Source organism: Rhizobium sp. BE258 (genome assembly GCF_031457345.1).
Taxonomy (GTDB): Bacteria; Pseudomonadota; Alphaproteobacteria; order Rhizobiales; family Rhizobiaceae; genus Rhizobium.
Map to the genome: position 1 here is coordinate 166,339 of NZ_JAVDWL010000007.1, position 55,338 is coordinate 221,676.

At 61.3% G+C, this 55,338-nt stretch carries 56 protein-coding genes and 1 pseudogene (1 of these 57 only partly in view); 20 read left to right on the forward strand and 37 right to left on the reverse strand.

The features are described 5' to 3' along the window. Positions 1-133: 133 nt before the first annotated feature. The 5 genes from pip to cysS form a co-directional block, all read right to left on the reverse strand. Positions 134-1,093, reverse strand: a complete 960-nt coding sequence (gene pip, locus J2X43_RS23425) for a prolyl aminopeptidase (RefSeq protein WP_310297996.1) — start codon at positions 1,091-1,093, stop codon at positions 134-136. Next, a complete protein-coding gene (locus J2X43_RS23430; RefSeq protein ID WP_112390841.1) occupies positions 1,090-1,566 on the reverse strand; it encodes a GFA family protein in 477 nt (158 codons plus the stop codon). The genes pip and J2X43_RS23430 overlap by 4 nt, the downstream gene beginning before the upstream one ends. After that, on the reverse strand, positions 1,563-2,051 hold the full coding sequence (locus J2X43_RS23435) for a GFA family protein (protein WP_310298002.1): 489 nt from the start codon (positions 2,049-2,051) through the stop codon (positions 1,563-1,565). The genes J2X43_RS23430 and J2X43_RS23435 overlap by 4 nt, the downstream gene beginning before the upstream one ends. Continuing rightward, positions 2,048-2,524, reverse strand: a complete 477-nt coding sequence (locus J2X43_RS23440; RefSeq protein WP_310298005.1) for a GFA family protein — start codon at positions 2,522-2,524, stop codon at positions 2,048-2,050. The genes J2X43_RS23435 and J2X43_RS23440 overlap by 4 nt, the downstream gene beginning before the upstream one ends. A gap of 205 nt (positions 2,525-2,729) precedes the next feature. Continuing rightward, the gene (gene cysS, locus J2X43_RS23445) at positions 2,730-4,106 is read right to left on the reverse strand and encodes a cysteine--tRNA ligase (RefSeq protein WP_310298007.1); all 1,377 of its coding nucleotides are present in this window, start codon (positions 4,104-4,106) and stop codon (positions 2,730-2,732) included. A gap of 338 nt (positions 4,107-4,444) precedes the next feature. Between cysS and J2X43_RS23450 the strand changes: the two genes are divergently transcribed. Then, entirely contained in the window at positions 4,445-5,179 is a 735-nt protein-coding gene (locus J2X43_RS23450; protein ID WP_405049636.1) for a GH25 family lysozyme, read from the forward strand. A 1-nt stretch (position 5,180) separates the two neighbouring features. Here the strand turns inward: J2X43_RS23450 and J2X43_RS23455 are convergent, their stop codons facing one another. The 4 genes from J2X43_RS23455 to radA form a co-directional block, all read right to left on the reverse strand. Continuing rightward, the gene (locus J2X43_RS23455; protein ID WP_112517085.1) at positions 5,181-5,921 is read right to left on the reverse strand and encodes an SDR family NAD(P)-dependent oxidoreductase; all 741 of its coding nucleotides are present in this window, start codon (positions 5,919-5,921) and stop codon (positions 5,181-5,183) included. Between the two features lie 78 nt (positions 5,922-5,999). Beyond that, on the reverse strand, positions 6,000-7,490 hold the full coding sequence (purF, locus tag J2X43_RS23460; protein WP_112537536.1) for an amidophosphoribosyltransferase: 1,491 nt from the start codon (positions 7,488-7,490) through the stop codon (positions 6,000-6,002). A gap of 173 nt (positions 7,491-7,663) precedes the next feature. Further along, positions 7,664-8,293, reverse strand: a complete 630-nt coding sequence (locus J2X43_RS23465; protein WP_112390848.1) for a CvpA family protein — start codon at positions 8,291-8,293, stop codon at positions 7,664-7,666. 94 nt (positions 8,294-8,387) lie between these two features. Next, positions 8,388-9,791, reverse strand: coding sequence for a DNA repair protein RadA (gene radA, locus J2X43_RS23470; protein ID WP_112390849.1), 1,404 nt, complete (start codon positions 9,789-9,791; stop codon positions 8,388-8,390). A gap of 241 nt (positions 9,792-10,032) precedes the next feature. Between radA and J2X43_RS23475 the strand changes: the two genes are divergently transcribed. Beyond that, positions 10,033-10,722 carry a PDZ domain-containing protein gene (locus tag J2X43_RS23475; protein ID WP_310298014.1) on the forward strand — a complete coding sequence of 230 codons (690 nt, stop codon included), beginning with the start codon at positions 10,033-10,035 and terminating at the stop codon, positions 10,720-10,722. Between the two features lie 179 nt (positions 10,723-10,901). Next, on the forward strand, positions 10,902-11,537 hold the full coding sequence (locus J2X43_RS23480) for a LysE family translocator (protein ID WP_310298016.1): 636 nt from the start codon (positions 10,902-10,904) through the stop codon (positions 11,535-11,537). A gap of 6 nt (positions 11,538-11,543) precedes the next feature. On the opposite strand, the gene alr is transcribed toward J2X43_RS23480, so the two are convergent. Together alr and J2X43_RS23490 are read right to left on the reverse strand one after the other, a co-directional pair. Beyond that, positions 11,544-12,707 carry an alanine racemase gene (alr, locus tag J2X43_RS23485; RefSeq protein ID WP_405049637.1) on the reverse strand — a complete coding sequence of 388 codons (1,164 nt, stop codon included), beginning with the start codon at positions 12,705-12,707 and terminating at the stop codon, positions 11,544-11,546. A 100-nt stretch (positions 12,708-12,807) separates the two neighbouring features. After that, positions 12,808-14,304, reverse strand: coding sequence for a replicative DNA helicase (locus tag J2X43_RS23490; RefSeq protein WP_310298694.1), 1,497 nt, complete (start codon positions 14,302-14,304; stop codon positions 12,808-12,810). Between the two features lie 323 nt (positions 14,305-14,627). Between J2X43_RS23490 and J2X43_RS23495 the strand changes: the two genes are divergently transcribed. The 3 genes from J2X43_RS23495 to J2X43_RS23505 are packed head-to-tail and all read left to right on the forward strand — an operon-like array spanning position 14,628 to position 17,837. After that, on the forward strand, positions 14,628-15,071 hold the full coding sequence (locus J2X43_RS23495; RefSeq protein WP_310298022.1) for a MarR family transcriptional regulator: 444 nt from the start codon (positions 14,628-14,630) through the stop codon (positions 15,069-15,071). 10 nt (positions 15,072-15,081) lie between these two features. Continuing rightward, positions 15,082-16,752, forward strand: a complete 1,671-nt coding sequence (locus tag J2X43_RS23500; protein ID WP_310298025.1) for an MFS transporter — start codon at positions 15,082-15,084, stop codon at positions 16,750-16,752. Positions 16,753-16,769: 17 nt separating this feature from the next. Further along, positions 16,770-17,837 (forward strand): HlyD family secretion protein, encoded by a 1,068-nt coding sequence (locus J2X43_RS23505; RefSeq protein WP_310298028.1) that lies wholly within the window; start codon positions 16,770-16,772, stop codon positions 17,835-17,837. A gap of 54 nt (positions 17,838-17,891) precedes the next feature. Here J2X43_RS23505 and rplI read toward each other — a convergent pair whose 3' ends face one another. The 5 genes from rplI to J2X43_RS23530 form a co-directional block, all read right to left on the reverse strand. Beyond that, positions 17,892-18,470 carry a 50S ribosomal protein L9 gene (gene rplI / locus J2X43_RS23510; RefSeq protein ID WP_310298031.1) on the reverse strand — a complete coding sequence of 193 codons (579 nt, stop codon included), beginning with the start codon at positions 18,468-18,470 and terminating at the stop codon, positions 17,892-17,894. A 15-nt stretch (positions 18,471-18,485) separates the two neighbouring features. Beyond that, positions 18,486-19,469 (reverse strand): DUF2232 domain-containing protein, encoded by a 984-nt coding sequence (locus J2X43_RS23515; RefSeq protein ID WP_310298034.1) that lies wholly within the window; start codon positions 19,467-19,469, stop codon positions 18,486-18,488. Between the two features lie 156 nt (positions 19,470-19,625). Beyond that, complete coding sequence (rpsR, locus tag J2X43_RS23520; protein ID WP_004680498.1) at positions 19,626-19,874, reverse strand: 30S ribosomal protein S18; 249 nt, start codon at positions 19,872-19,874, stop codon at positions 19,626-19,628. A 12-nt stretch (positions 19,875-19,886) separates the two neighbouring features. Continuing rightward, on the reverse strand, positions 19,887-20,345 hold the full coding sequence (rpsF, locus tag J2X43_RS23525) for a 30S ribosomal protein S6 (protein ID WP_112390859.1): 459 nt from the start codon (positions 20,343-20,345) through the stop codon (positions 19,887-19,889). Positions 20,346-20,680: 335 nt separating this feature from the next. Then, positions 20,681-21,724: an aldo/keto reductase gene (locus J2X43_RS23530; protein WP_310298114.1), complete on the reverse strand. Its 1,044-nt coding sequence runs from the start codon at positions 21,722-21,724 to the stop codon at positions 20,681-20,683. Positions 21,725-21,929: 205 nt separating this feature from the next. Between J2X43_RS23530 and fabD the strand changes: the two genes are divergently transcribed. The 7 genes from fabD (at position 21,930) to gmk (ending at position 28,427) form a co-directional block, all read left to right on the forward strand. After that, complete coding sequence (gene fabD, locus J2X43_RS23535; protein ID WP_310298117.1) at positions 21,930-22,874, forward strand: ACP S-malonyltransferase; 945 nt, start codon at positions 21,930-21,932, stop codon at positions 22,872-22,874. 30 nt (positions 22,875-22,904) lie between these two features. After that, positions 22,905-23,642 (forward strand): 3-oxoacyl-[acyl-carrier-protein] reductase, encoded by a 738-nt coding sequence (gene fabG, locus J2X43_RS23540; RefSeq protein ID WP_112390863.1) that lies wholly within the window; start codon positions 22,905-22,907, stop codon positions 23,640-23,642. Positions 23,643-23,929: 287 nt separating this feature from the next. Beyond that, positions 23,930-24,166 carry an acyl carrier protein gene (locus J2X43_RS23545; RefSeq protein WP_003502080.1) on the forward strand — a complete coding sequence of 79 codons (237 nt, stop codon included), beginning with the start codon at positions 23,930-23,932 and terminating at the stop codon, positions 24,164-24,166. A gap of 93 nt (positions 24,167-24,259) precedes the next feature. Next, positions 24,260-25,522 (forward strand): beta-ketoacyl-ACP synthase II, encoded by a 1,263-nt coding sequence (gene fabF, locus J2X43_RS23550; protein WP_112537525.1) that lies wholly within the window; start codon positions 24,260-24,262, stop codon positions 25,520-25,522. 116 nt (positions 25,523-25,638) lie between these two features. Then, positions 25,639-26,859: an endolytic transglycosylase MltG gene (mltG, locus tag J2X43_RS23555; RefSeq protein ID WP_112390865.1), complete on the forward strand. Its 1,221-nt coding sequence runs from the start codon at positions 25,639-25,641 to the stop codon at positions 26,857-26,859. Between the two features lie 14 nt (positions 26,860-26,873). Beyond that, positions 26,874-27,761, forward strand: a complete 888-nt coding sequence (locus J2X43_RS23560; protein ID WP_310298122.1) for a YicC/YloC family endoribonuclease — start codon at positions 26,874-26,876, stop codon at positions 27,759-27,761. 3 nt (positions 27,762-27,764) lie between these two features. Next, complete coding sequence (gene gmk / locus J2X43_RS23565; protein ID WP_112390867.1) at positions 27,765-28,427, forward strand: guanylate kinase; 663 nt, start codon at positions 27,765-27,767, stop codon at positions 28,425-28,427. A gap of 213 nt (positions 28,428-28,640) precedes the next feature. On the opposite strand, the gene rsmA is transcribed toward gmk, so the two are convergent. The 7 genes from rsmA to J2X43_RS23600 form a co-directional block, all read right to left on the reverse strand. After that, complete coding sequence (rsmA, locus tag J2X43_RS23570; protein WP_310298127.1) at positions 28,641-29,468, reverse strand: 16S rRNA (adenine(1518)-N(6)/adenine(1519)-N(6))-dimethyltransferase RsmA; 828 nt, start codon at positions 29,466-29,468, stop codon at positions 28,641-28,643. Beyond that, positions 29,468-30,493: a 4-hydroxythreonine-4-phosphate dehydrogenase PdxA gene (gene pdxA, locus J2X43_RS23575; RefSeq protein ID WP_310298133.1), complete on the reverse strand. Its 1,026-nt coding sequence runs from the start codon at positions 30,491-30,493 to the stop codon at positions 29,468-29,470. Before pdxA ends, rsmA begins: the two co-directional genes overlap by 1 nt. A gap of 4 nt (positions 30,494-30,497) precedes the next feature. Then, positions 30,498-31,436: a peptidylprolyl isomerase gene (locus J2X43_RS23580; protein WP_310298135.1), complete on the reverse strand. Its 939-nt coding sequence runs from the start codon at positions 31,434-31,436 to the stop codon at positions 30,498-30,500. A gap of 185 nt (positions 31,437-31,621) precedes the next feature. Then, the gene (locus J2X43_RS23585) at positions 31,622-33,982 is read right to left on the reverse strand and encodes an LPS-assembly protein LptD (RefSeq protein ID WP_310298137.1); all 2,361 of its coding nucleotides are present in this window, start codon (positions 33,980-33,982) and stop codon (positions 31,622-31,624) included. After that, the gene (gene lptG, locus J2X43_RS23590) at positions 33,982-35,070 is read right to left on the reverse strand and encodes an LPS export ABC transporter permease LptG (RefSeq protein WP_112517068.1); all 1,089 of its coding nucleotides are present in this window, start codon (positions 35,068-35,070) and stop codon (positions 33,982-33,984) included. Before lptG ends, J2X43_RS23585 begins: the two co-directional genes overlap by 1 nt. Continuing rightward, positions 35,067-36,242, reverse strand: a complete 1,176-nt coding sequence (locus tag J2X43_RS23595; RefSeq protein ID WP_310298140.1) for an LptF/LptG family permease — start codon at positions 36,240-36,242, stop codon at positions 35,067-35,069. The genes lptG and J2X43_RS23595 overlap by 4 nt, the downstream gene beginning before the upstream one ends. A 97-nt stretch (positions 36,243-36,339) precedes the next feature. Then, complete coding sequence (locus J2X43_RS23600) at positions 36,340-37,110, reverse strand: phosphatase PAP2 family protein (protein WP_405049641.1); 771 nt, start codon at positions 37,108-37,110, stop codon at positions 36,340-36,342. 166 nt (positions 37,111-37,276) lie between these two features. Between J2X43_RS23600 and J2X43_RS23605 the strand changes: the two genes are divergently transcribed. Together J2X43_RS23605 and J2X43_RS23610 are read left to right on the forward strand one after the other, a co-directional pair. Then, a complete protein-coding gene (locus J2X43_RS23605; protein WP_310298147.1) occupies positions 37,277-38,770 on the forward strand; it encodes a leucyl aminopeptidase in 1,494 nt (497 codons plus the stop codon). Between the two features lie 20 nt (positions 38,771-38,790). Next, a complete protein-coding gene (locus J2X43_RS23610; protein ID WP_310298150.1) occupies positions 38,791-39,240 on the forward strand; it encodes a DNA polymerase III subunit chi in 450 nt (149 codons plus the stop codon). A 9-nt stretch (positions 39,241-39,249) separates the two neighbouring features. On the opposite strand, the gene J2X43_RS23615 is transcribed toward J2X43_RS23610, so the two are convergent. The 5 genes and pseudogenes from J2X43_RS23615 to J2X43_RS23635 form a co-directional block, all read right to left on the reverse strand. Beyond that, the gene (locus J2X43_RS23615; RefSeq protein ID WP_112390891.1) at positions 39,250-39,468 is read right to left on the reverse strand and encodes a hypothetical protein; all 219 of its coding nucleotides are present in this window, start codon (positions 39,466-39,468) and stop codon (positions 39,250-39,252) included. Positions 39,469-39,524: 56 nt separating this feature from the next. Beyond that, the gene (locus J2X43_RS23620) at positions 39,525-40,451 is read right to left on the reverse strand and encodes a Gfo/Idh/MocA family oxidoreductase (protein ID WP_310298153.1); all 927 of its coding nucleotides are present in this window, start codon (positions 40,449-40,451) and stop codon (positions 39,525-39,527) included. Positions 40,452-40,546: 95 nt separating this feature from the next. Next, a pseudogene (locus J2X43_RS23625) lies at positions 40,547-41,364 on the reverse strand (polysaccharide deacetylase family protein). A gap of 129 nt (positions 41,365-41,493) precedes the next feature. Further along, entirely contained in the window at positions 41,494-43,377 is a 1,884-nt protein-coding gene (locus J2X43_RS23630; RefSeq protein WP_310298156.1) for an ABC-F family ATP-binding cassette domain-containing protein, read from the reverse strand. A 50-nt stretch (positions 43,378-43,427) separates the two neighbouring features. Then, positions 43,428-44,474: a GGDEF domain-containing protein gene (locus J2X43_RS23635; protein WP_310298169.1), complete on the reverse strand. Its 1,047-nt coding sequence runs from the start codon at positions 44,472-44,474 to the stop codon at positions 43,428-43,430. A gap of 234 nt (positions 44,475-44,708) precedes the next feature. Between J2X43_RS23635 and J2X43_RS23640 the strand changes: the two genes are divergently transcribed. After that, positions 44,709-45,398 carry a glutathione S-transferase family protein gene (locus J2X43_RS23640; RefSeq protein WP_310298172.1) on the forward strand — a complete coding sequence of 230 codons (690 nt, stop codon included), beginning with the start codon at positions 44,709-44,711 and terminating at the stop codon, positions 45,396-45,398. Positions 45,399-45,482: 84 nt separating this feature from the next. Then, positions 45,483-45,905, forward strand: a complete 423-nt coding sequence (gene ndk / locus J2X43_RS23645) for a nucleoside-diphosphate kinase (protein ID WP_016553456.1) — start codon at positions 45,483-45,485, stop codon at positions 45,903-45,905. Between the two features lie 240 nt (positions 45,906-46,145). Here ndk and J2X43_RS23650 read toward each other — a convergent pair whose 3' ends face one another. Together J2X43_RS23650 and J2X43_RS23655 are read right to left on the reverse strand one after the other, a co-directional pair. Next, the gene (locus J2X43_RS23650; protein ID WP_310298176.1) at positions 46,146-46,655 is read right to left on the reverse strand and encodes a hypothetical protein; all 510 of its coding nucleotides are present in this window, start codon (positions 46,653-46,655) and stop codon (positions 46,146-46,148) included. Continuing rightward, the gene (locus tag J2X43_RS23655) at positions 46,652-47,197 is read right to left on the reverse strand and encodes a CGNR zinc finger domain-containing protein (RefSeq protein ID WP_310298697.1); all 546 of its coding nucleotides are present in this window, start codon (positions 47,195-47,197) and stop codon (positions 46,652-46,654) included. The genes J2X43_RS23650 and J2X43_RS23655 overlap by 4 nt, the downstream gene beginning before the upstream one ends. A 67-nt stretch (positions 47,198-47,264) precedes the next feature. Between J2X43_RS23655 and J2X43_RS23660 the strand changes: the two genes are divergently transcribed. Next, the gene (locus J2X43_RS23660; RefSeq protein ID WP_310298179.1) at positions 47,265-48,161 is read left to right on the forward strand and encodes a branched-chain amino acid ABC transporter permease; all 897 of its coding nucleotides are present in this window, start codon (positions 47,265-47,267) and stop codon (positions 48,159-48,161) included. Positions 48,162-48,184: 23 nt separating this feature from the next. Here J2X43_RS23660 and J2X43_RS23665 read toward each other — a convergent pair whose 3' ends face one another. From J2X43_RS23665 to J2X43_RS23685, 5 genes are all read right to left on the reverse strand, one after another. Next, positions 48,185-48,646 carry a molybdenum cofactor biosynthesis protein MoaE gene (locus J2X43_RS23665; RefSeq protein ID WP_310298182.1) on the reverse strand — a complete coding sequence of 154 codons (462 nt, stop codon included), beginning with the start codon at positions 48,644-48,646 and terminating at the stop codon, positions 48,185-48,187. A 240-nt stretch (positions 48,647-48,886) separates the two neighbouring features. Further along, positions 48,887-49,141: a molybdopterin converting factor subunit 1 gene (gene moaD / locus J2X43_RS23670; protein WP_310298185.1), complete on the reverse strand. Its 255-nt coding sequence runs from the start codon at positions 49,139-49,141 to the stop codon at positions 48,887-48,889. Then, the gene (pgsA, locus tag J2X43_RS23675) at positions 49,141-49,728 is read right to left on the reverse strand and encodes a CDP-diacylglycerol--glycerol-3-phosphate 3-phosphatidyltransferase (RefSeq protein WP_112389555.1); all 588 of its coding nucleotides are present in this window, start codon (positions 49,726-49,728) and stop codon (positions 49,141-49,143) included. The genes moaD and pgsA overlap by 1 nt, the downstream gene beginning before the upstream one ends. 110 nt (positions 49,729-49,838) lie before the next feature. Continuing rightward, on the reverse strand, positions 49,839-51,881 hold the full coding sequence (gene uvrC / locus J2X43_RS23680) for an excinuclease ABC subunit UvrC (protein WP_310298188.1): 2,043 nt from the start codon (positions 51,879-51,881) through the stop codon (positions 49,839-49,841). Further along, positions 51,878-52,645 (reverse strand): SDR family oxidoreductase, encoded by a 768-nt coding sequence (locus J2X43_RS23685; protein ID WP_310298191.1) that lies wholly within the window; start codon positions 52,643-52,645, stop codon positions 51,878-51,880. The genes uvrC and J2X43_RS23685 overlap by 4 nt, the downstream gene beginning before the upstream one ends. A gap of 364 nt (positions 52,646-53,009) precedes the next feature. On the opposite strand from J2X43_RS23685, the gene J2X43_RS23690 reads away from it, so the two are divergent. Further along, on the forward strand, positions 53,010-53,645 hold the full coding sequence (locus J2X43_RS23690; protein ID WP_112389558.1) for an outer membrane protein: 636 nt from the start codon (positions 53,010-53,012) through the stop codon (positions 53,643-53,645). Positions 53,646-53,700: 55 nt separating this feature from the next. On the opposite strand, the gene J2X43_RS23695 is transcribed toward J2X43_RS23690, so the two are convergent. Next, the gene (locus J2X43_RS23695; protein ID WP_112389559.1) at positions 53,701-54,294 is read right to left on the reverse strand and encodes a glutathione S-transferase; all 594 of its coding nucleotides are present in this window, start codon (positions 54,292-54,294) and stop codon (positions 53,701-53,703) included. A gap of 57 nt (positions 54,295-54,351) precedes the next feature. Then, positions 54,352-55,221 (reverse strand): 23S rRNA (adenine(2030)-N(6))-methyltransferase RlmJ, encoded by an 870-nt coding sequence (locus J2X43_RS23700; RefSeq protein WP_112517051.1) that lies wholly within the window; start codon positions 55,219-55,221, stop codon positions 54,352-54,354. Between the two features lie 83 nt (positions 55,222-55,304). Here J2X43_RS23700 and J2X43_RS23705 point away from each other — a divergent pair, with 83 nt between their 5' ends. After that, positions 55,305-55,338 carry the 5' end (the start) of a molybdopterin oxidoreductase family protein gene (locus J2X43_RS23705; RefSeq protein ID WP_310298197.1) on the forward strand. It continues 2,090 nt past the right edge of the window, so the window shows 34 of its 2,124 coding nt (coding positions 1-34); the start codon lies at positions 55,305-55,307; its stop codon lies off the right edge, out of view.

The following is a 55,338-nucleotide window of genomic DNA, read 5'->3' on the forward strand; positions in this document are numbered from 1 at the left end:
CGAGACGGCCCGTTGGGCCTCCTCACCATGAGGGTTGATCGTTGTGCCCCCGGGCTCTCATTCCCTGGCGTCACGCTCCCTCCATCCTCATCCTGAGGTGCCCGAAGGGCCTCGAAGGACGAGGATGGCCACCTCAGGCCTTCCCCGCAAACCTGTCCGTCGCCCGGATCAGCTGATCGAGAATCCCCGGCTCCGAAAACGCATGCCCCGCGCCCTCGACCAGATGAAACTCTGCCTTCGGCCAGGCCTTGTGCAGCTGCCAGGCATATTTGGCCGGGCAGGGCATGTCGTAACGGCCATGGACGATGACGCCCGGGATGTCCTTCAGCTTGTGCGCGTCACGCAGCAGCTGCCCTTCGTCCATCCAGCCGGCATTGACGAAGAAATGGTTCTCGATGCGGGCGAAGGCATAGGCGAACTCGGCCTCCTCGAACTTGCCGCTGGTCGATTTCTCCGGCAGCAGGGTAATCGTCTCGCCCTCCCAGATGCTCCAGGCATGCGCCGCCTCGAGCGCCACCGCCCGGTCCGAACCGGTCAGACGGCGGTTATAGGCCTGCATCATCTCGTGGCGCTCTTCCGGCGGGATCGGGGCGATGAAGCGCTCCCACTTGTCCGGGAACATCTCGGAGACGCCGAACTGATAATACCAGTCGAGCTCGGCCCTGGTCAGCGTGTAGATGCCGCGCACGATGAGCTCCGAGACCCGCTCCGGGTGCTTTTCGGCATAGGCAAGCGCCAGCGTCGAGCCCCAGGAGCCGCCGAAGACCTGCCATTTTTCGACGCCGGCCATCTCGCGCAGCCGTTCGATATCGGCGACGAGATCCCATGTGGTGTTGGCTTCGAGGTTCGCATGCGGCGTGGACTTGCCGCAGCCGCGCTGGTCGAACAGCGTCACATCGTAGAGCTTGGGATCGAAGAGGCGGCGATGCACCGGCGAGAAGCCGCCGCCCGGGCCGCCATGCAGGAACACCGCCGGCTTGGCGCCCGGCGTGCCAGAGCGCTCCCAGTAGATCTTGTGGCCGTCACCGACATCGAGGTGGCCCGACGCATAGGCCTCGATTTCAGGATAGAGCGTCCGCAACATTTCGGTCATGCCTTGAAGCCTTTCGCCGGCCAGTTTTCGGTATCGTGATCGGGATGCTGGAAGGAGATGATCGCCTCCTGCCGCGCGTAGAAATCCGGATCCGTGTGAACCGACGCATCGAAGATTTTCTCGATCCAGGGAAGCCGGGCGTCGTGGTTCACCTGGACCTGCGGCTGCAGATCGTCCCGCTCGTCGAAACTGCCGATCGCCAGCTCCAGACCGCCCGGATGCCGGTAGGTCATCGGCGTGCCGCAATCGCTGCAGAAGCCGCGCTCGATATTGATCGACGACTGGAAATAGCTGATCTCGCCGCGCGTCCATTCGATGCCGTCCTCGGGCGCCGTCACCAGCGCCGAGAAGAAGCCGCCGAACTGCTTCTGGCACATCCGGCAATGGCAGATCGACGGGCGGCCGAGCTTGCCGGAGATGCGGAAACGGATCGCGCCGCACTGGCAGCCGCCCGTTCGAATGGGTTCACTCATCTTGATTCTCCAGGGGGCCAATGATCGGTGTCGTGGTCGGGATGCTGGTGATTGCTGGATGCGATCGCGTCTTCGCGCTCGCTGCTTTCGGGTTCCGGCTCGACGGGCAGGGCGTCAAGCTCATGCGACCAGCGCATCTTGCTCGCCATGTTCGACTGCGCGACCGGCTTGACGGATTGCGGATCGTCGAGTGAGCCGAGTGTAAGGTTGATGAACTCTGCGCCCGGAACATCGTAGAACAGCGGCGTACCGCACTCGCCGCAAAAGCCGCGGCGCACGAGATCGGATGAATGAAACCATTTCGGTTCACCGCGCGTGATGTCGAAATCAGAACGCATGACACCGGCGAGCGGCAGCGAATAGTTTCCGGCTGCCTTCTGGCACATGCGGCAATGGCAGACATGCGGATAGCCGAGCTCGCCGGTAGTGCGGTAGCGCACCGCGCCGCACTGGCAGCCACCGCTCTTGTCCCGCGTTCCATTCACGACCTGTCCTCCGGCGGCCACACGGAGGTGTCGTGATCCGGGTGCTGGTAGGAGACGATCTCGTTGATGAACTCCGCCGCCTCGAGATCGTCTTCGGTGCGGATGCCCGGCAGGTCATGCAGCCTGTCGGTAAAGGGAAGCCTGGCTTCAATGCCGTACTGAATGGTCGGCGGCAGCGCGGCCGGCGTGTCGAAGGCCCCGGCGGCAATCGCCAGACCGTCCGGCGCCTCATAGGTTAGCGGCGTACCGCAATCGCCGCAGAAGCCGCGCCAGGCGAAGTTGGAAGACTTAAAGCGCTTGCGCTCCCCGCGCGTCCAGGTGAGCTCGGCGCCACGGGCCGAGACCAGCGGCGCATAATAGCCGCCCGAAGCCTTCTGGCACATGCGGCAATGACAGATCGACGAATGCGTCAGCTCGCCTTCCACCCGGAAGCGAACGGCACCGCACTGGCATCCGCCGGTGTAGACTGTCATTGCATCGTCCTCCGCGATCCCAGGTCCTGAAAAAAGACCCCTCCCGACCCTCCCCACAAGGGGGAGGGCTTACTTGTGGCACCGCTTGCAGACATCGTCATTGCATCGGCGCAATTTGAAAGGTGAGAACCAGGCGAGGCGAGCGCTAAGCCCCTCCCTCTTGTGGGGAGGGGCTGGGGAGGGGATTTGGCCAAGACCAATGATCTCACCGCTTCAACTCCCAGGTCGTGACCCGCTCGCCGCTCGCCGCATCCTTGCCGTCCTTCAGCTGCACGCCCTCGGCCAGCAGTTCGTCACGCAGCTTGTCCGCCTCGGCGAAATTCTTCGCCTTCAACAGCTCAAGCCGCGCCGCGACACGCCGGTCGATATCGAGGGCGACGGCCTCGTCCACCTCGGTCTTCTCCGGCAAAACGCCGAGCAACGCCGCACTGGCCGCAAACACCGAGGGATCGCCGCCCTGTGCCAGTGCATGCAGCGCCTGCACGGCGGCCACCGTGTTCAGGTCATCCGCAAGCGCTGCTAGCACCGCCGCATCCGGCTCGGCATCGCCGGCATCAACCGCCGACCACTTTGCCAGCAGACGCTCCGCTTCCTCGAGCCGCTTGATCGAGAAATCGATCGGCTCGCGATAATGCGTCATCAGCATTGCCAGGCGCAGGACCGCGCCCGGCCACTTCCGGCCGCCGAATGTCTCCGTGTGCAGCAGCTCGTAGATGGTGACGAAATTGCCTTCGGATTTCGACATCTTGCGGCCTTCGACCTGCAGGAAGCCGTTATGCATCCAGACATTCGCCATCACCTCGGTGCCGTGGGCGCAGCGCGACTGGGCGATCTCGTTTTCATGGTGCGGGAAGATCAGGTCCAGACCGCCGCCGTGAATGTCGAAGACTTCGCCGACATAGCGCTGGCTCATCGCCGAGCATTCGATATGCCAGCCGGGACGGCCGCGGCCCCAGGGGCTTTCCCAGCCGGGTTCGCTCTCGGAAGAAAGCTTCCAGAGCACGAAATCGCCGGGGTTCTTCTTGTGGGCATCGACGGCGATGCGCGCACCGGCCTGCTGTTCGTCGAGATTGCGCTTCGAGAGCTGGCCGTAATCGGCCATCGAGCGGGTATCGAACAGCACTTCGCCCTCGGCCTGATAGGCGTGGCCATTGGCCAGCAGTTTCTCGATGATCTCGATCATACCGCCGATATTCTCGGTCGCCCGCGGCTGATGCGTCGGCTCCAGGCAGCCGAGCGCCCTGGCGTCGTCGAGAAACTGCGTCTCGGTCTTTTCGGTGACCCGGCGGATCGCCTCGTTCAGGGGCAGGCCCGGATAGTCGCGCAGCGCCCGCGCGTTGATCTTGTCATCGACGTCGGTGATATTGCGCGCATAGACGACCTTTTCGGCGCCGTAGACATGCCGCAACAGCCGGAACAGCACGTCGAAGACGATGACCGGGCGGGCATTGCCGATATGAGCGAAATCATAGACGGTCGGACCGCAGACATACATGCGGACATTGTCGCGATCGATCGGCGCAAACACCGTCTTTTCGCGCGTCAGCGTGTTGTACAGTCGAAGTTCAGCCTGACCGGCCATGTCTTGTTCTCCCAATGCAATGTTCCGAAAAATGCCACCACCGGCGGGCCGGGGCGTTTATCTCTTTGCGTATTTGGGAGACGAAAACGGCCAGGCCAGCGAGCGCGCTAGCGAATAATCTTCCGGCAGTTAATGCAGATAACCGTTTTCATGGCGCGTTTTATGGCGCGGGAACGGGCATTGGTCAAGTGGGGGTGAGGCCGGTTCGGCAAAGCCGCTGCGATCGATCCCGTGAATCGATTGCAGGGCCGAACGCCCGAAGCGAAAGCGAAGGGCCGGGCGTCAAAGCGCGCTCATTCCATGCTATCACCGCAACTGAAACAGATGAGATCAATCCCGTGCGCCGCACCTTCCGTCTGGTCATCACCGCCATCATCCTGACGGCTGTCGCCGCCGGCGCCTATCTGGCATACGATCGGGCCATGACGCCATTCTCGCCGCCATCACTTGCCGACTATCCGATCCAGGGCATCGATATCAGCCACCATCAGGGCGACATCGACTGGGCTAGGCTGAAGGGTCAGCCCAACATCCGCTTCGTCATCATGAAAGCGACCGAAGGCGGGGATCATCGCGACCGGAAATTCGCAGACAATTGGCGGGCGGCCAAAGACGCCGGCATCATCCGCGGCGCCTATCACTTCTTCACCTTCTGCCGCCCGGGCGCAGAGCAGGCGGATAACGTGCTCGCCACCATCCCCGCCGATGCTGATGCCCTGCCGCTGGCGCTCGACCTCGAATTCACCGGCAATTGCGGCAAGGTGCCGACGCTGGACGAACTCAGCGCCGAGCTATCGGCCTTCTACACGCGCCTCGGCACCCGCTATCCCGGCCGGCCGCTGTTCTACATGAACGAAAGTTTCTTCGAGCAATATTTCGCCGGCAACGAAAACCGCTTTCCGCCACACGACCTCTGGATCCGCAGCATCGCACACCGGCCGGATTGCAGCCGCTGGTCGCTCTGGCAATTCGCCGATGATGGGACGGTGGAAGGCATCAAGGGCGCGGTCGATCTCAACGCGCTATGCCCGGAGAGCGGGCTGGCGCCGTATTTTTCCGGGCCGTCGGGCTAGCTCACGACGGCAGGTGGTAATCGACCAGCTTGTTTTCGCGGACGATGAACAGCTTGCCGGTTTCGGTCACATCGGGGCCGGTGAGCGGCAGGATCGCCTTGGCGACTTCCGACGGATGCGGCAGGCTAGCCGGGTCTTCGCCGGGAACGGCCTGGGCGCGCATGGCGGTGCGGGTGGCGCCCGGATCGACGCTGGTGATGCGCAGCGGCGTCGACTGGCTTTCACCGGCCCAGGTGCGGGCCAGTGCTTCGACGGCAGCCTTGGAGGCGGAGTACGGGCCCCAGAACGGGCGACACTTGTGGGCGGCGGCCGAGGACAGGATGACGGCGCGGCCGGCTTCGGCGCGCGTCAGCAGCGGATCGACGGAGCGGATCAGCCGCCAGGTGGCGTTGACATTGATATTCATCACCTTCTCAAAGGTCTTCGCCTCGACATGGCCGATCGGCGAGATGACGCCGAGCACGCCGGCATTGGCGACGAGAATGTCGAGCTTGCCCCAGCGTTCGAAGATCGAGCCGCCGAGACGGTCGATGGCGTCCATGTCGGCAAGGTCGAACGGCACCAGCGTGGCGCTGCCGCCCGCGGCCTTGATCGCATCGTCGAGATCCTCGAGTCCGCCGACGGTGCGGGCGCAGGCAATCACATGCGCGCCGGCCTTGGCGAGTTCGAGCGCGGTGAAGTAGCCGATGCCGCGCGAAGCGCCTGTTACGAGTGCGATCTTGCCTTCAAGGTTGATAGTCATTGTGCCCCGGTCTCTGCGTCACAGGAAAAACAAGGGGCGCAATAAGCGCCCCTCGATAAAATGTCAAAGCCGATACAGTCAGCCGTTGGTCGCCAGCAGCGAGACCTTGCGGCCTACAGTCTCGCCATCCTTGTCGAGCAGGCGGGTCGGGTAGTCGCCGGTGAAATAGTGGTCGGTGAACTGCGGGCGGGCGTTGTTGCGGTCTTCGCCGCCGACGGCGCGGTAGAGGCCGTTGATCGACAAGAATTCAAGCGAGTCGGCGCCGATATATTTGCACATCGCTTCCAGGCTCTCGTACTGGTTGGCGAGCAGCTTGTCGCGATCCGGCGTGTCGATGCCATAGAAGTCGGGGTAGTAAATCATCGGGCTGGCGACGCGCAGATGCACTTCCTTGGCGCCGGCATCGCGGATCATCTGCACGATCTTCAGCGATGTGGTGCCACGCACGACCGAGTCGTCGACGAGCACGACGCGCTTGCCTTCGATCATCGCCCGGTTGGCGGAATGCTTCAGCTTGACGCCGAAGGCGCGGATTTGCTGCGTCGGCTCGATGAAGGTGCGGCCGACATAATGGTTGCGGATGATGCCGTATTCGAAGGGAATACCGCTCTCCTGCGCATAGCCGAGTGCCGCCGGCGTGCCGCCGTCGGGAACGGGAACGACGACGTCGGCTTCGACGGGCGCTTCCTTGGCGAGGTTGATGCCCATGTTCTTGCGGGCAACATAGACGCTGCGGCCGCTGACGACCGAATCCGGACGGGCGAAATAGACATATTCGAACAGGCAGAGGCGCTCCGGCTGACCGTTGCCGGCCTTGCGGGCGTCGATGGTGATCGAGCCATCCGGCTGGATCTCACAGATGATGACTTCGCCATTCTCGACGTCGCGGATGAACTTTGCGCCGATGATATCCAGCGCACAGGTTTCGGACGCGAAGATCGGCTTGCCGTCGAGTTCGCCCATCACCAGCGGGCGGATGCCGGTGGGGTCGCGGGCGGCGATCAGCTTGGTGCGGGTGATCGCCAACATCGAATAGCCGCCTTCCATCTGGCGGATGGCGTCGATGAAGCGGTCGGCAGTCGAGGTGTAGCGCGAGCGGGCGATGAGGTGGAGAACGACTTCGGTATCGGACGTCGCCTGGAAAATGGCGCCACCGGCGATCAGCTGGCGGCGAAGGGTCAGGCCGTTGGTGAAGTTGCCGTTATGGGCAATAGCGATGCCGCCGACTTCGAGTTCGGCAAACAGCGGCTGCACGTTGCGCAGCGCCACTTCGCCCGTGGTCGAATAGCGGTTGTGACCGATCGAGATGTTGCCGGGCAGGCGGGCCAGCGTTGTCGGATTGGTGTAGTGGTCGCCGACCAGACCCATATGCCGTTCCGAATGGAAGCGCAGTCCGTCGAAGGAGACGATACCGGCGGCTTCCTGTCCGCGGTGCTGGAGGGCGTGAAGCCCGAGCGCCGTCAGCGTTGCCGCATCGGGATGGCCGAGAATACCGAAGACGCCGCACTCTTCGTGGAGCGTATCCCCGTCGAGTTCGTCATTGAGCGTCAGGGAATAGGACTGGTTCATCGATGCGGGCCTTTGCTCTCACAAGAATGGATCGGCTTTTCCATAGCATGACGCCGTGATCATGCGTTTTAAACGGCTGAGGCCCGGCAGAGCGGTTGCCCGGCCGGACCTTTACTGTACGTCCCGCTCAAATGGCAATTGCCATTGCGCAGGTCAAGCTGTTGAACACTGTGTCAATTCGACTGCGGTTGCGCAGGGGCTGCGGGTGCGGCCGGTGCTGCATCGTCCGCCGGCGCCTGATCGGCGGCCGGTGCATTGGCGTTGCCCGTATTTTCGCTCGGCGGAAGAACCTTGTCCATCACGCTCGTGCGCACCATTTGGGCGAATTCTTCCGGCAGGACCGATTGCAGCTTCACGACCATCGAGTCGAGGAACGGCTTGGACTTGGCGTTGTTGACCCAGCCCGGACGGTGATCGGCATCGACAAGCCAGTTCCAGAAGGCGACGGCAACGACGAGCAGCAGTATGCCGCGTGCAGCACCGAAGAGGAAGCCCAAAGTACGGTCAAGCGCGCCGATACGGCTGTCGATGATGAAATCGGCAATCTTCATGGTGATGAAGGAGATGACGATGAGCGCGATCAGGAACACGACCGCGGCAGAGCCGACGATCGCGATGCGGTCGTCATCGGTGTACTTCTTCGCGTAGGGCACCAGGTAGTGGTAGAGGTAGTAGGCTGCGGCAGCCGAGCCACCCCAGCTTGCGATCGACAGGACCTCGCGGGAAAAACCGCGGACCATCGCCAATACGGCGGAGAAGAGTACGACGCCGATGACAATACCGTCGAAAATCGTAATGGGCATATAAATTCAACTCCAGGGCCCTTACGTTTCCGCAAGCGGGCCGCGCCTCATTCGTGTGCATCCTATATCACTACCGTTTGCGGCAATGAAAGGATCAACCGTCGTCTTCCACACGTCGTAGCGCACCCTTCGATCCGGCGATGCGCGCGACCAGGTCCGGCAGGCTCTCTATCTCGTTCCAGCGTCCGCCCGTGCCCTTCGGCAGATCGGCGGTCGCTGTTGGAAGCAGCGCTGCAGAAAATCCCAGCTTCTCGGCTTCTTTGAGGCGCTGGGCGGTGTGCGCAACCGGTCGGACGGCCCCCGACAGACTGACTTCGCCGAAATAGACGCAATCTGCCGGGAGAGCAATACCGGCAAGCGAGGAAACAAGGGCCGATGCGACCGCGAGATCGGCTGCGGGCTCGGAGATCCGGTAGCCGCCGGCGATGTTCAGATAGACGTCGTGCTGGCCGAGCTTCACGCCGCAATGGGCTTCGAGCACCGCCAGGATCATCGAAAGCCTTGCCGAATCCCACCCGACGATGGCGCGGCGCGGCGTACCGAGCGATGTCGGCGCCACCAGTGCCTGTACCTCGACGAGGATCGGCCGCGTGCCTTCCATGCCGGCAAACACCGCCGCACCCGGAGATTTCTCGTTGCGTTCGCCGAGGAACAGCTCGGAAGGATTGGCAACCTCGCGCAGGCCCTTGTCGGACATTTCGAAGACGCCGATCTCGTCGGTCGGTCCGAAGCGGTTCTTGACCGTGCGCAAAATGCGGTAGTGGTGGCCGCGATCGCCCTCGAAATAGAGGACGGCATCGACCATGTGTTCGACGACGCGCGGTCCGGCGATCTGGCCGTCCTTGGTGACGTGGCCGACGAGTACCATGGCAGCGCCCGTCTGCTTGGCGAAACGGATCATCGCCTGCACGCCGGTTCTGACCTGGGTCACGGTGCCCGGCGCCGATTCCGCCAGGTCGCTCCACAGCGTCTGGATGGAATCGATGATCACCAGATCGGGGCGCTTGCCCTCGGCGAGCGTCGCGAGGATGTCCTCGACATTGGTTTCGGCAGCCAGCATCACGGCGGTATCGGCCGCATTCAGCCGCTGGGCGCGCAGGCGCACCTGGGCGACGGCCTCTTCGCCCGAGACATAGATGATCTTGTGTCCACGGCGCGACAATGCCGCCGCCGCCTGCATCAGCAGCGTCGACTTGCCGATACCAGGGTCGCCGCCGACCAGTACGGCCGAGCCGCGCACGAAGCCACCGCCGAGCGCCCGGTCGAGTTCGGAGATGCCGGTATGGATGCGCGGCGCTTCCTCGATCTCGCCCGAAAGCGCGGTGAGGGCAACGGGACGGCCCTTCTTCGGCGTCTTCGCCGGTCCGCCGCCGATGCCACCCATCGGATCTTCCTCGACGATGGTGTTCCACTCGCCGCAGCCTTCGCACTTTCCGGCCCAGCGGTTGTGGACCGTGCCGCAGTTCTGGCAGGTGAATTGAGTTCTGGCCTTCGCCATCAGGTTGGACTTTCAATTCTGGAGTTGGCGCCGTCATCCGGTAGCGGATGATTCGCTCTTTCATCCATATGTCGGTCCGTTCGCTCCCCAGCGCAACAGGGGATAAGCATGCCGCCGCAGCACCACACGCGCATTTAGTTTAATGATCTGCTGATCTATTGGCGAATTCTTAAGGCGAGAGGGCCATTTATAGCACGCGGAGTCCGGCATCGGCCGGCTCGTGTCAATGGTGGAGATTGACTTGAGAAAATCATACCTTGCTGTTCGCGCGCTTGTCATTGCCGCGAACATCGCTTCGCCGCTCGCAATATATCCCGCAGCCGCTGCAACGCCCCCTGCAGACGGATTGCCGAAACCCTCGATCTCCAAGGCGCTTGATGCGCTTCTGCTGCCGGTCAACAAGGCCGTCGTCAAGAAGTTCAAGCTCGCCAAGGGAGAGCATGGCGTTCTGGTACTATCCGTAAAGCCGGGTGGCATTGCCGACAAGCAGGGGATCAAGCCGGGCGACGTTCTTTCCGAGGTTCATGGCCATAAGGTTCATAAACCCGTTGATGTCGATGTCGCGGTTCGCCGCGATCTGAAGGCAGGCCATTCGGATGTTGCGCTTTCGCTGGAGCGCGATGGCGCGGTGGTCGCGGTTGCCGCTGTCATCACGATGGAGTCCTACAGCGAGGCCGTATCGCTGACCGAGGTTTCGAGCTGGGAAAGCGACACTTCCGATGCGTCCTTCTCCTATTCGGAATATGTTTCCGAAGAATCGGAGACCATCGAGTCCTCCTACGAGAGTGAGGAGAGCGTTGTCGAGGAAGCGATGACGCAGGAGGAATCTGCCACGGACGAAGAGTCCAGCGCAGATGAAGCCGACGACAGCGACGATAGTGCCGATGACGGAGACGGTGACGACGGAGACGGCGGCTCCGACGAAGAATAATCCAGAACTGAACTCGGGGTGGCCGCACGAGAGCGCGGCCACCTATTTCCCGCCGCCGCCGTCTCCGCCGTCAACCGGCGCTCCTTCGATAAAGGCTGGCGACACCAATCAAAACTAATGATTTTCCTATCATCGGCCGCGGTGGCAGGTTGCAATGCTCATTTTATGGAACATTGCTCATGCTCGATTATTCGCTCGCCCATTGGATTACTTTCCTGACAGCCGCCGTTCTTTTGAACCTGTCGCCAGGGCCTGATATGGCCTTCATCCTCGGCCATACGATCAAGAGCGGCACGCGCGCCGGTTTTTCGGCCGTCTTCGGCGTCTGGAGCGGTGCCTTCATGCATGTGCTGTTTGCCGCCTTCGGCCTGTCGGCGGTGCTGGCCGCATCGGCTTTTGCTTTTTCGGCGGTCAAGTGGGTCGGCGCCGGCTATCTGGTCTGGCTCGGCATTCAGGCTCTGCGGTCGGGCGGCGAGGGGGGCTTCATCAAGGCGGCGGCGGAAACGATGAGCTGGCGCCGGATCTACCGTCAGGGCGTGCTGGTCTCGCTGCTCAATCCGAAAGTGGCGATCTTCTTCCTCGCCTTCCTGCCGCAATTCGTCGTCGAAGGGGCGGGCCCGGTCTGGCTGCAGCTTGCCGTCCATGGCGTCCTGATCATCGCGGTGGCGATGCTCATCGAGCCGCCGCTGATCCTTGCAGGCGGAAAGCTCGCCGAACTCGTCAAGGGCAATCGCAAGATCGGCCTGTGGCTCGATCGCGGGCTCGGCGCGCTGCTGGTGGCGCTCGGCGTCCGCCTGGCACTCACCACCCGCTAAACTCGTCTATTCCTCGTCGGCGATGTATTTCCGCTCATGGCGCAGGCCGACGCTGGTCAGCATTTCGTAGCCGATCGTGCCGGCGGCACGCGCCGCGTCATCGACGGGAATATTCTTGCCGAACAGCTCGATATAGTCTCCGGCGCGGATCAGATTGTCGGGCAGGTCGGTGACGTCGAAGATCGTCAGGTCCATGGTGATCCGCCCGGCAACGGGCACCGTGTATCCTTCGAAGAAGCCCTGGCCGCCCTGCGGTAGCGCATTGCGCAGCGGCACGCCGCCGCTCGACTGGCTGCGCATGTAGCCATCCGCATAACCGGCGGCGACGATCGCCAGCCGGCTGTCGCGGGTGAGTTTCAACGCCCGCCCGTAGCTGACGCTCTCTCCGGCGCGCACGGTGCGCACCTGGATCACCCGCGCTTCGGCGGTGGCGACCGGACGCATCGGGTTTGCCATGCCGTTGACCGCCTCGCCGCCATAAAGCGCGATGCCGGGGCGGGTCAGGTCGAAGTGGTAGTTGTCGCCGAGGAAGATGCCGGCGGAAGCCGCCAGGCTTGAATCGATACCTTCATAGGCGGCGGTAACCTTGCGGAATGATTCAAGCTGCTGCTTGTTCATCGGCGAAAGCTGATCGTCGCCGCAGGCAAGATGGCTCATGACCAGGACAGGCGCAAAGCTTGCCGGACGCGATACGTCGTCGGCCAGCGCCAGGGCCTCGTCGATATGCAGCCCAAGCCGGTTGAAGCCGGTATCGACATGCAGGGCGCAGGGATAGTCGCCGTATTCCGACAGCACCGCCATCCAGAAGGCAAGCTGCTCCTCGGAGGAGATCACGGGCACCAGATCATTCTCGAAGAAGCGCCGCTCGGTGCCCGGCCAGATGCCCGAGAGCACGAAGATGCGGGCCTCCGGCGCATAAAGCCTGAGCGTCACCCCCTCATCGACGGTCGCCACGAAGAAGTCGCGCGCGCCGGCCATGTAAAGCGTCTCACCGGCATCCTCGATCCCCATGCCATACGCGTCCGCCTTGACGACAGCCGATGCCCGCGCCTTGCCCGAGCGCCGCGCCATGTCCTGCCAGTTCTGCGCAAGCGCAGAGAGATCCACGGTCAGCCGCAGACCGGCGGATTCAAAATGATCGTCTTCAAAGGCATCGGAAATATCGGTCATCGCACACATCAAAAAAGAAAGGCCGGAGAGGAGTCTCCGGCCAGTCTAAAGCGCATGATGTCAGAGGGGAAGCCCGGCGCTGCATTGCAGCAACCAGTCCTCAATGTTCTTCGTATTGCGTGAACGACGGCTCGGCGAGGTCGGCGAAGCGGGTGAACTCCGACTGGAAGGCGAGCTTGACGGTGCCGGTCGGTCCGTGGCGCTGCTTGGCGATGATGACGTCGGCGGTGCCCTTGACCTTGTCGAACAGCGCTTCCCATTCCGCATATTTCGGATCGGCGGGATCGCGGGGCTCGAGGTTCTTGACGTAATATTCCTCGCGGAACACGAAGAGCACGACGTCCGCGTCCTGCTCGATCGAGCCCGATTCACGCAGGTCGGAGAGCTGCGGGCGTTTGTCGTCGCGGCTTTCGACCTGACGCGACAGCTGCGACAGCGCCACGATCGGCACGTTGAGTTCTTTGCCGAGCGCCTTGAGGCCCGTGGTGATCTGGGTGATTTCCTGAACGCGGTTTTCGCCCGATTTGCCGGAGCCGGTCATCAGCTGAATATAGTCCACCACGAGGCAATCGAGGCCGCGCTGGCGCTTCAGGCGGCGGGCGCGCGCCGATAGCTGGGCGATCGAGATACCACCGGTCTGGTCGATATAAAGCGGCACCTTCTGCATCATCATCGAGCAGGCGACGAGCTTTTCGAAATCGGCGTCGTTGATGTCGCCGCGGCGGATCTTCGAGGAGGAGACTTCCGTCTGCTCGGAGATGATACGGGTGGCCAGCTGTTCGGAAGACATTTCGAGCGAGTAGAAACCGACGACGCCGCCATTCTTCGCCTTGTAGCTGCCGTCCGCCTGGATTTCGCCTTCATAGGCGGCGGCGATGTTATAGGCGATGTTGGTGGCAAGCGAGGTCTTGCCCATGCCCGGACGTCCGGCGAGCACGATCAAGTCCGAGCGCTGCAACCCGCCCATCTTGCCGTCGAGCGAATGAATGCCGGTGGAGATGCCGGAGAGGCCGCCATCGCGCTCCTTGGCAACGGCCGCCATGTCGATCGCCAGCGCCACGGCATCGTTGAACGACTGGAAGCCGCCGTCGTAGCGGCCGTTTTCGGCCAGCTCGAACAGGCGGCGCTCGGTATCTTCGATCTGCGCCTGCGGCGGCATGTCGAGCGGCGCGTCATAGGCGATGTTGACGACATCCTCGCCGATGGTGATCAGCGCGCGGCGCAGCGCCAGGTCGTAGATGGCGCGGCCGTAGTCTTCGGCATTGATGATGGTGACGGCTTCGCGGGCGAGGCGGGCGAGATACTCGGAGACCGTCATGTCGCCGACCTTCTCGTCGGCCTTCAGGAAGGTCTTGATCGTCACCGGGTTTGCGATCTTGCCCATGCGGATGATGTCGCCCGCGACCTCGAAGATCTTGCGGTGGAGCGGCTCGTAGAGATGGATCGGCTTGAGGAAGTCGGACACCCGGTAATAGGCGTCGTTGTTCATCAGGATCGCCCCCAGAAGCGCCTGCTCCGCCTCGATATTGTTGGGGGCTTCGCGGTAATGCTGCTCGGCAGGAGCAACGGCTGCAATCTTTCGCGCTGCGTCGTTCATCGTCATCCGTTCTGTCGTTTCTATCCCGGATTTGAAGACAGCCACCCGCAAATGCAAGTGCATGGCTGCAACAGCGCCTGCCGGTCGTCAAAATCCATTGCGCTTTGCACGTTGTTCGACTTGTCCACAGCGGCTTCGGGCCTGTGGACAAAATATGCTATCGTGTCACCCTGGGGACACGGCAGGAAGGCTGCGACTCAGGCGCCGATTCCATAGCGGTCATTTTACCCGCAAGCACCTGAAGTTAGCACTTGAAAAAATACAAACTTTGATTTAGATAGTAGTAATATAATTAGTGCACTAACAAAAATGGACTGGAATCTATGGCGAATAAGTTGCTTGGCCGTGAATTGATTGAAGACATCGCGGCCTTCACCCGCAAGCTGAGAGCGACTTTCGACGCCAGGGTGAGGGAGCGCAACATGACGCTGCCGCGCGCCCGGGTGTTCTTCAATCTCAACAAGAAGGACGGCATCAACCAGCGCGAGCTCGCCGACCGGCTGGAGCTGGAGACCCCGACGCTGGTGCGCATTCTCGATGCGATGGAAGGGCAGGGCTATGTCGAGCGCCGCGTCGCCGGCTCGGATCGGCGCGCCAAGGAAATCTACATGACGGATTCCGGGCGGGTGGTTGCCGGCGAAGTCGAGGCGCTGGCCGAGGATATTCGCGGCCAGATCATCTCCGGTATTCCCGAAAACGATCTCCGGACTACCTTGAATGTTATCCGCGCGATGCAGGCAAACCTGGCGGCCGTTCGCGGGCAATGAGGATGCTCGCATGAGCCTCGCCGAGACAGCCAATGACAATGCCGGGCCTGCCCGCAAGGGCGAGGAAGAGGCCGTTATGCCGCCGCCCGCAGCGCCTGTTCTGCCGGCGCCGCTGGCCCGCTGGAAGGTGCCGCTCTACATGGCCTCTTCGGTGCTGTTCTTCCTGACCCAGGGGTTGGGGATGAACCTGCTGACGGCCAATATCTATCAGCTGCAGGGCTCGTTCTCGGCGACCACGATCGAAGTGTCCTGGCTTTCCGCCGCCTATATGGCGCCCTATGCCAGCCTCGCCATCGCGCTCTTCAAGATCCGCACGCAATATGGCCTTCGCCGCTTCGCGGAATTCAGCATTATCTGCTTCCTCTTCGCCTCGATGATGAACCTGCTGATCACCGATCTGCATTCGGCAATCGTCGTGCGCGCTATCAGCGGCATGGCGGCCGCTCCGCTCTCGACGCTCGGCTTCCTCTACATGCTGGAAGCCTTCCCGCCGGAGAAGAAGCTTTCGGTGGGGCTTAGCCTTGCCTTGATGAACACGCTGTTTGCTGCGCCGATAGCCCGCATCATCTCTCCCTCGCTGCTCGATCTCGGCGGCTACAGCGCGCTCTACACCTTCGAGATGGGATTGGCGCTGATTGCGCTGCCGGTCATCTACCTGCTGCCGCTGACGGCGCCGCCGCGCGCCAATGTTATTCAGCGGCTCGACATCCTGAGCTATCTGCTGCTCGCCGTCAGCTTCGGCTGCCTCGCCGTCGTGCTGACGCTCGGGCGGCTCTACTGGTGGTTCGAAGTGCCCTGGCTCGGCGTCGTGCTCGCTGTCTCGATCGGCGCCCTGACGCTGATGTTCCTGATCGAGCTGCCGCGCGCCAATCCGATGATCGATCTGCGTTGGGTTCTGTCGGGCCCGAACCTGCGTATGGCCGGCTTGTTGCTGCTCTTCCGCTTCGTCTCGTCGGAGCAATCGACGACGGCGGCGAATTTCTATCAGCAGCTCGGCCTGCTCAACGACCAGACGATCCACCTCTACGGGATCATCCTCTTGTCGTCGCTCGCAGGCGGGCTCTTCTGCGCCTATCTGATGGTGACGCGCTATGTCGAGACCGCCCATGTGCTGGCGCTGATCCTGATCGCTGCTGGTGCCTATATCGACAGTCAGTCGACCAGCCTGACACGCCCGCCGGAAATGTATCTGAGCCAGGCGATGGTCGCTGCCGGTGCCGCGATGTTCCTGCCGCCGGTGATGTCCAAGGGCTTTGCCGCCGTGCTCGCCAAGGGCATGCCCTATATCGTCAACTTCCTGGTGATCTTCCTGTTCACCCAGTCGATCGGCTCGCTCTTTGCTTCATCGGTGCTCGGCACCTTCGTGGTCATCCGCGAGAAGTTTCATTCCAACGTTCTCGTCGAGCATATTCTGCTCACCGATCCGATCGTCGCCCAGCGGGTATCACAGCTTTCGGCGGCCTACGGCAAGGTCATCACCGACAAGACGCTGCTGAATGCCGAGGGCCTCTCACTGCTCGGCCAGCAGGTAACCAGGGAAGCCTATGTGCTTGCCTATAACGACGCCTTCTACATGATCTTCCTGTCCTGCCTGGCAGGTCTCGTCGTCCTTCTTCTTCATCTCGCATGGAAGCGCCGGCTCTGGCAGAACGGGCCGGAGGCAGCCCTTGCGCAATCCTGAGCCAGAGGCCCGTCCGCATGTTCAAGTCCCTCCGCTCGCCCACCTCGCTAATCGTGCTGATCGCCGGCGCCGCCGGTATTCTGCTGGTACTCTATGCCTGGCGCCTGCCGCCCTTCGTCACCTCGGTGGAGACGACAGACAACGCCTACGTCCGCGGCTACGTCACGCTGATGAGCCCGCAGGTCAGCGGCTACGTCGTCGACGTCCCGGTCAAAGACTACGAGCACGTCAAGCAGGGGCAGGTCCTCGCCAAGATCGACGACCGCATCTATGCGCAGAAGCTGGCCCAGTCGCGCGCCGCACTCGACGGCCAGAAGGCCTCGCTCGCCAATTCGCATCAGCAGGAACTCTCCGCGCAGGCGACGATTGCCTCCAGCCAGGCGCAGATCGACAGCGCCAACGCGGCGCTGAAACGCGCTCAGCTCGCCTGGGATCGCGTCGACAATCTCAGCAATCGCGGCATCGCCTCGGCCAGCGAATCCGAAGCCGCCCAGGCAACCCTCGATCAGGCGAAGGCTGCGCTCAATCAGGCGCAGGCGGCCCTCGAAGTCTCCAGGCAGAGCCTGGCGACGATCATCGTCAACCGCGCGTCTCTGGAAGCCAATGTCGCAGGCGCTGAGGCGGCGGTCCAGCTCGCCGAGATCGACCTGCAGAACACGTCGATCGTTGCGCCGCGAGACGGCCATCTCGGAGAGATCGGCGTGCGTATCGGCCAGTACGTGACGTCAGGCACGCAGCTGATGGCGGTTGTCCCCGAAGATGTCTGGGTGATCGCCAATTTCAAGGAAACCCAGCTCGATGGCATGCAGGTCGGCCAGCCGGTATCCGTCTCGGTTGATGCACTCGGCCATCACCCCCTGACCGGCCGCGTCGAGCGCTTCTCGCCGGCAGCCGGTTCCGAATTCGCCGTCATCAAGCCGGACAACGCCACCGGCAATTTCACCAAGGTTGCCCAGCGCGTCGGCGTCCGCATCAGCATCGAGCCCGGCCAGGAGCTGGCAAAGGATCTGGCGCCCGGCCTCTCGGTGGAGGTGCGCATCGACAAGAGCGCGGCACCGCTGAAGAGCGTTGCGGAGAACGAGTAACGAAAAAGCCCGGCGCAAGGCCGGGCTTTCCGTATCAGCAGATGGAAGCGAAGCTTATGCTTCGTCTTCGTCAACGCCGTCAGCTTCCGGATCGAAGAAGTCTTCCGGACGCAGGGCATCTTCGTCAACGCCGTAGATCGCGTCAACCGAGGTCAGGGTCTCGCCCTTGAGCTGGCGTTCGGCTTCTTCGGCCGAACGGGCAACGTTGAGTTCGACGTGGATCTCGACTTCGGCGTGAAGCTGGATTTCAACCTTGTGCAGGCCGATCGTCTTGATCGGCGTGTTCAGGTGAACCTGGTTGCGGCCGATGTTGAAGCCTTCGGCTGCGAGGATTTCAACGACGTCGCGGGCAGCGACGGAGCCGTACATCTGGCCGGTTTCGCCAGCCGAACGGACGACGATGAAGGACTTGCCGTCGAGAACGTCGGCAACCTTCTGGGCCTCCGACTTGCGCTCGAGGTTGCGGGCTTCGAGCGTCGCACGCTCGGATTCGAAGCGCTTCTTGTTGGCTTCGTTGGCGCGCAGCGCCTTGCCGAGCGGCAGCAGGTAGTTACGGGCAAAGCCGTCGCGAACCTTGACGGTTTCGCCCATCTGGCCGAGCTTGGAGATGCGTTCGAGAAGAATGACGTCCATGTTAGAGTTCCTTTCTTAGATGTTCGAATCTGTTGGTTTAGGGGCATCACCATCCTTGTTGGGGGTCAGTGCGATCGCTTTGCGCGTATCGGACAGACCAACGACCAGGATGAAAAAGGCTGGCAGCATCAAGAGAAGCGATGCCAGGTAGCAGAGGATCAGCGCTGGCAGGCGCCAGTCCTTGCCGCGCGTGCGGAAATGCAGCGAGGCGAAGCCGGAGAGCAGGAAGCCGGCGCCGAACGTGCCGACGACGGTTGCTCCGATCATCGCCGGAACGCCGCCGAAAAAGGTGGCGGCCATACCGGCGAGGAAGATGAAGATCGAATTGCGGTTCATGCGCAGCGCCGACGGAATGTCCTCGCGCGGACGAAGCGCGCGGCCGGAAGCATTCACGATCCGGGTGGCGATGTAATAGGCTGCAAACAGCAGAACCACCCACATCGAACCCTGGATGGCAGGCAGCATCAGCACCAGCAGCGACTTGGTCTGCGCTGCGGCGGCCGCGTCGATGTTCAGCTCCGGCTGTTGCTGGGCAAAGGAGGTGAACAGCGTATCGACCATCTGGCTGACGAGATCCGGGCCGTAGCCGATCATGAAGCCGGTGACGATGACCGCAAGCGTCACCAGGCCGCAGAGATGCAGCAGGATGTCGGAGAGCGGGTACCAGGCCATCAGATTGTCTGGGCCGCCAAGTTCGGCGGCGGGGCGGGCGAGATTGGCGAGGTGGCTGATCCAGCCGGCCGGCAGCAGCGTGACCAGCGTCATCATCAGCGCGAAGGTCGGCGAGATGGCCACGGCACCGAGAACACCGGCGGTAACGACAGCGGAGATGGCGGCGGCATTGCCCCAGCCGAGGCCGACGAGAAGAATGGGAAGTGCGGAAGCGGCGTAAAGCACGGCGCTGAACGACAATTGAACGCTCGCGCCGAGCACCAGAAGTGCGGCGGTCAAACCGGCCAGAGCGCCGATCAATAGCGTTTTAGAGTTCAGTTTGGTCACGATCGCTGTCCTGCTTTATCAAGCAGTTAGAGGGATTTTTCTGAATCGGTTTCAGAAAGACCTCAACATGGGTTTTAAGAGTTCCGATCCGCGCCCATCGCGAAAGGGAGAAGGGAAGGCATTTCTGCCTTCCCTCGATTTGGTCGCGTCAGCCGATTAGGCGACGACGTACGGCAGCAGGCCGAGGAAGCGGGCGCGCTTGATCGCCTGAGCGAGTTCGCGCTGCTTCTTCTGCGAAACAGCCGTGATACGGGAAGGAACGATCTTGCCGCGCTCGGAAATGTAGCGCTGCAGGAGACGAACGTCCTTGTAGTCGATGCGCGGAGCGTTTGCACCAGAGAAGGGGCAAGTCTTGCGACGACGATGGAACGGGCGACGAACCGGTGCGGAGGAAGCTTCAGACATTATCAGATCTCCTTAAGCGCGGTCTTCGCGGGGAGCGCGGTCCGGACGCGGGCCACGCTGGAAGTCGCCGTCACGGCGCGGCGGACGGTCGCCGAAGTCGCGGCGCGGGCCACGGTCGCCGCCTTCACGCGGGCCGCGGTCGTCGCGGTCGCGCTTCTGCATCATGGCAGACGGGCCTTCTTCGTGCTTTTCAACAGCGATCGTCATGTAGCGCAGGACGTCTTCGCTGATGCGCATCTGACGTTCCATTTCCTGCACGGCAGCAGCCGGGGCGTCGATGTCGACGAGAACGTAGTGAGCCTTGCGGTTCTTCTTGATGCGGTAGGTGAGGGACTTGAGGCCCCAGTTTTCGACGCGCCCGACTTTACCACCGTTAGCTTCGAGGACACCCTTGTACTGTTCTACGAGGGCGTCGACCTGCTGAGCGGAAATATCCTGCCGGGCAAGGAATACATGTTCATAAAGAGCCATGACAGCTTTGCCTTTCTTGCGTTTGTTTCAACCCGAACTTCGGCGGCTAAGCCTCAACGACTGCTCCTGATGGGCGAACCCAGGCAAGAAAAGCGTTTCCGAGACGGTCGAGAGCGGAGACACGGGAGGCTGGAACGCTTCCGTTCCGACGATTCCCTCGCGGAAACCGGCCCTCCGTTCAGCCACCAGCCAGAAGACCGGGTTTGCGAACAGGGGCGCTTATACGGGTTTTTCGGGAGAAGGCAAGGGTAACAGGTGAATTAACGAGTAAAGCTTGGATGGCAGTTCTACCAAAGAGAAAAGCCGCGCAAGGATTGCGCGGCTCGCTTCTTTTCTTACAGCGGCATCGGATACTGCCGGTGCACCTTCTCGATCTCGTCGAGCACCTCATGCGAAAGCTTCACGTCGGTGGCGCCGATATCGATCTTCAGCTGGTCCATCGTCGTCGCGCCGATGATGACCGAGGCCATGAAACGGCGGGTAAGGCAGAAGGCGAGTGCCATGGCCGATGGGTCGAGGCCGTGCTTGGCGGCGATCTCCAGATAGGCCTTGGTCGGCGCTTCCTGCAGCGGCTGCAGGCGGCCGCCGAGGTCGCCGTTGATCGAAGCACGTGATCCCGAGGGCTTTTCGCCGTTCTGGTACTTGCCGGAAAGAATGCCGGCGGCGAGTGGCGAATAGGCGAGCAGGCCGACGTCTTCGTGATGCGACAGCTCGGCCAGATCCAGATCGAAATGGCGATAGAGCAGGTTGTATTCGTTCTGGACGCTGGCGACGCGCGGCAGGCCCTTCTGCTCCGAGAGCGTCAGATATTTCTGGATACCCCAGGTCGTCTCGTTGGAAAGGCCGATGGCGCGCACCTTGCCGTCCCTCACCAGCGTACCTGCCGTCTCCAGAATCTCCAGAATATTGGCGGCGGCCTTGGCGCGGTCCTGCTTGAAGGGGTCGTAGTGCCAGTTCTGACGGAAGTGGAAATGGCCGCGGTTCGGCCAGTGGATCTGGTAGAGGTCGATATAGTCGGTCTTCAGCCGCTTGAGGCTGGCTTCGACGGCGAGCGTCATGTTCTTGGCATCTGCGCCTTCGCCGCCGCGGATATAGGAGCGGCCATGACCGGCAACCTTGGTGGCGAGAACCACGTCCTTGCGCTTGCCGGTCTTTTCGAACCAGCTGCCGATAAATTGCTCGGTGTGGCCGTATGTTTCGGCCGAAAGCGGCGTCGTCGGGTAGAGTTCGGCCGTATCGAAGAAGTTTACGCCTTTTTCGACAGCGTAATTCATCTGCTCATGAGCTTCTTCTTCGCTGTTCTGCGTGCCCCAGGTCATGGTGCCCAGGCAGATTTGCGAGACGGAAATGCCGGTACGGCCTAATGTATTGAACTTCATCGGAAAACCTTGAAAGCAGTGAGAGTGGGATACTCTACGGGAGGGCGGCGCAAATTTAGGCGGGAATTGAGCGAGCGCAAGTGCAAAAAGCCCGGTTTCTCGCACCTGCAAAAGGCTCTGGAGACCGCGGACGGGCTATTGACTCCTCAGGAAAGAACGTCAATTGGAGGCGAAATCGCCCAAATGACATAATAGGGATATTGAAATGACGGTCGCTTTTACATTTCCGGGCCAAGGCAGTCAGGCTGTCGGCATGGGCAAGGAGCTTGCCGAAAACTTCGCCGAAGCCCGTGCGGTATTCGATGAAGTCGACGAGGCGCTCGGCGAGAAGCTGTCGTCCATCATGTTCGAAGGTCCCGAAGAGACGCTGACGCTGACGGCAAACGCCCAGCCGGCGCTGATGGCCGTCTCCATGGCCGTGATCCGCGTGCTGCAGGCCAAGGGCCTGGATCTCAAGTCGAAGGTTTCCTGTGTCGCCGGTCACTCGCTCGGAGAATATTCCGCTCTCTGCGCCGCCGGCACGTTCTCGCTGGCCGATACCGCCCGCCTGTTGCGCATCCGCGGCAATGCCATGCAGGCCGCCGTGCCCGTCGGCGTCGGCGCCATGGCGGCGATCATCGGCCTCGAACATGCCGATGTGATCGCCGTTTGCGAAGAAGCCTCGGCCCTCGGTTCGGTGCAGATCGCCAACGACAATGGTGGTGGCCAGCTGGTGATTTCAGGTGAGAAGGCGCCTGTCGAAAAGGCGGCAGCGCTCGCCACCGAAAAGGGCGCCAAGCGCGCCATCCTGTTGCCGGTCTCTGCTCCCTTCCATTCGACGCTGATGGCGCCTGCCGCCGATGCGATGCGCGAGGCGCTTGCGGGTGTTTCGAAGTCCGATCCCATCGTGCCTGTGATCGCCAATGTGCGCGCAGCACCGGTCACCAGCGCAGACGAGATCGCCAATCTCCTCGTCGAGCAGGTCACTGGCCAGGTCCGCTGGCGCGAAACGGTGGAATGGTTTGCCGCCAACAATGTCACCACGCTCTATGAACTCGGCTCCGGCAAGGTGCTGACGGGTCTGGCGCGCCGCATCGACAAGACGGTCAATGGCATCGCAGTCAACACGGCCGCCGATATCGACGCGGCCATCGCCGCCCTCATGGCCTGATCGGCCCCACCAGACATAAGGAACGCCCCCATGCTCGATCTTACCGGCCGCAAGGCTCTCGTCACAGGCGCATCCGGCGGCATCGGCGAGGAAATCGCCCGCCTCCTTCACAAGCAGGGTGCCATCGTCGGCCTGCACGGCACGCGCGTCGAGAAGCTGGAAGCGCTGGCAGCCGATCTCGGCGATCGGGTCAAGATCTTCCCGGCAAACCTGTCGAACCGCGACGAAGTCAAGGCGCTCGGCGCCAAGGCCGAAGAAGAGCTCGGCGGCGTCGATATCCTCGTCAACAACGCCGGCATCACCAAGGATGGTCTGTTCGTGCGCATGAGCGATGAGGACTGGGACAGCGTCATCCAGGTCAACCTGACCTCGACCTTCCTGCTGACCCGCGAGCTGACGCATCCGATGATGCGCCGCCGCTTCGGCCGCATCATCAACATCACCTCGATTGTCGGGGTGACAGGCAATCCGGGCCAGGCCAATTACTGCGCCTCCAAGGCCGGCATGGTCGGCTTCACCAAGTCGCTGGCGCAGGAAATCGCCACGCGCAACGTCACCGTCAACTGCGTTGCGCCGGGCTTCATCGAAAGCGCCATGACCGGCAAGCTGAACGACAAGCAGAAGGACGCGATCATGGGCGCGATCCCGATGAAGCGTATGGGTACGGGCGCCGAAGTGGCATCCGCCGTCGCTTATCTCGCATCCAACGAAGCTGGCTACATGACGGGCCAGACGCTGCACGTAAACGGCGGCATGGCCATGATCTGAAACGGGAAACCGGCCCTCCCGGCGTTTTTCACGTCAATAGCGTGTTGACCAATCTGGCGGGGTTGATTTTCTGGCTTTGCGGCAGACATAAACCATGTTAAGCGGGCCAATGACTGTGAACAGTCGTCCCGGGAAACAAGGCGAACCGGCAGGCTTTCAGCCAGCCAGGGACACCGCAAGCCGGGCCAACGAGTTTGCTGAACGCGTCGAGAAGGCGCGGTAGGCTGAAAACAGGGTAGGGGTGCCAGAAGGCACTCTGATCAGGACATAAGGTCGAGGAAACCGACATGAGCGATATCGCAGAACGCGTAAAGAAAATTGTTATTGATCATCTTGGCGTCGATGCCGACAAGGTTGTCGAAGGCGCAAGCTTTATCGACGATCTGGGCGCTGACTCGCTCGACACCGTCGAACTGGTCATGGCATTCGAAGAAGAATTCGGCGTTGAAATTCCTGACGACGCAGCTGACTCGATCCTGACGGTCGGCGATGCAGTCAAGTTCATCGAGAAGGCCCAGGCTTAATCCTGAGCGATTTTCAAAGGGCGGGCCACGAGTCCGCCCTTTTTATTTGGGGCTAGGCCCAACTCAAAGAAAGACGATAGGCGGGGGCACTCGATGAGACGGGTCGTTATCACCGGTACCGGCATGGTATCACCCTTGGGATGCGGAACTGAAATTACCTGGAAGCGCCTGCTCGAAGGTCAAAATGGTGCCCGCCTGGTGACCGAATTCGAGGTCGAAGACCTTCCCGCCAAGATCGCCTGCCGCATTCCCGTCGGCGACGGCACCAACGGAACATTCAACGTCGATGAGTGGATGGAGCCGAAGGAGCAGCGCAAGGTCGATCCCTTCATCATCTACGGCATGGCGGCCGCCGACATGGCGCTCAAGGATGCCAACTGGCATCCGCAGACCGACGAAGACCAGATCGCCACCGGCGTTCTGATCGGCTCCGGCATCGGTGGCATCGAAGGCATTGTCGAAGCCGGCTACACGCTGCGCGACAAGGGTCCGCGCCGCATTTCGCCCTTCTTCATTCCCGGCCGTCTGATCAATCTCGTGTCCGGCCAGGTTTCGATCCGCCACAAGCTGCGCGGTCCGAACCACTCCGTCGTCACCGCCTGCTCGACCGGTGCGCACGCCATCGGCGATGCTGCCCGTCTGATCGCATTCGGCGATGCCGACGTCATGGTTGCCGGCGGCACGGAATCGCCCGTCAGCCGCATTTCGCTCGCAGGCTTTGCTGCCTGCAAGGCGCTGTCCACGCAGCACAACGACAGCCCCACCAAGGCATCGCGCCCTTACGACAAGGACCGTGACGGTTTCGTCATGGGCGAAGGTGCGGGCATCGTCGTTCTCGAAGAGCTGGAGCATGCGCTCGCGCGCGGCGCCAAGATCTATGCCGAAGTCGTCGGCTACGGTCTCTCCGGCGACGCTTATCACATCACTGCACCGTCGGAAGACGGCGAGGGCGCGCAGCGCTGCATGACCATGGCGCTGAAGCGCGCCGGCCTAACGCCTGCCGATGTCGATTACATCAACGCCCACGGCACCTCGACCATGGCCGATACGATCGAGCTCGGCGCTGTCGAGCGGCTGGTCGGCAATGCCGCCTCGAAGATCTCGATGTCCTCGACCAAGTCGGCGACCGGCCATCTGCTGGGTGCCGCCGGTGCCATCGAGGCGATCTTCGCGACGCTTTCCATCCGTGACAATGTCGCGCCGCCGACGCTCAATCTCGACAACCCTGAGCGGGAAACGGCGATCGACCTCGTGCCGCACAAGGCTCGTCAGCGGGAAATCAATGTGGCACTGTCGAATTCCTTCGGATTCGGCGGTACCAATGCATCGCTGGTTCTGCGCCGCTACAGCGCGTAACGGCGCTTTTTGGCACAGCACGAAGGCAGGGCCGGCCCCTTGTGGAGACGGCCCACCTGTTTTTTGCCGTATTGCTTCTTAAAAAGCAGACGGGGCCAAATATAGAGGATTGCCGGGTGAGCGACACGAACCAAGGGAACGAAACGCCGGGTCAGGGCGACCAGCAGGCGCAGAACGGCCGGATCATTCCGAAATCGCCGACTGAAGCGCTGCGCCCGGAACGCGTTCCCGAGCCGCCGAAGCGCTCCAAGAAGGCTCGTAGCCAGGTCGTCATCTTCCTGAATTTCGTCATGACCATTGTGGTGCTCGGCTGCGCGGCGGCCGTCTTCGCGTTCTATTACGCGATCTCGAGCTACCAGGATCCCGGTCCTCTCGAAACCAACACCAATTTCATCGTTCGCAGCGGCGCCGGTCTCTCCGAGATCTCGAGCAACCTCGAGCGCAACAACATCATCTCTGATGCCCGCATCTTCCGCTATCTGACGGCGACCCATCTGAACGAGGGCGAGAGCCTGAAGGCCGGTGAATACGAGATCAAGGCCAAGGCCTCCATGAACGACATCATGGAGCTTCTGAAGTCTGGCAAGTCGATCCTCTATTCGATCTCCTTCCCCGAAGGCCTGACCGTCCGCCAGATGTTCAACCGTATGAATGACGACCAGGTTCTGGAAGGCGAGCTGCCGACCGTGCTGCCGGCCGAAGGCAGCCTGCGCCCCGATACCTACAAGTTCTCCCGCGGCACCAAGCGCAGCGAGATCGTCGATCAGATGGCAGCGGCGCAGACGAAGCTGCTCGACCAGATCTGGGACAAGCGCGACCCCTCGGTGCAGCTGAAGTCCAAGGAAGAGATGGTGACGCTCGCCTCGATCGTCGAGAAGGAAACCGGCGTGCCGGATGAGCGCGCCCATGTCGCCTCCGTCTTCCTCAACCGTCTCGGCAAGGGCATGCGCCTGCAGTCCGATCCGACGATCATCTACGGTCTCTTCGGCGGCGACGGCAAGCCGGCCGACCGGCCGATCTACCAGTCGGACCTGAAGAAGGACACACCCTTCAACACCTACATCATCAAGGGCCTGCCGCCGTCGCCGATCGCCAATCCGGGCCGTGATGCGCTCGAAGCCGTCGCCAACCCGTGGAAGACCGAGGATCTCTATTTCGTCGCCGACGGCACGGGCGGTCACGTCTTTGCGGCAACGCTCGACGAGCACAATTCCAACGTCAAGCGCTGGCGCAAGCTGGAGTCTGACAAGGGCGCCGACCCGAACATCGCCGTCGACGGTCAGCCCGAAGCACAGGCGGATGCGCCTGCCGCCCAGAAGAAAAAGAAAACCAACTGATTTCGGAGATTCGGATGGCTTTGCAATCCATGACCGGTTTTGCGCGGCGTGAGGGAACGAGCGGCCGCTGGCGCTGGGCATGGGAGCTGCGGTCCGTCAACGGCAAGGGTCTCGACCTGCGCCTGCGCCTGCCGCCTGGCCTCGAGCGGATGGAAGTCGATGTCCGCCGTATGACGGGCGAGGCCTTCAGCCGCGGCAACATGCAGGCCAACCTTTCGGTGTCTGCCGGAGAGAACCGCTTCGAGACCGTCCTCAATCAGGAAGCGCTGGCGACCGTCCTGACGATGCGCGATCAGCTGGCCGGCATCATCGATCCGGCGCCACTGAAGCTCGATACGCTGCTGTCGATACGCGGTCTCGTGGAATTCCGCGAAACCGAAGACAGCGAAGAAGCGGTCACGGCGCGCGACGCTGAGGTTATGAACGGCCTCATTGCCGCCCTTGCCGATCTGAAGCTTATGCGCGAGCACGAAGGCGCCGCGCTGTCGCGCATCCTCCTCGATCATGTCTCAACCATCGAGACACTGACCAGGACTATCGAGAGCGATCCGTCGCGCTCGCCGCAGGAAATCGCCGAGCGGCTGAAGGCGCAGGTCTCCCTGCTACTGGAGAGTTCAGCCGCATTCGACCGCGACCGGCTTCACGCGGAAGCCGCATTGCTGGCGACGCGAGCCGATCTTCGCGAGGAAATCGACCGGCTCAAGGCGCATGTCGCCGCTGCCCGCGAATTGCTGGCAAAAGGTGGCCCTGTCGGCCGCAAGCTGGATTTCCTTGCACAGGAATTTAACCGGGAATCGAATACGATCTGTTCGAAATCGAATGCTTCGGCGGTCACCGCCGCCGGCATTGAACTGAAAGTCGTCATCGACCAGTTCCGCGAACAGGTCCAGAATCTGGAGTGATCCATGCAACCGACGAAAACGTCGCCCATTCAGATCGCACGCCGCGGCCTGATGCTTGTCATCTCGTCGCCGTCAGGCGCCGGTAAATCGACAATTGCCCGCACGCTCTTGGCGCAGGATAGCCAGATCGGCCTGTCAGTCAGCGTCACCACGCGTCAGCGCCGCCCGAGCGAGGTCGAGGGCATCCACTATCGCTTCGTCAGCATCCGCGAGTTCGAGGTGCTGCGCGATTCCGATTCGCTGCTCGAATGGGCCGAGGTTCACGGCAATTTCTACGGCACCCCGCGCCAGCCTGTCGAAAAGGCAATGGGCGAGGGCCGCGACATGCTCTTCGACATCGACTGGCAGGGCGCCCAGCAGCTGCAAGAAAAGATGTCGGCCGACGTCGTCTCGATCTTCGTCCTGCCGCCGACCATGACCGAGCTGCAGTCCCGCCTGCACCGCCGCGCGGAAGATTCCGAAGAAGTCATCGCTCAGCGGCTGGCCAATTCCCGCGCCGAAATCGGCCACTGGCGCGAATACGACTATGTCATCGTCAACGACGATCTCGAAAAAGCTTTCGATTCCGTGCAGTCGATCGTCAAAGCCGAGCGTCTCCGCCGCGACCGCGGCCACGGCGTCTTCGATTTCGTCACCAAGCTGCTGGAAGAGACGCCGGTTCTCTGAGGGGACGGTTTTGATTTGGCCTGAGCGCCGCTCTCCCTCATTCCTGTGCTCGTCACAGGAATCCAGCCACCGCGCGTCTGCGCGGTGAATGACCCGTTAGCCTGAAAAGAAGAGTCTCCCGCGCCCCAAGGACTTGGGCGCGCTGGATCCCTGTGAGTCCCGTAGGCGCAGCCCTAAGGGCGCAGGGATGAGAGGACGGCGTAGAAAGTCCCCTTACAGGCTATTCGCCAACAAACAAAACTCATCCACCGAAAGCGTCTCCGCCCGCCGCTGCGGATCGATGCCGGCCTTGGCCAGCAATGCCTCTCCGCCAATCGGCTTCAAGCTCTGGCGCAGCATCTTGCGGCGCTGGCCGAAGGCAGCATGCGTGACACGCTCCAGATTGGCGACGGAGCAGGGGATCGGATTTTCGCGAGGCGTCAGATGCACGACGGTCGACGTCACCTTCGGCGGCGGCGTGAAGGCCTGCGGCGAGATGTCGAAGGCCATGTGTGCCTGCGTCCGCCAGCCTGCGAGCACACCGAGGCGGCCGTAGTGATCGTCGTGTTCGGTTGCGACGATCCGCTCGCCGACCTCCTTCTGGAACATCAGCGTCAGCGATTGCCAGAACGGTGGCCATTTTCTCGGCAGCAGCCAGTTCACCAGTAGCTGGGTACCGACATTGTAGGGCAGGTTGGCGATGATCTTGACCGGACCGCCGGACGCCATGGCCTCGAAATCGGTCTTCAATGCATCGCCTTCCATGACCTCAAGACGGCCCGGATAGTGATCGGCTATTTCGGCAAGCGCCGGCAGGCAGCGCGGATCGCGCTCGACGGCGATCACTTTCTTGGCGCCGAGCGCCAGGATCGCCCGCGTCAGGCCACCAGGCCCGGGGCCGACCTCGAATACGGTCGCATTCTCGAGGTTGCCGGCGGTGCGGGCAACCTTCTGCGTTAGGTTCAGATCGAGCAGGAAATTCTGGCCGAGCGCCTTGCGGGCATCGAGCCCGTGACGCTGGATCACGTCGCGCAGCGGCGGCAAGCCGTCGAGTGCAGCCATCAGCGATGGCTCTCGGCATTGCGTCCGAGCTGAGCCGCGAGCTTCAGCGCTGCCACGAGGCTGTGTTCGCGGGCGATACCCTTGCCTGCGATACCGAAGGCGGTGCCATGGTCGGGCGACGTGCGTACGAAGGGGAGGCCGAGCGTGACGTTGACGGAATCGTCGAAGCCGAGCGCCTTGGCCGGGATCAACGCCTGATCGTGGTACATGCAGATAGCGACGTCATAGCGGGCGCGGGCTTCGTTGTGGAACATCGTATCGGCGGGCAGTGGGCCGATGGCGTCAATGCCTTCCGAGCGCAGCTGCTGGATCGCCGGATGGATGATGTCCTCGTCCTCTCGCCCCATCAGCCCGCTCTCGCCTGCATGCGGGTTGAGCCCGGCGACGGCAAGACGCGGCTGCGCGATGCCGAAGCGGTCTCTGAGATCAGCATGGGCGATGCGGCAGGTTTCAGCGATCAATTCGCCAGTGAGCGCCTGGGGCACATCCTTGATCGGAATATGGATAGTGACGGGAATGGCGCGCAGTTTCGGCCCAGCCAGCATCATGACGGGCGTGAGAAGCTTTCCGGTCGCGCGTGCGGCGAGATCGGCTAGGAACTCGGTATGCCCGGGAAACTTGAAGCCTGCTTCGTAGAGAACCGACTTCGCGATCGGATTGGTGACGACACCGAGCGCCTCGCCTTTCTGGGTCAGCGACACGGCGGTCTCGATCGCCGCGATCGTTCCGGCGGCCGTCGAAACATGCGGCTCACCCGCAGCAACTTCGACACCGGCAGGGATCGGAAGCACCGGTAGCGCGTCAGCGAATATCTCAGCCGCTGACGCGGCGTCGGCATGGCGGACAGGCACAATGAGATCCAGCTGCCTTGCACGGACCGCAAGCACATCTGGATCGCCGATGAAGAAGAACGGCGCCAGGCCGAGTTCGCGGCGGCGCAGCCACGCCATCAGCGTGATATCGGGGCCGACACCAGCCGGATCACCCTGCGTCAGCGCCAATGGTCGCGAGAACGGGACTGTCATGGTGTCAGCGATAAATGATCTGCGCCTTCGAGCGCAGTTCGTCGAGATACTTCTTGGCGTTCTCGTCGGTCGGCGATTCCTTGTTGGACTTCGCCTTGTCGAGATCTTCCTGGCGGAACACCATTTCGGCCGCGGTATCATCAGACACCTGACGCTGGCTGCAGATCGCCAGATACTCGACGCCCTTCTCAGTGACGCGTGTCGTGGTCGTGTTGCCCTTCGCCTGCTCGATGAGCGGCTTCCAGTCAGCCGGTAGCTGCGGTGCCAGCATGCGGCCGAGATCGCGTACGGAAACGTCACGCATCGTCGCTGCAAAGACCTTGGCCTGATCGCATCCCGGATACTTGGCGCGCGACGCATCCGCCTCGCTCTTGCGCTTCGCCGTGATCCCCTTTTTTGCCGGCGGGACGACGAAGATCACCTGCTGCAGCATATATTCTGTCGTTTCAGGCTTCTGCTTGTTGTTGTCCATCATGCGCGACACGAGATCGCTGCTCGACATGCGGGCCGAAGAGCCGTAGCGAGCATTGACCAAGCGTGGCCAGCTCATCTGGACGGCGATGAACTGCTTGAAATGATCGGGGCCGACGCCGGCTTTGGTCAGAATATCGGTCAACTGGGCGACCGTCAGCTTGTTGCCTTGTGCAAAGCGCGCGAAGGACTGATCGACGTCATCCTTGGAAACCGACATTTTGACGCGAGCGATCTCCTGACGCTTCAGCGTTTCATCGACCAGGGATTCCTGCGCTGTCTTTGCATCCGCCTTCTGATGCTGAAGCCGCAGGAAGGCGACGCGCTTGGCGACGTCGCCGCTGGTGATCGCCGTCCCGTTGACGACGGCCTTGACTTCGCTCGCTGCAAAAGCGGGCTGGTAGGCTGCCGCTGCGATGCACATCGCAGCGCCTGCAAACAATGCCGTTACGGCCTTTCTGGCGCCAAACATCTATCGACCCTTCCCTAGACGGCACAGTTCAATGCGCGCCTATTTCCTTCCATCGCGGCAACCGGACAGTCATTCCAGCAGAAATGATGCTTTCCTATGCCTCAGATAATTGCTGACGGCAATGTCCTGCAAAACTGTTGCGGCGAAAGAAAGGCTCTCTTTCTTTCGCCGCCACGTCATCTGTCTTAGTTATTATAGATTTTCGTATTCGGGTTGTCGAAATCGCCGAGATTGATGTCACCGAGCGTCCGCAAAGTCAGCCGTGCGCCGATTGTCCAATCGCTTGCTGATTCATTGCTGGTATCGCGCTTGTCGGTATAGGCGATCGTGAAGATCGTGCATTCATCCTCGTAGGAGAGGCCGATGCTCTTCTTCGAAATGACGTCATTGTTGAGATCCCAGGCGATACCACCGAAGATCGACCAGTAGTCCTTGAACTTGACACTCGCCTTCGTCTGGATTTCATCCGCGTCTCTGGACAGACCGTAGTCTGGTTGCGCGGTGATGTGGGTGTAGATCAACTGGCTCTGGAATGTGTCATTCTGGAAGCCGGCGGTGAAATCGCCGCGGCGGAACGACAGGTCTTTTTCGTCGAGACGATACGAGGCAGCCAGCGCCAAACCCTGTGGCGTCTCGATGCCACCGAGGCCGACATAGTCGGAACGTGCGGTCTCTAGGCCGGACTCACTGCCGACATTGACCAGATCCGGGCTGGCAAACGAGTTCTCGCCGGCCAGCTGATAGGATTGGCCGAAGATGCCATGCAGTTTGTAGCCGTTGTCGAACGAGCCGGTATATTGGAAGCCAATATTGGCGCGCGTGCCGCCTTCAATACGGTCGTAGCCCGAAAATTTGTCACGATCGAAGAGGCTGGTTGCGTCGAAGACGAAGCTCTGCGCGTCTTCGTTCGGAAATGCGCCTGAAAGAGGCTCGTCGGGACGCGCGTAAATCTGTGCGATCGGCTCGATTACATGCGTGCTGTTGGCAGTCGTGATCAGGAATGGATAGCGCGCCTCGATGCCTGCAGTGACCATTCCACGCATGGCGGCGTTGCCATTGTCAAAGTCGCCAGCGTAATTGGCTCCAGCAATAGAATTGGGACCATCCATATTCACGGATAGGGCATCGGCACGCGCGGCAAGCAACGGTGTGATGAGAACGCCAGCCGGCGTCACGAAAGTACGCTTCCATTCCAGTTCGCCACTCAGGCGGCTGTATTGCCCCTTGAGCGAGAAACGGTCCTCGCCGAGAGGGTTGTCAAAGAAGTCGTCGTGCGTGCGCGAGATGTTGGTCAGGTTGACATCGAGCGACAACTCGCCACCAGCCAGCGGCTGCGGCGCTACATAGTGATAGTCCATCGTCGGGTAGACGATCGCCTGCTGCTTCTCGGACTCGCTCTTGGGGTCAGAATTTTGCACGTCGAAATAGAAGGCGCGCATATCGAAGTAATTGCGCTTCCCAAGACCGGTCAGGTAGACTTGGTTGGTCTTCGTCGATCCTGAATAGCCTTTCAGCTCGTATGTCCGCGAGAAGTTGTTGTCCGACTGGTACATGACGTCCCAGCCAAAACTCCAACGCGGATTGATCTTGAAGCTCGCAGTTGAACCAATCATGCCGCGATCGTTGCGCTGGTCGCTGGTGCCTGGCGTAAAGCTTTCTGGATTCAGCTGATTGATGCCAGCGATCCGAAGCGTATGGGTGCCGTTTTCAAAGCGCTGCCGGAACTCGGTATCGAGCAGGAAGCCCTGCTGCGTATAGCCGGTGCCAGTTACCGTCGCGTCCATGCTCGGAGAGAAGACGTAGTAATACGGAACAGAGAGGCCGAAGCCCAGATTCTCCGATGTGCTCATGGTCGGGAACAGGAAGCCCGACTTGCGCTTGACCGTGTTGTCTGGAACTTCGATCCAGGGAAGATAGGCAATCGGCGTGCCGAGAAGCTCCAGCCGCGCGTGTTCAAGGCGGATCGTATGCTTTTCGCCGTTCTGAATGACGCGCCGGGCCTTCACCTGCCAGAATGGCGCCTTGTCCGGCTGTTCGGCGCATGGAAGGCAGGCCGTGTAGACGCCCTTGTTGAGAATCATCTCGGTGCCGCCGACGCGCTCGCCGCTTTCGGCCACGATGCGGGTATTGTCGGCCGTCTCGATACGCAGCGCGTTGACGAAACCGTTGGCGAAGTCGTCGGTCACATCGAGCTTGTCAGAATACATCCGGTTGCCATCGGGACTGATCATCTCGATGTTGCCCAGCGCCATCATCCGGCCGGTCTTCTGGTTGTATTCGACGCGCTGGGCCACAAGCTTGTAGCCAGCGTAATTGATCTGGACGCCGCCGATCACCGAAACGATCTGCGAGTCCTTGTTGTAAATCAGTTCGTTGGCCGAAAGCACAAGCTTTTGACCAGCTTCAACCTTTGGCTGGAGCGTCTGCGATGCCTGATTTTCCTGTGCGAAGACTTCTGGAATGCTTCCGGAGTAGCTAAGCAGAGTTGCGCCTGCAAGCAGGGCAACCAACTGTTTACTCAAAGTCTTGCGGTTGCCTGCCGCCACTAGCCATCCTCCTGATGAAGCAGAATCGTTGCACCGAATGCGAGCGCGACGACTACTGGAATCCAAGCCGCCACGAAAGGCGGTACGACTCCGCTGCTTCCAAATGCTTTCACAAGCACGGTCAGCACATAAAGCACGAAGCCTGAGAGGATTCCACCCAGAATCACGGACCTCGATTGGTTGAACCGGCTAAATTTTAGGGACACTGTTGCAGCAATGAGAGTCATCGCCACCAGCAGCAGCGGTTGCGACAACAGTGAGTGGAATTGGGTCTCCAGCGCCTTGGTCGGTACGCCGAACGACTTCGCGATTGCTATTCTGTTTGAAAGGTCAAAGAAAGCAATGGTTTCAGGCGGCGTAAGGCGCTCTCTGACAAAGTCCTGCTTCAAATTGGTACGCAGTTGTAGCGTATCCTTACGCTGCACGATTTCGCCGGGCCGACGCTCGATGACGTCCTTAAGAAGCCAGTAACCATCTTCCAACTTTGCCGATTTCGCGTCCTGCCTGAGGATCACTTCTCCATCGGAATTGAAGTGGACGAGCACGGCGTCCATCAGCAGCGTTCCATTCTCGACAATCGATTTTGCCCCGATGATCACATCATCTTGGCCGCTGATCTGCCGAATCCACGGAATCTGCGATGACGCGCTGGCAATCTTGTCCTCCCCGCGCCAATCAGTCTCGAGCAAAGCCGCTTGGCGCTGCCCCCAGGCGGCAATGGGATTGATGACCGTGATCGTGAACGCTCCGAGCAGCAGGGCTCCGGCAGCAAACGGTGCCATGAATTGCCAAACCGAGATGCCGGCGGCACGTGTCACCACAAGCTCATATTTTCGGTTCAACCCGATCAGAACTGTCATGCCGACAAACAGCGCGATAAAGGGAATAGTTTGCTGAAGCAGCAGAGGCAGTCGCACAGCCGTCATCACGAGCCCGCTGGCAACCGTATAGCCCGGCAGGCCGGACATTCTCGTCGCCGTTTCGCTAAAGTCGATCAGGAAGACGATACTGATGATGCCGAGGAAGAACCAGATCGTGGTCGTCATATAGCGGCGAAAGAAATAACGTCCGAGTGTCCCGAAAATCATGCGTTCCCTCCCGAATTTCCATTCTTCCTGGGAAGATAGGAGGATGCGGCCGTTCGAATCCAAAGCCAAACGCCTCCGATGCCCGCGGTCACAGAGAAGCGTCCGTGAAGGTTCAGGAACACGATGGAAATCACCGAGGCGACGACCGGAATGCCGTAGAGGATGGCGATAAACGTGGGGCGGGTATCTATCTCGTTTGCCGCGTAGAAGGACGCCCAGCGAAGCGCAAACGAAAGGCTGAGCGCTCCGATCATCGGGTGGAGCCGCGCTTGGCGGTGGGAGCGCGCATCGCCGGCAATCACCAGCGATATCAGGGCGAAGACGAAAGGCAGCGTCCAATCCGTCAGGCGCCGGTGCAGCTCAGCGGTGTAAGCTCCTGGTCTCGCGATATAATCCTTGTCTGTCGTATCAGGATTGAGCAGGTAACCCAGGTCCCGGTCACTGGCGCGCAGCGTCGCCTGGCCACGGTTTTCAGTCAGATCCGACAGGTCAAATGAATAGGAATCGAAGCGAATGATCGAAACGTTCCCATCACGCGTCTTTCGCTGAACTTCGCCGTCCTTCATCAGCAGCGACGTGCCGCTCGGATCGACAGCACCCTCACGGGCATAATAGATCATGTCGAATGCGGGATCGCGTTCGTCGACGACGAACAGGCCGCGCAACACGCGCCCTGCGAGGCGTTCGGAGATCTGAACGAAGAGGCCGTCATCGATTTTACGGAAGTTTTTCTCTTCGATGACTGTAGAGAGCAGGTCAGCGTAGGTCTCGGCGACCATCTGGCGCACGCCGGTCTTGGCCTTCGGCTCGACGACGTTGTCGACAAAGAACGAAAAGACGCTGATCAGCGCGGCGAGCAGCAGAATGGGACGCACGAGGATGCTGCGCTTGGCGCCGGCGGCATCGATGACTGTGAGTTCGGAATCGTTGTTCATCGTCGTCAGCGTCTGGGTAATGCCGATAACGAGCGCGAAGGGCAGGACGACGGGAATGATCGAGGGAAGGATCAGTGTCGCGAGCATCGCGAAGGATCCAACCGACTGACCACTGTCGGTTACGAGATTGACGCGTTGCAGCACCTGAGTCGTCCAGATGATCGCCAGCACTGGCAACAGCGCTACTAGGAACATCTGGCCGACACGCCGCAATATGTAAATCTCGAGAAGTTTCATGCCTGCCCTTGGTCGGTCTGCGAGGCGAGCGCCTTGCAGCGGAATCCATCTACGATGTTTGTTTCGCTTTTGCGACCTGTCCGCTTGAAAAATTCATTCAAATTTCAGAATTTTTTGACCGGTGTGACGAATCTGTGAAGGCATAGATCCCGGCAAAGACGACGACCGCAAGCAGCCAGCCGAGCACGATGTCGGAGAGGAAATGACCGCCGAAAGCAAGCCGCATCACTGGTGTCAGCAGCGAAATCGCCAGTATTGGCAGAAAAAGGCCTGTTCTGGCCGGTTGCGGGATGAAAATCAGCAGACAGAGCAGCCATCCGGCGCTCGCCGCTTCGCCGGAGATGAAGGAACAGTTGCTGACGCATTTTCCCGCAAAGGATCCGGCCCGCACGAAATCCATCATGCCGCCGAAATCGATCACGGACACAGGGCGAGGGCGGCCCCAATGCTCCTTCAGGATCACATTGACGATCAGTCCCGGGCCGATCAGCAGCGAGCTCAATGCGATCTTCAGATTGCGTGCCCGTGCGGCCTTGAAGGTCGAGCCATGCTGCGTGTAGCAGGCGATCAGCATACAAAGCTGGATGATCGCGACCACATAAGGCAGCCGGAAGAAGATTATCCGCAGGTTCTTCAGAAACCAGTTATTGGCCGCCATGAACGCGCCGCAAATATCGCCGGCCTGCGAGGTGGCGTCGCAGGTTGCAGGTGTGAAGAAATAGCGCGAGGTGGCAAGGTCGATCTGTGGGAATGCCGAGAAGATGATCAGCAGAACCCACCAGAGACAGAACAGCGCCACGAAGATGTCCGTTGCTGCAGGCGGAAAGCCGATTCTCCGGTCTGATATATAGGTCTTGAGGGCTGCTATCACTGGTAACGTCTTCCGTTCTCGGAGCCTTCCTGCGGCGCGGTGGCTTTCTGCCTTGGCGGCGTGGATTTGTCCATGGGCTTCCGATCACGTCTTGTTTTCGCCCCTGAAACCCGGAATGATCGCCGCCAAACGGGATTCCTTTGCGAATCCGCAGGGAGAAGACATGTCTGTTAAATTCGATATTTCATTCGCTAAATCGGCCAAGATCAGCGGCGGTCTTGCCGTGCTTCTGAAGGCAGGCGATGGCGAACTGGCAGCCGGTGCCGAAATTGCTGATCCGGCCGGCATCATTGCCAAGGCTTCCAAGATTGCCAAGTTTTCGGCCAAGGCGATGTCGGCGCTCGATCTCGTCGCGCCCGAGGGCTCGCCCGCCGACCGCCTGTTCGTCATCGGCATCGGCAAGCCGCAGGACCTGACGTCGCATGATTGGCTGAAGCTCGGCGGCATCGCCGCCGCCAAGATCAAGGGCGCCGACAAGGCGACTATCTTCATCGATGCGCCAGGCGCTGCCATCACTGCAAAAGCCGCCGCCGACTTCTCGCTCGGCATGCTGCTACGCGCCTACAGCTTCGACACCTACAAGACGAAGAAGTCGGAAGAAGACGAGAAGGCCAACGGCAAGTCGGCGAAGATCACCATCGTCACCGCGGATGCGAGCGGCGCCAAGAAGGCGCTGGCGGATTCCGAGGCAGTTGCCGAAGGCGTCAACCTGGCCCGCGATCTCGTCAACGAGCCGCCGAATGTGCTGGGTCCGGTCGAATTCGCCGCCAAGGCCAAGGAGCTGGAAAAGCTCGGCGTCGAAGTGGAAATCCTGACCGAGCGCGAGATGAAGCGGCTTGGCATGGGCGCGCTCCTCGGCGTCGCGCAGGGCTCCGTTCGCCCGCCGCGCCTCGCCATCATGCACTGGAAGGGCGGCAAGGCGAAAGACCGGCCGATCGCCTTCATCGGCAAAGGCGTCGTCTTCGACACCGGTGGCATTTCCATCAAGCCGGCTGCCGGCATGGAGGACATGAAGGGTGATATGGGCGGTGCCGCCGCCGTCATCGGCCTCATGCATGTGCTCGCCGCCCGCAAGGCTGACGTCAACGCCGTCGGCATCATCGGCTTGGTCGAGAACATGCCGGATGGCAACGCCCAGCGCCCGGGCGACATCGTCACTTCGATGTCCGGCCAGACCATCGAGATCATCAACACCGATGCCGAAGGCCGCCTCGTGCTTTGCGATGCCCTCTGGTATTGCAATGACCGCTTCAAGCCGCGTTTCATGATCAATCTGGCGACGCTGACCGGCGCCATCATGGTGGCGCTCGGCAATGTCCATGCCGGCCTGTTTTCGAACGACGATACGCTCTCGGCGCAATTGACCTCTGCCGGTCTCGCGACCAACGAGAAGCTCTGGCGCATGCCGCTCGGGCGAGACTACGACAAGATGATCGATTCCAAATTCGCCGACATGAAGAACACCGGCGGCCGTTATGCCGGTTCGATCACCGCCGCCCACTTCCTGAAGCGTTTCGTGCAGGAAACCCCGTGGGCGCATCTGGATATTGCCGGCACCGCGCTCGGCTCGCCGCAGGACGAGATCAACCAGTCCTGGGGCTCCGGCTTCGGCGTCCGGCTGCTCGACCAGCTTGTCCGCGATCACTACGAGGCCTGATCACAGGCCAGAATGCAGGCATGACCGAAGTCCTTTTCTACCATCTGACGGAATCCAAGCTGGAGGACGCCCTGCCGCCGCTCGTCGACAAGAGCGTCGAGCGCGGCTGGCGTGTTGCCATCCAGCTCAAGGAGCCGGCGCGGCGTGATGCGCTCGATGCGCATCTCTGGACCTACCGTGAAGAAAGCTTCCTGCCGCACGGCACGGATGAGACCGAGCAGGCCGCAAGCCAGCCTGTGCTCCTGACGGTGACCGGCGACAACGCCAATCAGGCAACGGTCCGCTTCATCGTCGATGGCGCCGAGCCGCCGGTGGCCGATCCCTACGAGCGGATCGTCTTCATGTTCGACGGTTACGATCAGGAGCAGCTTGAAGGCGCGCGGGCCCAGTGGAAGAAGCTGAAGGGCGAGGGGCATACCCTGACATACTGGCAGCAGACGCCGGAGGGGCGCTGGGAGAAGAAGGCGTAGCCGCGCCGCTCAGCCGTCCCGCTTGAACGTCCACTTCACGACATAGTCGCCGTTGCGCTTCAGCTTTGCCTTGGTTTTCAGCGTCACCGGCCCGCCGAGTGCGGCTTCGGCCTTCTCGAAGGCGTGCCGGGCCTCGGCCATGGCGGCGTGATAGGCGCTGTTGTCGCGCTTCGGGCTGTCGGCGACTTCCTTGAGGAGGGCGGTCATTTCCGCTTTGCTTTCGGCCATCTCCGCCCTCGCTTTCAGATAGAGATGCGGCGCTCAGACGCCGCAGTGCCCTGTGATCAATCGTCGAAGGCTTCCACGAACTTGCGCTTGCCGAGCATGAAAGCGTCGGCAACATGGCGCAGCGGTGCCAGATCGACGTCGGACTGGCCGGCCTTGATGATCTCGGCAAAGCGACGGTAGAGCGACGGATATTCCTCTTCCTGTGCGGAGAACGTCAGTTCGCCGTTGACCGAGAGCTTCGAGCCGCCTTCGGCAAGTTCCATCCGGCCCGCTGAGGTCTCGGCGATGATGTCCCAGCTCTGCTTGCCGGTCTGGCGCCAGTCGAGTTCGCCGTGGACGGTCATCGCTCCGGCGTCGCGGAAATGCAGGTCGGCAGCGATCGGCGCATCGCGGTTCTCAGGGAATTCCAGCGTTGCGCCGGTAAGGAAGATCGCCCGCGGCAGGATGTGGGTGACGATCGACAGTGCGTTGATGCCGGGGTCGAAAACGCCGAGGCCACCTGCCTGCCAGATCCAGTCCTGGTTCGGATGCCAGTGACGGACATCTTCCTTCCAGATGACGTGGACGTTGTTGATCTCGGTCTTGGCGAGAAAGTCCCTGGCGGCCTCGACGGCTGCGGCATAGCGCGAGTGCCAGCTGGCAAACAGCGAGACACCCTTCTTGGCGGCCAGCGCTTCGAGGTCTGCCACTTCGCTCAGCGTTGCGCCCGGCGGCTTTTCGAGGAAAACGTGCTTGCCTGCAGAAAGCGCCTTGTACGCCGCTTCATAGCGGTATTGCGGCGGCATGCAGAGCGAGACGGCGTCGATCTCCGGAACCGCTGCCAGCATCGCTTCGATCGTCGTGAAGCTCTGGATGCCATCCACGGTGCCATGGCGGCTCGCAGTGGCAACGAGCTTGTAATCGGCATTCTTGGCGATGGAAGGAAGATGCTGGTCGCGGACGATCTTGCCGACGCCGACGATGGCGAGGTTGATGGGGGACATGACGGGTGTTCGCTCCGGTGTTTCGCTCAAAAGTATGATTTATTGGGCGCTTGTTTTATCAGAATGCTACAGCCGGGCAAGCCGTCATGTCACCCTCAAAGCGAGGCCATTTCGACGGCGCGGCTATCTTTCTTGTACTTCAGCGTCACCACCTTGTAGCCCTCGGCTTCCAGCCGCGCGAGCAGGGCAGGGAGCATCGCCGCGGTGCGCTTGTGGATGTCGTGCATCAGGATGATGCCGCGGCCGCGCTGGCGAAGCCGGTTCATCGCGCGATCGGCAACCTGTTCCGGCGTCGAGGTGAAATAATCCTTGGTATCGACATCGACATCCATGACGATCATCTCGCGCGCCGCGACGGCACCGCGAAGCTTGCGGCTGTCGGCGAGATAGGGGAAGCGGAAGAAATTGACGTCGGTGCCGGTTGCCTTGGTCACGGCAGCCTCGCCGCGGGTGATCTCGGCGATCGCCTGGTCGAAGGACAGCGTGTTGAGGTTCGGGTGTTTGTAGGTGTGGCTGCCGATCGTATTGCCTTCCATGGCAACGCGGCGCGCCAATTCCGGATGCAGTGCGGCATCTCGCCGACCATCATGAAGGCGCCCTTGACGCCGAAGCGGTCGAGCGTTGCCAGCACCCGGTCGGTCCGGCCGGGGATCGGGCCGTCGTCGAAGGAAGGCACGACTTCCTTCGGCTCGAGCTTCAAATCCTTCAGCGAGGAAACCGTCAGCACGCGGCCGGCTAGATGGTGGCTTTCGCCGAAGGCCAGATTGGCGGGCTTCGGGAAACCGGCTTCGCTCTCTTCGGTCTTGATCGAAGACGTCTTGACCGTCTTGTCGGGAGCAGGCTGCTTGGTCGTCTGGCAGCCGCAAAGGGCAAGCGAGATGAGGACACTCGAAAGAAGGGCGATACGGGACATGAAAGGGGCTCAACAAATCAGTAATGAATGTTGAGACAACCTTTCGAATTATGGTTAACGATCGGTTTAAATCGGATGCCCGGGCGTTAACTTGTGCCGTTCTGCCGCGGCCTTTTCAGGGGTCTATGGCTATCCTGCCATGGCCTCTTCGTATTCGGAGGAGAGTTCCAGCCACTGCTCCTCGGCTGCGGCCAGTTTCGCTGCCGTCTCGCCGCGCTGCTTGGCCTTCTCGGCCGCCTTTGCCGGCGTCTTCTCGTAGAGCGCTGGATCCGCAAGCTCTGCATCAAGCGCCTGAATCTGTTTCTCCAGCTTGGCCGTCAACGATTCGATTTCGTTGATCTTTTTCTTCAGCGGCGCAAAGGAGGCGCGCTTGTCGGCGTTCAGCTTGCGCTGTTCGGCCTTAGTCGCCGGATCGTCGGCATTCTGCGGCTTGTCGTCCTTCTTCTTGCCGGAGGAGACGATCAGGTCGCGATACTCGTTCATGTCGCCGTCGAAGCTCGAAACGGTGCCGTTGTTGACGAGCCAGAGCCGGTCGACGGTCGCCTCGATCAGGTGGCGGTCGTGCGAGATCAGGATAACGGCGCCTTCATAGTCGTTCAGCGCCTCGATCAGCGCCCGGCGGCTGTCGATATCGAGGTGGTTGGTCGGTTCGTCGAGGATGAGCAGGTTCGGCGCATGGAAGGCAGCCAGCCCCATCAGCAGCCGCGCCTTCTCGCCACCGGAGAGATCCTTTGCGGCCGTTGCCATCTTTTCGGTCGCCAGTCCCATCTGCGCCACGCGGGCGCGGACCTTGGCCTCGGGTTCAGTCGGCATCAGCCGGCGCACATGCTCGACCGGCGTCTCGTTGGGAACGAGGTCGTCCAGCTGGTGCTGGGCGAAGAAGCCGATCTTCAGGTTCGATGCCACTTTCAGCTCGCCACCGTCAGGCGCCAGGCGTCCGGAGATGAACTTTGCAAAGGTCGACTTGCCGTTGCCGTTCGAGCCGAGCAGGGCGATGCGATCGTCATTGTCGATGCGCAGCGTGATGTTCTTGAGGATCGGCTTGCCGGGTTCGTAGCCGACGGCGCCGCCCTGGATGGCGACGATCGGTGAGGCCGGCTGTCTTTCGGGCTCGGGGAAGGTGATCGGCTGGACGTGATCCTCGATCACGGCGGCAACCGTTCCCATGCGCTCCAGCGCCTTGACGCGCGACTGCGCCTGCCGGGCCTTGGAGGCCTTGGCCTTGAAGCGGTCGATGAAGCTCTGCAGGTGCTTGCGCGCCGCATCGTTCTTCGCCTTGGCCTTCATCTGCAATTCGTCGGCTTCCGCCTTCTGGCGCTCGAACTGGTCGTAGCCGCCGCGATAGAAGGTCAGCTTCTTCTGGTCGAGATGGACGATCGAATTGACCGCGTTGTTCAGCATGTCGCGGTCATGGCTGATGACGATGACGGTGTGCGGATAGCGCCGCACATAGTCTTCCAGCCACATCGTTCCTTCGAGGTCGAGATAGTTGGTCGGCTCGTCGAGCAAAAGCAGGTCGGGCTCGGCAAACAGCACCGAGGCAAGCGCCACGCGCATGCGCCAGCCGCCGGAGAAGGAGGCGGCGGGCCTGAGCTGGGCTTCCTGGTTGAAGCCGAGACCGGCCAGAATGCTGGCAGCGCGCGCTTCGGCCGAGTGTGCGTCGATATCGACGAGGCGCGTCTGGATTTCGGCGATGCGATGGGCGTCGGTCGCCGTTTCGGCTTCCTTGAGAAGTGCTGCGCGTTCCTTATCGGCCGACAGCACGATTTCGATCAGCGACTGCTCGGTGGCGGGCGCTTCCTGCGCCACCTGGCCGATGCGGGCGTTCTTGGGGATCGAGACCGACCCGGTCTCGGCGCCGAGATCGCCGGTGATGATGCGGAAGAGCGTCGATTTGCCCGCGCCATTGCGCCCGACAAGGCCGGCCTTGGTGCCCGCCGGAAGCGTCACGCTGGCATGGTCGAGAAGCAGGCGCCCGGCAATGCGGGCAGAGATTTCAGTGATAGTGATCATGCGCGGCGTTTTGGCCGAAACAGCCGGTCAAGGCAAGGGGTCAGACGCCGTCAGCGGCCGAAGGCCTGGATGGGCTGGCGGCGGTTGGATTGGGCGGCGAGCAGCGCCACGCGGGCATTGGCTTGTAGCTGCGCGCCGGTTGCCGCATCGCCGCTGAGCGCGATGCCGAGCGAGATGCTGAGCGTCCCCGGATCGGATTTGTCCGTCGTCGCGAATACCATGTTCTCTTCGACCGACTGGCGCAGCCGCTCGGCAATTGCAATAGCGTCGCGCATGCCGACATTGGCGAAGATGAAGGCGAACTCATCGCCCTCGGTACGCGAGACGAAGTCGTTTTTCTTGATCGACTTGCGGAACAGGTTGCTCAGCTTCTTCATCAGCTTGTTGCCGGCCTGCACGCCATATTTGGCATTCAGCTGCCGGAAGTCGTCGATATCGACCATGATAAGCGCGCTGCCGGCAGCCCCTTCGTCACGCTCGTAGAGCTCGCCGATGGCATTGGTGAGCGCGATGCGGTTCGGCAGGCCGGTCAGCGGATCGGTGACCGAGGCAGCCTGCACGGCGGCCACGCCGCGCTCCAGCGCCTCGATGCGTTCGACATCGGAGAGCAGCTTGGCTTCGAGTTCGGTCTCGGCGGCGAGCACCGACGCCAGCGAGGAGGCGAGATATTCCATCTCGCTCATGAAGGCATCGAGACCCTGTTCGGAATTGCCGGAGAGCGATTGCAGCAGCGTTTCGGCGGCGCGCGCGAAGGCATATTTCTGCTTCAGCCCATCCGACAGCCGGTCGGCGGCTTCGCGCAACAGCTTGCTCGCTTCGGTGCCCGCGGTTTCGGCGGCAAGGCCGCAATGGCTGACGAGGCGGTATTTGAGGCCGAGTTCATCGAGCCGCGCCTGAGCCGGATGGTTGCCGAGGGCGGAAATATCGGTGGCAAGCGCCGTGTTGCGGCCGCAGACGGCTTCGTGCAGCAGTTCGTAATTCCGCGGCAGGCCAGCGATGTTCAGTCGCGCCATATGCTCGGCGATCTTCTGGGCATCGTTTTGCGGGCCAGGGCGGGCGCCCTCGCGCTGTGCTGCATTTCTGGTTGTGTTCTGCATCACCGTTCCCTGGCTTTGCTTTAGCGGCGGCTTATCCTTTCGCTATGCGCCGCAGATTTTAAAATAGCTTGAATTTTCAGTATCTCCGGCTCTTCACCGCCGGAAAGGCGCAAATGCGGTTAATACAACCTTGAAGCGCCGAGCACCGAAGCTGATGACGCCCATCAGATTTCGTCATTTGATCCCGGCGCCGCTTTGCCGTGAAATGCGGCTGATATTCACAAGAGGACGGCCATGACCCTTGCGCTCTATTCCCTCTGCGGCGCCCGCCCGCAGCATTTCTTCTCGCCGCATTGCTGGAAGGCCGTGATGGCGCTGGCGCACAAGGGGCTGGCCTTCGACGAGATTCCGACGACCTATGCCGGCATCACCAGGATCGGCGGCGGTTTCTCGCCGACCCTGCCGGTGCTCGATGACAACGGCCATCTGGTCTCCGACAGTTTTGCCATCGCGCTCTATCTCGAGGATGCCTATCCCGACCGGCCGTCGCTCTTCGGCGGCGAGGGCGGCAAGGCACTGTCGCGCATGGTCGAAGGCTATTCGCAGATGGTGATCCACACGGCGATCATGAAGATGGCGCTGATGGACATTCACGGCGCGCTTGACGAAGGCGATAAGGCCTATTTCCGCCAAAGCCGCGAAGAGCGGCTTGGCCGCAAGCTCGAGGATGTCGTCGCGGACCGTGCCGCCGAGGAGGCGGCCTTTGCCGCCAAACTCGAGCCGATGCGCCACATGCTGAAGTTCCAGCCCTTCATCGGCGGCGAGAGCCCGCTCTTTGCCGATTACATCGTCTTCGGCGCCCTGCAGTGGCTGCGGGTGACGGCGGGATTGTCGATGCTATCAGCCGATGACCCGGTCGTCGCATGGCTCGATCGCTGCCTCGACCTGCATGGTGGCAGGGCGCGCGGTGTGACAGCGGCGTGAAATTGCCGCGTCCCCCTTGTTTTCGGGAGTTGGGGCGGGTAAAGACCGCCCACTTTTCCCCGCTAAACCAGAGGATTTGACCCAATGGCGATTGAACGCACCTTTTCGATGATCAAGCCGGACGCAACGAAGCGCAACCTCACGGGCGCTATCACCAAGATGCTCGAAGATGCCGGCCTCCGCGTCGTCGCTTCCAAGCGCGTCTGGATGAGCAAGCGCGAAGCTGAAGGCTTTTACGCCGTTCACAAGGAACGCCCGTTCTTCGGCGAACTCGTCGAAGGCATGACCTCCGGCCCGACCATCGTTCAGGTTTTGGAAGGCGAAGGCGCCATCCTGAAGAACCGCGAAATCATGGGCGCAACCAACCCGGCAAACGCTGATGAAGGCACGATCCGCAAGGTTCACGCCCTGTCGATCGGCGAGAACTCGGTTCACGGTTCGGACGCTCCTGAGACCGCTGCCCAGGAAATCAAGTACTGGTTCTCCGACACCGAAATCGTCGGCTGAATCGGAATGTCAGCCTGAGGGCTGATGTGATTGAAATGACTCATGAAGCCGGGGCTTTTGCTCCGGCTTTTTGTTTGAGCTGATGCCTTGAGTTTGGTGCCCGCGGCCCCCTCATCCGGCCCTATCGGGCCACCTTCTCCCCGAGGGGAGAAGGGACGGAGAGGTTGCGGCTTGTTCCCTTCTCCCCAGCGGGGAGAAGGTGCCCGAAGGGCGGATGAGGGGGCCACGGGCGCGACGCTCTCAAGCCGCCGGGCACTTGTCCGTATTCGAATAATCCACCGTCCCGTCGGCCTTAAACACCTCCGGGTTCTTCGTATAAAACGGCCCGACCACCAGCGGCTTGCTGGGCAGCATCGCCGCCTGATCGACATCGGAGACGAACTGCGTCTGCAGTTCCTGCAGCGTCTTGCCGTCGGCGGCCACCAGCTTGATCTTGGCCCCGTAAGGCTTGTCCTTGCGCACGCAATGGATCGCCGGGCTCTGCAGCGTGATCTTGTCCCAGGCGGGGAAGATCTTTTCCTGCAGCACGATCGGATCGCCGCCCGCCGGGTTTTCGAATTCGGCGATCGCCACAGTGCCGTCAGGGATCGGCGAGGTCTTGCGCAGCGTCACCAGATAGGTGGCGGTCGCCACACGGTAGTTGAAGACGAAGATGTGGCCGGATACCTCGACCATCTTCTCCATCTCGCGCTGGCAGCCTGCGATCAGCAGGGCCGAAAGGCCGAGCGCGGCAATCGCGTTGATCTTCATGGCGTCTCCTCCTTCTTGCGCCGGTAGTGGCGGCTGGCCTTCGCCCGGTTGCCGCAGACGGTCATGTCGCACCAGGCACGGCTTCTGTTCTTGCTGCGGTCGATGAACAGCCAGCCGCAGTTGCGGCAGATCTTCATTCTCTCGGGATCGGGCATGGCGATCAGCCGCAGTGCCGAATGCGCCGTTGCCGCGTCGAGCCCGCCGGGCGCGGCCCCGCGCAATGCGGCGGCAATCCGCTCGAGCAACTCGGCCAGAAGGCCATTATCATTCTCACCGGCCACGCGGCTGCGGAAATAGCGGTCGGTAGCTTCGCGGAGGCCAATGAAGGCCGGGCGGTTCGCTGCTTTGACTGGCATCATATCACCGAACAGAGCCCGCTCGGCGCAAAACGCAGCCGCCGCGGCCGGGAAGCTGTCGAGCTGATCAGGTGTTGCGAAGCGATCGATGCTCTGCCCGGCGTTATGACGCAGGATCACGCTGTTGGCGACATCAAGCGCGAGCGCGCCTCCGGAAAAGCGGTGTTGGGTCCAGGTGAAGCTCATGATGAAAATATAACTGGTAAAAGCCATTTTGCCAGTTATTATTTTACCGGAAATCCGGAGGACTGGAATGGCCTATCTTCTGCAGCAGCTGGCGAATGCGGTGCCTCTTGCGGCACTCTACGCCGCGCTGGCCTTCGGCTATGCGATCGCCTTCGGCGTCACCAAGCGTGCCGACATCACCTATGGCGCGATGTTCGCCTTTGCCGGGCAGATGCTGCTGCTGTTCACCGACTTCGCCTATAACCGCCTGTGGCTGGTCCTGCCCGCTGCACTGGCGATCGGCGTTGCCATGTCGTTCCTTTATTCGCTGCTGACCGGTTTCTGGATCGGCCGCAGCATCATGCAGCCGCTGGTGCGCCGTTCCGCCAACACCGTGATCGTCGCCGCACTCGGCGTCACCATCCTGTTGATGGAGACCGCAAGGCTGGCGTCGGAGACCCGCGAGATCTGGCTGCCGCCGCTGCTGAACGGCACTGTGGTGTTCTGGAGCGACGCGGCCTTCAAGGTGACGCTGACCTATATCCAGCTGCTCAATACCGGATTGATGATGCTGCTGATCGCGACGGGAACGCTGATCCTGCGCCGCACCTCTCTCGGGCGCATCTGGCGGGCCGTCACCGACGATCCCATGGCCGCCGAACTCTGCGGCACCAGCGCCAGCAAGGTATTCCTTGTCGCTTACGTCGCCGCTGCCTTCGTGGCGACGGTCTGCGGCATCCTCACCACCTTCTATTACGGCTCGATGGACTTCGGCGCCGGCCTGCTGTTCGGCCTCAAGGTGCTGATGATTTCGGCCGCGGGCGGCTATTCCGATCCGCTGAAATCGGCGGGCGGGGCAGCGGGCATCGGCTTTGCCGAAACCCTCTGGACGGCCTACGGCCCGTTCCTCTGGCGCGACTTCGTCGTCTTTTCGCTGCTGGTCTTCCTGTTGGTCATGAGCAGGCGCGAGCGGGCGATTCCCTAGAGCCGTTCAGGCAAGAAGCCCGGTCACTTCCACTTGTCGCGGGCGGCATCGTCACTGTCCTTGGCGGCGATCCATTCGCCTGTCTTGCCGTCCTTGCCATGCTCCTTCTTCCAGAAGGGAGCAGACGTCTTCAGGTAATCCATGACGAAATTGGCGCCGTCGAAGGCCGCTTGCCGATGCGGGGCGGCGGCGATGACGAGGACGATATTCTCACCGGCGGCGATCTTGCCGAAACGGTGGATAGCGGTCAGGCCCTTGAGGGCGAAGCGCTCGATCGCGAGATTGGCGATACGCAGCATCTCGGCCTCGGCCATGCCGGGGTAATGTTCCAGCTCCAGGGCCGACAGCGTTCCCCCTTCGTCGCGGCAGAGGCCGGTGAAGGTGACGATGGCGCCGATGCCGGGGTTGTTCTTGGAGAGCAGGTCGAGCTCGCGCTGCAGGTCGAAGTCTTCGCGCTGGACGCGGATGGTGGGGGAGGTGGTCATTGGTGCAGTTCTCGCCTTGATCCGCTGGGCTCGCCAGATTCTCCCTCATTCCTGTGCTTGTCACAGGAATCCAGCCACCGCGCGTCTGCGCGGTGAATGACTCCGAACGAAGACAAATGTCTCTCGCGCCCAAGGACTTGGGCGCACTGGATTCCTGTGACAAGCACAGGAACGAGGGGGAGATTGGGGTGTGCGATCCTGCCCATCATCAGCTTTCCGGGTGCGAGCAGTCGTCGCTTCTCACCCACCCGTCATCGGCGGAAAGATCCCGATCTCGCGGGGCGTACCGATCGGTTCGTCGTGCTCCACATGCTCCTGGTCGAGCGCCACGCGGATAACGTTTTCATATTGAAGCGCGGTCTCATACTCTTCGCCCAAGCCTTTCAGATGACTCAGAAGATCGGCGACGGTGACGACGGAGGCGGGGAGGTCGATCTCTTCTTCGCTCTTGCCGATCCGCTCGCGCACCCAGGCGAAATAGACGAGACGCGTCATCACTCTTCGTCCACGATATGCTTCAGGCCGGCGCGGAAATAGTCGTAGCCGGTATAGATCGTCAGGATGGCGGCGACCCAGAGAAGGCCGATACCGATCTGCGTCGTGTAGGGCAGCACGGCGTCGCCGGCCGGGCCCGCCAGCAGGAAGGCGATGGCGACCAGCTGCAACGTCGTCTTCCACTTGGCGATCCGCGTCACGGGAACGCTGACCTTCAGCGCCGCCAGATATTCGCGCAGACCGGAGACCAGGATTTCGCGGCAGAGAATGATGATAGCCGCCCAGATCGACCAGCCGGCAATCGTACCGTCGGCGGCAACCAGCAGCAGGATCGAGGCGACCAGCAGCTTGTCGGCGATCGGATCGAGCATGCGGCCGATATTCGATGTCTGGTTCCAGATGCGCGCCAGATAGCCATCGAGAAAGTCGGTAACCGAGGCGATGACGAAGATCCAGAAGGCGACCCAGCGGGCGAGATCCGAGCTCTGCAGCCGTCCCTCGACGAAGAAGCAGATGACGATCAGCGGCACCGCAAGAATGCGTCCGTAGGTCAGCAGGTTCGGGATATTGTATGCGCGCGATGCCATGAATCTGTTCTCTGAAATGATGTGCCCGTAGATGACGGCTTTGGCCCTCGACCGTCAACATTCTTTCTGGTTTTCGCTGTCCTTTGCGTGGAATTTGCGACCGTGACAGCCTATTTCGCGGCGTCGTCGTGAAAATGATTGTAGACCACCTTGGCGACCGCCTCCGAAATGCCCTCGACCGCCATCAGATCCGAAAGCGCGGCGCGCGAGACGGCCTTGGCGGTGCCGAAATGCTGCAGCAGCGCGCGCTTGCGCGACGGCCCGATGCCGCCGATCTCGTCGAGCGGGTTCTTGACCATCTCCTTCTTGCGCCGCGCCCGGTGCGAACCGATCGCGAAGCGGTGCGCCTCGTCGCGCATGCGTTGGATGAAATATAGCACCGGATCGCGCGGCGGCAGCGAGAAGCTTTCCTTGCCCGGCGGAAAGAAGCGTTCGCGCCCTGCTTCGCGGTCGACACCCTTGGCGACGCCGATGGCGATGACGCTGTCGGTGATGCCGAGTTCTTCGAGGATCGCCCTGACAGCCGTCATCTGTCCCTGGCCGCCGTCGATGAGAATAACGTCCGGCCAGGCCGGGAAGGGCATGTCGGCGGCGTCGATGCCGGCAGCAACGGGCTGCGAACGATCAGGAATGCCTTCTTCCTTGATCAGCCGCGAGAAGCGCCGGGTCATCACTTCCTTCATCATCCCGAAGTCGTCTCCGGGGGTGATGTCGGTCGATTTGATGTTGAACTTCCGGTACTGGTTCTTGACGAAACCCTCAGGCCCCGCGACCACCATGCCGCCGACGGCATTGGTGCCCATGATATGCGAGTTGTCGTAGATCTCGACGCGCTGCGGCACATAGGGAAGGTTGAAGGTTGTCTTGAAGCCATCGAGCAGCCGCGACTGCGATGCGGTTTCGGCGAGCTTGCGCCCATGCGCCTCGCGGGCATTGCCGACGACGTGATCGACCAGGTCGCGCTTCTCGCCACGCTGCGGCACGAGGATCGAAACCTTGTGTCCGGCTTTTTCGCCGAGTGCCGCGGACAAAAGCTCCATCTCGTCGACGGTCTCCGACAGCATGATCTGCTTCGGCACCGGCTTGTCGTCGTAGAACTGCGCCAGGAACGCGCTCAGCACTTCGGCGCTTGAGAGCTGCGGGTCGGCCTTGGGGAAATAGGCGCGGTTGCCCCAGTTCTGTCCGGTGCGGAAGAAGAACACCTGGATGCAGGAAATCCCGCCTTCGTGGTGGATGGCGAAGACATCGGCCTCGTCGACACCGGCCGGATTGATACCCTGGTGGCTGGAGACATGCGACAGCGAGGCGAGGCGATCGCGATAGACGGCGGCGCGCTCGAAATCGAGATCCTCGGCGGCGGCATTCATGGCTTCCGCCATATGCGCCTTCACCTTCTGGCTTTTGCCGGAGAGAAAGTCCTTCGCCTCCTGCACCAGCTCGCCATAGCCGGCATCGCTGACCTCGTGGGTGCAGGGACCCGAACAGCGCTTGATCTGGTAGAGCAGACAGGGGCGGGTGCGCGTCTCGAAGACGCTGTCGGTACAGGTGCGGATCAGGAAGGCGCGCTGCAGCGAATTGATCGTCCGCCCGACGGCGCCGGCAGAGGCGAAGGGGCCGAAATACTCGCCCTTGCGGGCACGCGCGCCGCGATGCTTGAAGATCGCCGGTGCCCGGTGATCCCCAGTGATCAGGATATAGGGAAACGACTTATCGTCGCGTAGCAGCACATTAAAGCGCGGCCGCAAGCGCTTGATCAGATTCGCTTCGAGAAGCAGCGCCTCGATTTCGGTGCGGGTGGTGACGAATTCCATATGGGCCGTCTGGCGGACCATCTGGGCGATGCGGTTCGAGTGGACGCGCCCCATCGCATAGTTGCTGACGCGCTTCTTCAGGCTGCGCGCCTTGCCGACATAGAGCACGTCGCCATCGGCATTGAACATGCGATAGACGCCCGGGCTGTTCGGCAGCCGCTTGACGAATTCGCCGATCAGCTCCTGGCCGGTCAGGCCGGTCTCGTTGATCCCGCCCTCGTTCCAGTCGATGCCGGCAGAGATCGGCGCGGCGGAAGGTTCGCCCTCCACCTCGATATCGTCATCCGTTTCGTCGATTTCGTCATAAAGAACACCGCCATCCGGCAGCTTCTTGGCATTCATTCCTTGATCTCCAGCACATCTGGCGTCTGCCACGCAAGATGCTGGCCGCCGTCGAGTGCAATCATCTGGCCTGTGACCGAGGGCGTTTCGAACAGAAAACGAATCGTCCGTCCGAATTCCTCCAGTTCAGGACCCCTCTTCAAGATAAGGGCTGCGACCTGCGCTTGGAAGTCTTCTTGCAGCTGACGCTCACTTGGAATCGACGGGCCGGGGCCGATGGCATTGACCCGGATGCGCGGCGCCAGCGCCTGGGCCATGGTTTGCGTCGCCGTCCAGAGTGCCGATTTCGACAGCGTATAGGAGTAGAAGCTCGGCCGGAGCGCCCAGACGCGCTGGTCGATGATGTTGACGATCAGTCCATCGGCAGCCTGCGGCAGCTGCTCGGCGAATTTCGCAGCCAGAATCGACGGCGCCCTGAGATGGACGGCAAAATGCTCTTCCCATATCCCGGCATCGAAGGCCCGCAGCGAATCCTCGTGGAAAATCGAGGCGTTGTTGACGAGCAGATCGAGCGGTCCAAGCGCGTCGGAGGCCTTTTGAATCAGCTTTTCCGTCTCATTTATTTTTGTGAGGTCGCCCTGGACCGCAACGGCCCGATGACCGCTTTGCCGCAATTCCGCCGCAAACTCCTCCGCCTCGGCGAGCGAGCCGTTGGCATGGATGGCAACCGAAAAGCCGTTATCTGCCAAATCCTTGGCAATGGCGCGTCCTATTCTTTTGGCTGCACCCGTTATCAGGGCTGCCCTAAGTCTCTTCTCGCTCAAAAGCTTGCCTTCGTAACCCGTGAGTCTAGGTGCTTCCTATATAGGGGCGGGTACACATTAGATAAATAGGGTGCCGCGATTGCGTTGTGGGTGGCGATATTCTATGTATTATTTGAGAATATCGATCAGTAAAATAAGTATTCATGATTTAACCATTCGTTATGGTTAACAAATAGTCTGTTGCGCTATAGCAACATCGAATTTCAGCCACCCCGCCGCCACAATCATTTCACAATTTGGCTCTTTCAAATCCGCAATTGGGCTCCACTTTCACCCTCGATCCGAGAGGGACATCTAGTAATTGCTCGCGAATGCTTCGGTGTAAAACAGTTGACGAAGAGCGCGGGACTGAAAGGAGACAAGTATGCGTACACTCATTGCTAGCCTGATGGCTTCTGCCTTCGTCGTAGCCGGCTTCACCGCTGCAAACGCTGCCGATGCAGTTGACCAGGTCCCGGAAGCTCCGGTAGCCCAGAACGAGCCGGTTACCCCGGCCGGTAACTGGGAAGGCTTCTACCTCGGCGGTGCAGGCACCTACAACATGGGTGACTTCAACAACAGCCGTAACGGCTACGCCATGGGCGGTCAGCTCTACACGGGCTACAACTGGCAGGCTGGCCAGATCGTTTACGGTGTTGAAGCCGACCTCGGCTATTCCGGCCTTGATCACTCGGCTGGCGGCATCACCGAAAAGAACCGTTTCAACGGCTCCGTTCGTGGCCGCGTCGGTTACGACCTGAACCCCTTCCTGCTGTACGGCACGGCCGGTCTGGCTGCGACCAACAACAAGGTTAGCGGTCTCGGCGACTCCGACAGCAAGATGGCTTACGGCTACACCGTCGGCGTTGGTGCAGAAGCTTTCGTCACGAGCAATATCACGGCTCGCGTCGAATACCGCTTCAGCGACTACCAGGACAAGGACTACAATCTGGGCGGCACGAACGTTTCGCGCGGCTATGACGAACAGAGCGTCAAGGTCGGTATCGGCGTGAAGTTCTAATCAGATCATCTGATCAACGAAAAAGCCGGGGTTTTGCCCCGGCTTTTTTGTCTGATTATTGCGGCTTGAAATCGGAATAGGTGGGGAATTTCTTCTCGAATGTTCTCAACCAGCCGATCAGTTCCGAGTGATCGGCCTCCCACTGTCCCTTGAAGCGCAGATCGAGATAGCCGATCGTCGCGGCAAGAGCGAAATGGCCGCCATGCAGCTTCTTGCCAAGTTTCGGCGGATGAGCGCTGATATGGTTCAGGCCGCTGACGGCCTTCTTCCACTGCCGGTCGATCCAGGGCTGGTGGATTTTTTCCTCATCCCGGAAGCGGCGCTCATAGACGATCGCCAGCAGGCAGTCGCAGATCCCGTCGCAGAGCGCTTCGAGAATCTCGGCCTCGGTGCGCTTGCCGTTCTTTTCCGGATAGAGCTTCCGTTTCTTCAGCCGGTGGAAATAGTGCATGATGGCGATGCTGTCGAAAACCGACGTGCCATCGTCGGTCAAAAGGGTAGGGATCTTTCCGAGCGGATTGTTATCGACGAGGATCGCCGGACCGGCATTGGTGTCGACGCGAATCTCGGTGACATCGAGCTCGAGATAATGCGCCGCCATGCGCACCTTGCTGGAGTAGGGCGATGTCGTGGCGCAGAGAAGCTTCATGTTTCACCTGTGAAAATGCATTGGCGCGGCGGACTATTCCGCACGCTGCCGTCATGGTCAATCGTTTGCGACAGCCTTCTCTTCACCGCGAAGCCAGAAGGCACGGTGCGACGCATAGCGGTCCTGGGCCATGATATCCTTGAGGGCGGGGAGCATGCGGTGCAGCTCGTCCTTCAGCGTGAACGGCGGATTGACGATGATCAGCCCCGAGCCGGTCAGCCCGGTGATGCCGCGGTCGCTGCGCACGCTGAGTTCGGCGCAGAGAATCTTCGGAATGCCGGTCGCCTGCAGCGCCTCGTGGAATTCCTTGACTGGCGCGCCCTTCTTCAGCGGGTACCACAGGCAGTAGGTGCCGCCCGGAAAACGGCGATAGCCCTTGACCAGACCATCGACCAGCCGGTCGTATTCGCCATCCTCTTCGAACGGCGGATCGACCAGAACCATGCCGCGCTTTTCCTTCGGCGGCAGATGCGCGCCGAGCGATAGCCAGCCGTCGAGCTCGGTGATGCGAACATGATGATCGCCTTCGAAAAGGCGGTGCAGCCGCGCGAAATCCTCGGGATGCAGCTCCATCGCCGACAAGCGATCCTGCGGCCGGAACAGCATGCGCGAAAGCTTTGGCGAACCAGGATAATAGCGGATACCACCGTCAGGATTGAGCTCGCGAACCGCCGAGAGATAAGGCTCCAGCAATTCGGCGACCTGCGGATCTAGATCGGCTTCCATGAGTTTGCCGATGCCGGTCTGCCATTCGCCGGTCTTCTGCGCCTCTTCGGAAGACAGGTCATAGAGACCGATGCCGCCATGCGTGTCGAGCACGCGGAAGGCGGCGTCCTTCTTCTGCAGATAGCGGATCAGCCGGGCCTGAACGGCGTGTTTCAGCACATCGGCAAAATTGCCCGCATGATAGATATGGCGGTAGTTCATCGTTGCTGATGCCTGTCATGAATTCGCCTGATCGGCGCACTTTCCGGCTTTTGGCCGCTTTCCGGTTGGCATATAGAAATCACATGAACATTGCGACCCCCATTCACGCCAAATCCC

Excerpts from the sequence above, each read along its gene's own strand:
- radA (WP_112390849.1), bottom strand. The coding sequence starts at position 9,791 with ATGGCGAAGGCCAGAACTCAATTCACCTGCCAGAACTGCGGCACGGTC.
- J2X43_RS23440 (WP_310298005.1), bottom strand. The coding sequence starts at position 2,524 with ATGACAGTCTACACCGGCGGATGCCAGTGCGGTGCCGTTCGCTTCCGG.
- J2X43_RS23580 (WP_310298135.1), bottom strand. The coding sequence starts at position 31,436 with ATGTTTGGCGCCAGAAAGGCCGTAACGGCATTGTTTGCAGGCGCTGCG.
- rplI (WP_310298031.1), bottom strand. The coding sequence starts at position 18,470 with ATGGACGTCATTCTTCTCGAACGCATCTCCAAGCTCGGCCAGATGGGC.
- J2X43_RS23560 (WP_310298122.1), top strand. The coding sequence starts at position 26,874 with ATGGCTTTGCAATCCATGACCGGTTTTGCGCGGCGTGAGGGAACGAGC.
- rsmA (WP_310298127.1), bottom strand. The coding sequence starts at position 29,468 with ATGGCTGCACTCGACGGCTTGCCGCCGCTGCGCGACGTGATCCAGCGT.
- J2X43_RS23610 (WP_310298150.1), top strand. The coding sequence starts at position 38,791 with ATGACCGAAGTCCTTTTCTACCATCTGACGGAATCCAAGCTGGAGGAC.
- rpsR (WP_004680498.1), bottom strand. The coding sequence starts at position 19,874 with ATGTCTGAAGCTTCCTCCGCACCGGTTCGTCGCCCGTTCCATCGTCGT.
- pip (WP_310297996.1), bottom strand. The coding sequence starts at position 1,093 with ATGACCGAAATGTTGCGGACGCTCTATCCTGAAATCGAGGCCTATGCG.
- J2X43_RS23660 (WP_310298179.1), top strand. The coding sequence starts at position 47,265 with ATGGCCTATCTTCTGCAGCAGCTGGCGAATGCGGTGCCTCTTGCGGCA.
- J2X43_RS23635 (WP_310298169.1), bottom strand. The coding sequence starts at position 44,474 with ATGCAGAACACAACCAGAAATGCAGCACAGCGCGAGGGCGCCCGCCCT.
- J2X43_RS23650 (WP_310298176.1), bottom strand. The coding sequence starts at position 46,655 with ATGAAGATCAACGCGATTGCCGCGCTCGGCCTTTCGGCCCTGCTGATC.
- rpsF (WP_112390859.1), bottom strand. The coding sequence starts at position 20,345 with ATGGCTCTTTATGAACATGTATTCCTTGCCCGGCAGGATATTTCCGCT.
- J2X43_RS23630 (WP_310298156.1), bottom strand. The coding sequence starts at position 43,377 with ATGATCACTATCACTGAAATCTCTGCCCGCATTGCCGGGCGCCTGCTT.
- alr (WP_405049637.1), bottom strand. The coding sequence starts at position 12,707 with ATGACCGATATTTCCGATGCCTTTGAAGACGATCATTTTGAATCCGCC.
- J2X43_RS23480 (WP_310298016.1), top strand. The coding sequence starts at position 10,902 with ATGCTCGATTATTCGCTCGCCCATTGGATTACTTTCCTGACAGCCGCC.
- J2X43_RS23430 (WP_112390841.1), bottom strand. The coding sequence starts at position 1,566 with ATGAGTGAACCCATTCGAACGGGCGGCTGCCAGTGCGGCGCGATCCGT.
- fabD (WP_310298117.1), top strand. The coding sequence starts at position 21,930 with ATGACGGTCGCTTTTACATTTCCGGGCCAAGGCAGTCAGGCTGTCGGC.
- J2X43_RS23500 (WP_310298025.1), top strand. The coding sequence starts at position 15,082 with ATGAGCCTCGCCGAGACAGCCAATGACAATGCCGGGCCTGCCCGCAAG.
- J2X43_RS23455 (WP_112517085.1), bottom strand. The coding sequence starts at position 5,921 with ATGACTATCAACCTTGAAGGCAAGATCGCACTCGTAACAGGCGCTTCG.
- fabG (WP_112390863.1), top strand. The coding sequence starts at position 22,905 with ATGCTCGATCTTACCGGCCGCAAGGCTCTCGTCACAGGCGCATCCGGC.
- J2X43_RS23690 (WP_112389558.1), top strand. The coding sequence starts at position 53,010 with ATGCGTACACTCATTGCTAGCCTGATGGCTTCTGCCTTCGTCGTAGCC.
- ndk (WP_016553456.1), top strand. The coding sequence starts at position 45,483 with ATGGCGATTGAACGCACCTTTTCGATGATCAAGCCGGACGCAACGAAG.
- J2X43_RS23655 (WP_310298697.1), bottom strand. The coding sequence starts at position 47,197 with ATGAGCTTCACCTGGACCCAACACCGCTTTTCCGGAGGCGCGCTCGCG.
- fabF (WP_112537525.1), top strand. The coding sequence starts at position 24,260 with ATGAGACGGGTCGTTATCACCGGTACCGGCATGGTATCACCCTTGGGA.
- J2X43_RS23465 (WP_112390848.1), bottom strand. The coding sequence starts at position 8,293 with ATGCCCATTACGATTTTCGACGGTATTGTCATCGGCGTCGTACTCTTC.
- J2X43_RS23490 (WP_310298694.1), bottom strand. The coding sequence starts at position 14,304 with ATGAACGACGCAGCGCGAAAGATTGCAGCCGTTGCTCCTGCCGAGCAG.
- uvrC (WP_310298188.1), bottom strand. The coding sequence starts at position 51,881 with ATGAATGCCAAGAAGCTGCCGGATGGCGGTGTTCTTTATGACGAAATC.
- J2X43_RS23615 (WP_112390891.1), bottom strand. The coding sequence starts at position 39,468 with ATGGCCGAAAGCAAAGCGGAAATGACCGCCCTCCTCAAGGAAGTCGCC.
- J2X43_RS23620 (WP_310298153.1), bottom strand. The coding sequence starts at position 40,451 with ATGTCCCCCATCAACCTCGCCATCGTCGGCGTCGGCAAGATCGTCCGC.
- purF (WP_112537536.1), bottom strand. The coding sequence starts at position 7,490 with ATGAACCAGTCCTATTCCCTGACGCTCAATGACGAACTCGACGGGGAT.
- J2X43_RS23505 (WP_310298028.1), top strand. The coding sequence starts at position 16,770 with ATGTTCAAGTCCCTCCGCTCGCCCACCTCGCTAATCGTGCTGATCGCC.
- J2X43_RS23530 (WP_310298114.1), bottom strand. The coding sequence starts at position 21,724 with ATGAAGTTCAATACATTAGGCCGTACCGGCATTTCCGTCTCGCAAATC.
- J2X43_RS23595 (WP_310298140.1), bottom strand. The coding sequence starts at position 36,242 with ATGAAACTTCTCGAGATTTACATATTGCGGCGTGTCGGCCAGATGTTC.
- cysS (WP_310298007.1), bottom strand. The coding sequence starts at position 4,106 with ATGGCCGGTCAGGCTGAACTTCGACTGTACAACACGCTGACGCGCGAA.
- pdxA (WP_310298133.1), bottom strand. The coding sequence starts at position 30,493 with ATGACAGTCCCGTTCTCGCGACCATTGGCGCTGACGCAGGGTGATCCG.
- J2X43_RS23545 (WP_003502080.1), top strand. The coding sequence starts at position 23,930 with ATGAGCGATATCGCAGAACGCGTAAAGAAAATTGTTATTGATCATCTT.
- J2X43_RS23605 (WP_310298147.1), top strand. The coding sequence starts at position 37,277 with ATGTCTGTTAAATTCGATATTTCATTCGCTAAATCGGCCAAGATCAGC.
- J2X43_RS23700 (WP_112517051.1), bottom strand. The coding sequence starts at position 55,221 with ATGAACTACCGCCATATCTATCATGCGGGCAATTTTGCCGATGTGCTG.
- J2X43_RS23495 (WP_310298022.1), top strand. The coding sequence starts at position 14,628 with ATGGCGAATAAGTTGCTTGGCCGTGAATTGATTGAAGACATCGCGGCC.
- J2X43_RS23665 (WP_310298182.1), bottom strand. The coding sequence starts at position 48,646 with ATGACCACCTCCCCCACCATCCGCGTCCAGCGCGAAGACTTCGACCTG.
- J2X43_RS23640 (WP_310298172.1), top strand. The coding sequence starts at position 44,709 with ATGACCCTTGCGCTCTATTCCCTCTGCGGCGCCCGCCCGCAGCATTTC.
- gmk (WP_112390867.1), top strand. The coding sequence starts at position 27,765 with ATGCAACCGACGAAAACGTCGCCCATTCAGATCGCACGCCGCGGCCTG.
- pgsA (WP_112389555.1), bottom strand. The coding sequence starts at position 49,728 with ATGGCATCGCGCGCATACAATATCCCGAACCTGCTGACCTACGGACGC.
- J2X43_RS23695 (WP_112389559.1), bottom strand. The coding sequence starts at position 54,294 with ATGAAGCTTCTCTGCGCCACGACATCGCCCTACTCCAGCAAGGTGCGC.
- moaD (WP_310298185.1), bottom strand. The coding sequence starts at position 49,141 with ATGACGCGTCTCGTCTATTTCGCCTGGGTGCGCGAGCGGATCGGCAAG.
- lptG (WP_112517068.1), bottom strand. The coding sequence starts at position 35,070 with ATGATTTTCGGGACACTCGGACGTTATTTCTTTCGCCGCTATATGACG.